This is a genomic window from Fusobacterium varium, from assembly GCA_021531615.1.
Classification (GTDB): domain Bacteria; phylum Fusobacteriota; class Fusobacteriia; order Fusobacteriales; family Fusobacteriaceae; genus Fusobacterium_A; species Fusobacterium_A varium_C.
In genome coordinates this window covers 1-53,915 of record JADYUE010000010.1, presented here as the reverse complement: position 1 = coordinate 53,915, position 53,915 = coordinate 1, and the positions used below count along the sequence as shown (strand labels likewise).

General features: G+C 29.0%; 71 protein-coding genes. 47 read left to right on the top strand and 24 right to left on the bottom strand.

Translation table 11 applies throughout. The annotated features are described in order from the left end of the window. Positions 1-120 precede the first annotated feature (120 nt). From I6E31_05580 to I6E31_05570, 3 genes are read right to left on the bottom strand one after another with little or no spacing between them, the layout of a single operon-like run. Complete coding sequence (locus I6E31_05580; GenBank protein ID MCF2639444.1) at positions 121-441, bottom strand: hypothetical protein; 321 nt, start codon at positions 439-441, stop codon at positions 121-123. Next, positions 441-1,418, bottom strand: a complete 978-nt coding sequence (gene galE, locus I6E31_05575; GenBank protein ID MCF2639443.1) for a UDP-glucose 4-epimerase GalE — start codon at positions 1,416-1,418, stop codon at positions 441-443. The genes I6E31_05580 and galE overlap by 1 nt, the downstream gene beginning before the upstream one ends. Before the next feature lie 60 nt (positions 1,419-1,478). After that, positions 1,479-2,129, bottom strand: coding sequence for a sugar permease (locus I6E31_05570; GenBank protein MCF2639442.1), 651 nt, complete (start codon positions 2,127-2,129; stop codon positions 1,479-1,481). Between the two features lie 182 nt (positions 2,130-2,311). On the opposite strand from I6E31_05570, the gene recA reads away from it, so the two are divergent. Then, entirely contained in the window at positions 2,312-3,436 is a 1,125-nt protein-coding gene (recA, locus tag I6E31_05565) for a recombinase RecA (GenBank protein ID MCF2639441.1), read from the top strand. A 192-nt stretch (positions 3,437-3,628) separates the two neighbouring features. Next, complete coding sequence (gene nagA / locus I6E31_05560) at positions 3,629-4,774, top strand: N-acetylglucosamine-6-phosphate deacetylase (GenBank protein MCF2639440.1); 1,146 nt, start codon at positions 3,629-3,631, stop codon at positions 4,772-4,774. A 155-nt stretch (positions 4,775-4,929) separates the two neighbouring features. Here the strand turns inward: nagA and htpG are convergent, their stop codons facing one another. Continuing rightward, on the bottom strand, positions 4,930-6,750 hold the full coding sequence (gene htpG / locus I6E31_05555; GenBank protein MCF2639439.1) for a molecular chaperone HtpG: 1,821 nt from the start codon (positions 6,748-6,750) through the stop codon (positions 4,930-4,932). 142 nt (positions 6,751-6,892) lie between these two features. Further along, a complete protein-coding gene (gene mgtE, locus I6E31_05550) occupies positions 6,893-8,227 on the bottom strand; it encodes a magnesium transporter (protein MCF2639438.1) in 1,335 nt (444 codons plus the stop codon). A 173-nt stretch (positions 8,228-8,400) separates the two neighbouring features. Here mgtE and rsmB point away from each other — a divergent pair, with 173 nt between their 5' ends. Both rsmB and I6E31_05540 read left to right on the top strand, forming a co-directional pair. Beyond that, complete coding sequence (gene rsmB / locus I6E31_05545) at positions 8,401-9,708, top strand: 16S rRNA (cytosine(967)-C(5))-methyltransferase RsmB (GenBank protein MCF2639437.1); 1,308 nt, start codon at positions 8,401-8,403, stop codon at positions 9,706-9,708. Continuing rightward, a complete protein-coding gene (locus tag I6E31_05540; GenBank protein ID MCF2639436.1) occupies positions 9,702-10,337 on the top strand; it encodes an O-methyltransferase in 636 nt (211 codons plus the stop codon). Before rsmB ends, I6E31_05540 begins: the two co-directional genes overlap by 7 nt. A gap of 49 nt (positions 10,338-10,386) precedes the next feature. Here I6E31_05540 and I6E31_05535 read toward each other — a convergent pair whose 3' ends face one another. From I6E31_05535 to I6E31_05490, 10 genes are all read right to left on the bottom strand, one after another. After that, positions 10,387-10,956 carry a hypothetical protein gene (locus tag I6E31_05535; protein MCF2639435.1) on the bottom strand — a complete coding sequence of 190 codons (570 nt, stop codon included), beginning with the start codon at positions 10,954-10,956 and terminating at the stop codon, positions 10,387-10,389. A gap of 8 nt (positions 10,957-10,964) precedes the next feature. Beyond that, on the bottom strand, positions 10,965-12,347 hold the full coding sequence (locus I6E31_05530) for a recombinase family protein (GenBank protein MCF2639434.1): 1,383 nt from the start codon (positions 12,345-12,347) through the stop codon (positions 10,965-10,967). 512 nt (positions 12,348-12,859) lie between these two features. Then, positions 12,860-13,042 carry a hypothetical protein gene (locus I6E31_05525; protein MCF2639433.1) on the bottom strand — a complete coding sequence of 61 codons (183 nt, stop codon included), beginning with the start codon at positions 13,040-13,042 and terminating at the stop codon, positions 12,860-12,862. A 362-nt stretch (positions 13,043-13,404) separates the two neighbouring features. Continuing rightward, a complete protein-coding gene (locus I6E31_05520) occupies positions 13,405-14,589 on the bottom strand; it encodes a hypothetical protein (protein MCF2639432.1) in 1,185 nt (394 codons plus the stop codon). Continuing rightward, a complete protein-coding gene (locus I6E31_05515) occupies positions 14,589-15,290 on the bottom strand; it encodes a ParA family protein (protein ID MCF2639431.1) in 702 nt (233 codons plus the stop codon). Before I6E31_05515 ends, I6E31_05520 begins: the two co-directional genes overlap by 1 nt. Further along, positions 15,287-15,532, bottom strand: a complete 246-nt coding sequence (locus I6E31_05510; protein ID MCF2639430.1) for a hypothetical protein — start codon at positions 15,530-15,532, stop codon at positions 15,287-15,289. The genes I6E31_05515 and I6E31_05510 overlap by 4 nt, the downstream gene beginning before the upstream one ends. Before the next feature lie 9 nt (positions 15,533-15,541). Continuing rightward, on the bottom strand, positions 15,542-15,838 hold the full coding sequence (locus I6E31_05505) for a hypothetical protein (protein ID MCF2639429.1): 297 nt from the start codon (positions 15,836-15,838) through the stop codon (positions 15,542-15,544). Beyond that, entirely contained in the window at positions 15,816-16,238 is a 423-nt protein-coding gene (locus tag I6E31_05500) for a hypothetical protein (protein MCF2639428.1), read from the bottom strand. Before I6E31_05500 ends, I6E31_05505 begins: the two co-directional genes overlap by 23 nt. Continuing rightward, on the bottom strand, positions 16,204-16,416 hold the full coding sequence (locus I6E31_05495) for a hypothetical protein (GenBank protein MCF2639427.1): 213 nt from the start codon (positions 16,414-16,416) through the stop codon (positions 16,204-16,206). Before I6E31_05495 ends, I6E31_05500 begins: the two co-directional genes overlap by 35 nt. Positions 16,417-16,454: 38 nt before the next feature. After that, positions 16,455-17,429, bottom strand: a complete 975-nt coding sequence (locus I6E31_05490) for a helix-turn-helix domain-containing protein (GenBank protein ID MCF2639426.1) — start codon at positions 17,427-17,429, stop codon at positions 16,455-16,457. Between the two features lie 253 nt (positions 17,430-17,682). Between I6E31_05490 and I6E31_05485 the strand changes: the two genes are divergently transcribed. Beyond that, positions 17,683-17,790 carry a GlyGly-CTERM sorting domain-containing protein gene (locus I6E31_05485; GenBank protein ID MCF2639425.1) on the top strand — a complete coding sequence of 36 codons (108 nt, stop codon included), beginning with the start codon at positions 17,683-17,685 and terminating at the stop codon, positions 17,788-17,790. Positions 17,791-18,107: 317 nt separating this feature from the next. Here I6E31_05485 and I6E31_05480 read toward each other — a convergent pair whose 3' ends face one another. Continuing rightward, positions 18,108-18,332 carry a hypothetical protein gene (locus tag I6E31_05480; protein MCF2639424.1) on the bottom strand — a complete coding sequence of 75 codons (225 nt, stop codon included), beginning with the start codon at positions 18,330-18,332 and terminating at the stop codon, positions 18,108-18,110. A gap of 240 nt (positions 18,333-18,572) precedes the next feature. Beyond that, the gene (locus I6E31_05475; GenBank protein MCF2639423.1) at positions 18,573-18,827 is read right to left on the bottom strand and encodes a hypothetical protein; all 255 of its coding nucleotides are present in this window, start codon (positions 18,825-18,827) and stop codon (positions 18,573-18,575) included. 237 nt (positions 18,828-19,064) lie between these two features. Between I6E31_05475 and I6E31_05470 the strand changes: the two genes are divergently transcribed. The 3 genes from I6E31_05470 to I6E31_05460 all read left to right on the top strand — a co-directional run bounded on the left by I6E31_05470 (position 19,065) and on the right by I6E31_05460 (position 21,091). Continuing rightward, complete coding sequence (locus tag I6E31_05470) at positions 19,065-19,286, top strand: helix-turn-helix transcriptional regulator (protein MCF2639422.1); 222 nt, start codon at positions 19,065-19,067, stop codon at positions 19,284-19,286. Between the two features lie 90 nt (positions 19,287-19,376). After that, positions 19,377-20,375: a hypothetical protein gene (locus I6E31_05465; protein ID MCF2639421.1), complete on the top strand. Its 999-nt coding sequence runs from the start codon at positions 19,377-19,379 to the stop codon at positions 20,373-20,375. Between the two features lie 104 nt (positions 20,376-20,479). Continuing rightward, a complete protein-coding gene (locus I6E31_05460; GenBank protein ID MCF2639420.1) occupies positions 20,480-21,091 on the top strand; it encodes a hypothetical protein in 612 nt (203 codons plus the stop codon). Between the two features lie 23 nt (positions 21,092-21,114). Here I6E31_05460 and I6E31_05455 read toward each other — a convergent pair whose 3' ends face one another. Then, positions 21,115-21,555: a hypothetical protein gene (locus I6E31_05455; GenBank protein ID MCF2639419.1), complete on the bottom strand. Its 441-nt coding sequence runs from the start codon at positions 21,553-21,555 to the stop codon at positions 21,115-21,117. 145 nt (positions 21,556-21,700) lie between these two features. Next, a complete protein-coding gene (locus tag I6E31_05450) occupies positions 21,701-22,030 on the bottom strand; it encodes a hypothetical protein (protein ID MCF2639418.1) in 330 nt (109 codons plus the stop codon). A 144-nt stretch (positions 22,031-22,174) separates the two neighbouring features. Between I6E31_05450 and I6E31_05445 the strand changes: the two genes are divergently transcribed. Further along, positions 22,175-22,477 carry a hypothetical protein gene (locus tag I6E31_05445; protein MCF2639417.1) on the top strand — a complete coding sequence of 101 codons (303 nt, stop codon included), beginning with the start codon at positions 22,175-22,177 and terminating at the stop codon, positions 22,475-22,477. On the opposite strand, the gene I6E31_05440 is transcribed toward I6E31_05445, so the two are convergent. Next, on the bottom strand, positions 22,472-22,753 hold the full coding sequence (locus I6E31_05440) for a hypothetical protein (protein MCF2639416.1): 282 nt from the start codon (positions 22,751-22,753) through the stop codon (positions 22,472-22,474). The two genes, I6E31_05445 and I6E31_05440, sit on opposite strands and share 6 nt — an antisense overlap. 146 nt (positions 22,754-22,899) lie before the next feature. On the opposite strand from I6E31_05440, the gene I6E31_05435 reads away from it, so the two are divergent. Further along, entirely contained in the window at positions 22,900-23,208 is a 309-nt protein-coding gene (locus I6E31_05435; protein MCF2639415.1) for a hypothetical protein, read from the top strand. On the opposite strand, the gene I6E31_05430 is transcribed toward I6E31_05435, so the two are convergent. Next, a complete protein-coding gene (locus I6E31_05430) occupies positions 23,195-23,584 on the bottom strand; it encodes a hypothetical protein (GenBank protein MCF2639414.1) in 390 nt (129 codons plus the stop codon). The genes I6E31_05435 and I6E31_05430 overlap by 14 nt on opposite strands. A 127-nt stretch (positions 23,585-23,711) precedes the next feature. On the opposite strand from I6E31_05430, the gene I6E31_05425 reads away from it, so the two are divergent. Next, complete coding sequence (locus I6E31_05425; protein MCF2639413.1) at positions 23,712-24,170, top strand: hypothetical protein; 459 nt, start codon at positions 23,712-23,714, stop codon at positions 24,168-24,170. On the opposite strand, the gene I6E31_05420 is transcribed toward I6E31_05425, so the two are convergent. Further along, complete coding sequence (locus I6E31_05420) at positions 24,163-24,390, bottom strand: hypothetical protein (GenBank protein MCF2639412.1); 228 nt, start codon at positions 24,388-24,390, stop codon at positions 24,163-24,165. The two genes, I6E31_05425 and I6E31_05420, sit on opposite strands and share 8 nt — an antisense overlap. 76 nt (positions 24,391-24,466) lie before the next feature. On the opposite strand from I6E31_05420, the gene I6E31_05415 reads away from it, so the two are divergent. Then, complete coding sequence (locus I6E31_05415; GenBank protein MCF2639411.1) at positions 24,467-25,081, top strand: hypothetical protein; 615 nt, start codon at positions 24,467-24,469, stop codon at positions 25,079-25,081. A 20-nt stretch (positions 25,082-25,101) separates the two neighbouring features. Further along, positions 25,102-25,239, top strand: coding sequence for a hypothetical protein (locus I6E31_05410; protein MCF2639410.1), 138 nt, complete (start codon positions 25,102-25,104; stop codon positions 25,237-25,239). 158 nt (positions 25,240-25,397) lie between these two features. On the opposite strand, the gene I6E31_05405 is transcribed toward I6E31_05410, so the two are convergent. Together I6E31_05405 and I6E31_05400 are read right to left on the bottom strand one after the other, a co-directional pair. Then, positions 25,398-25,955, bottom strand: coding sequence for a hypothetical protein (locus I6E31_05405; protein ID MCF2639409.1), 558 nt, complete (start codon positions 25,953-25,955; stop codon positions 25,398-25,400). Positions 25,956-25,957: 2 nt separating this feature from the next. Then, positions 25,958-26,293, bottom strand: a complete 336-nt coding sequence (locus tag I6E31_05400) for a hypothetical protein (GenBank protein MCF2639408.1) — start codon at positions 26,291-26,293, stop codon at positions 25,958-25,960. A gap of 217 nt (positions 26,294-26,510) precedes the next feature. Here I6E31_05400 and I6E31_05395 point away from each other — a divergent pair, with 217 nt between their 5' ends. The 34 genes from I6E31_05395 to I6E31_05230 form a co-directional block, all read left to right on the top strand. After that, the gene (locus tag I6E31_05395; GenBank protein MCF2639407.1) at positions 26,511-27,056 is read left to right on the top strand and encodes a helix-turn-helix transcriptional regulator; all 546 of its coding nucleotides are present in this window, start codon (positions 26,511-26,513) and stop codon (positions 27,054-27,056) included. Positions 27,057-27,182: 126 nt separating this feature from the next. Beyond that, positions 27,183-27,410 carry a helix-turn-helix transcriptional regulator gene (locus I6E31_05390; protein ID MCF2639406.1) on the top strand — a complete coding sequence of 76 codons (228 nt, stop codon included), beginning with the start codon at positions 27,183-27,185 and terminating at the stop codon, positions 27,408-27,410. A gap of 178 nt (positions 27,411-27,588) precedes the next feature. After that, positions 27,589-27,810: a hypothetical protein gene (locus tag I6E31_05385; protein MCF2639405.1), complete on the top strand. Its 222-nt coding sequence runs from the start codon at positions 27,589-27,591 to the stop codon at positions 27,808-27,810. Positions 27,811-27,983: 173 nt separating this feature from the next. Continuing rightward, positions 27,984-29,060 (top strand): hypothetical protein, encoded by a 1,077-nt coding sequence (locus I6E31_05380; GenBank protein ID MCF2639404.1) that lies wholly within the window; start codon positions 27,984-27,986, stop codon positions 29,058-29,060. Positions 29,061-29,245: 185 nt separating this feature from the next. Continuing rightward, entirely contained in the window at positions 29,246-30,562 is a 1,317-nt protein-coding gene (locus tag I6E31_05375) for a DNA modification methylase (protein MCF2639403.1), read from the top strand. A gap of 8 nt (positions 30,563-30,570) precedes the next feature. Then, the gene (locus tag I6E31_05370; protein MCF2639402.1) at positions 30,571-31,314 is read left to right on the top strand and encodes a helix-turn-helix domain-containing protein; all 744 of its coding nucleotides are present in this window, start codon (positions 30,571-30,573) and stop codon (positions 31,312-31,314) included. 115 nt (positions 31,315-31,429) lie between these two features. Next, a complete protein-coding gene (locus tag I6E31_05365; protein MCF2639401.1) occupies positions 31,430-31,903 on the top strand; it encodes a hypothetical protein in 474 nt (157 codons plus the stop codon). Next, complete coding sequence (locus I6E31_05360; protein MCF2639400.1) at positions 31,878-33,644, top strand: phage terminase large subunit family protein; 1,767 nt, start codon at positions 31,878-31,880, stop codon at positions 33,642-33,644. The genes I6E31_05365 and I6E31_05360 overlap by 26 nt, the downstream gene beginning before the upstream one ends. Then, a complete protein-coding gene (locus I6E31_05355; GenBank protein ID MCF2639399.1) occupies positions 33,641-33,859 on the top strand; it encodes a hypothetical protein in 219 nt (72 codons plus the stop codon). Before I6E31_05360 ends, I6E31_05355 begins: the two co-directional genes overlap by 4 nt. Before the next feature lie 3 nt (positions 33,860-33,862). Continuing rightward, positions 33,863-35,386 carry a phage portal protein gene (locus tag I6E31_05350; GenBank protein ID MCF2639398.1) on the top strand — a complete coding sequence of 508 codons (1,524 nt, stop codon included), beginning with the start codon at positions 33,863-33,865 and terminating at the stop codon, positions 35,384-35,386. Next, positions 35,379-36,467: a Clp protease ClpP gene (locus I6E31_05345; GenBank protein MCF2639397.1), complete on the top strand. Its 1,089-nt coding sequence runs from the start codon at positions 35,379-35,381 to the stop codon at positions 36,465-36,467. Before I6E31_05350 ends, I6E31_05345 begins: the two co-directional genes overlap by 8 nt. Positions 36,468-36,479: 12 nt before the next feature. Further along, positions 36,480-36,809, top strand: a complete 330-nt coding sequence (locus tag I6E31_05340; GenBank protein ID MCF2639396.1) for a hypothetical protein — start codon at positions 36,480-36,482, stop codon at positions 36,807-36,809. 12 nt (positions 36,810-36,821) lie between these two features. Continuing rightward, the gene (locus I6E31_05335; GenBank protein ID MCF2639395.1) at positions 36,822-37,847 is read left to right on the top strand and encodes a major capsid protein; all 1,026 of its coding nucleotides are present in this window, start codon (positions 36,822-36,824) and stop codon (positions 37,845-37,847) included. Between the two features lie 27 nt (positions 37,848-37,874). Beyond that, entirely contained in the window at positions 37,875-38,078 is a 204-nt protein-coding gene (locus I6E31_05330) for a hypothetical protein (GenBank protein ID MCF2639394.1), read from the top strand. Further along, positions 38,053-38,400, top strand: a complete 348-nt coding sequence (locus tag I6E31_05325) for a hypothetical protein (protein ID MCF2639393.1) — start codon at positions 38,053-38,055, stop codon at positions 38,398-38,400. Before I6E31_05330 ends, I6E31_05325 begins: the two co-directional genes overlap by 26 nt. Further along, complete coding sequence (locus I6E31_05320) at positions 38,400-38,975, top strand: phage tail protein (protein MCF2639392.1); 576 nt, start codon at positions 38,400-38,402, stop codon at positions 38,973-38,975. Before I6E31_05325 ends, I6E31_05320 begins: the two co-directional genes overlap by 1 nt. Beyond that, positions 38,972-39,433 carry a hypothetical protein gene (locus I6E31_05315; protein ID MCF2639391.1) on the top strand — a complete coding sequence of 154 codons (462 nt, stop codon included), beginning with the start codon at positions 38,972-38,974 and terminating at the stop codon, positions 39,431-39,433. The genes I6E31_05320 and I6E31_05315 overlap by 4 nt, the downstream gene beginning before the upstream one ends. Then, positions 39,434-39,715: a hypothetical protein gene (locus tag I6E31_05310; protein MCF2639390.1), complete on the top strand. Its 282-nt coding sequence runs from the start codon at positions 39,434-39,436 to the stop codon at positions 39,713-39,715. It abuts the gene before it with no gap. Then, a complete protein-coding gene (locus tag I6E31_05305; protein ID MCF2639389.1) occupies positions 39,715-41,127 on the top strand; it encodes a phage tail sheath family protein in 1,413 nt (470 codons plus the stop codon). Before I6E31_05310 ends, I6E31_05305 begins: the two co-directional genes overlap by 1 nt. A 10-nt stretch (positions 41,128-41,137) precedes the next feature. Further along, complete coding sequence (locus I6E31_05300; protein MCF2639388.1) at positions 41,138-41,677, top strand: phage major tail tube protein; 540 nt, start codon at positions 41,138-41,140, stop codon at positions 41,675-41,677. A 10-nt stretch (positions 41,678-41,687) separates the two neighbouring features. Beyond that, positions 41,688-42,020 (top strand): hypothetical protein, encoded by a 333-nt coding sequence (locus I6E31_05295; protein MCF2639387.1) that lies wholly within the window; start codon positions 41,688-41,690, stop codon positions 42,018-42,020. A 187-nt stretch (positions 42,021-42,207) separates the two neighbouring features. Next, positions 42,208-42,597, top strand: coding sequence for a hypothetical protein (locus tag I6E31_05290; GenBank protein MCF2639386.1), 390 nt, complete (start codon positions 42,208-42,210; stop codon positions 42,595-42,597). 54 nt (positions 42,598-42,651) lie between these two features. Beyond that, positions 42,652-45,525, top strand: a complete 2,874-nt coding sequence (locus I6E31_05285; GenBank protein ID MCF2639385.1) for a phage tail tape measure protein — start codon at positions 42,652-42,654, stop codon at positions 45,523-45,525. Continuing rightward, positions 45,515-45,727, top strand: coding sequence for a hypothetical protein (locus tag I6E31_05280; protein ID MCF2639384.1), 213 nt, complete (start codon positions 45,515-45,517; stop codon positions 45,725-45,727). The genes I6E31_05285 and I6E31_05280 overlap by 11 nt, the downstream gene beginning before the upstream one ends. A 1-nt stretch (position 45,728) precedes the next feature. Continuing rightward, positions 45,729-46,811, top strand: a complete 1,083-nt coding sequence (locus I6E31_05275) for a late control protein D (protein ID MCF2639383.1) — start codon at positions 45,729-45,731, stop codon at positions 46,809-46,811. Continuing rightward, positions 46,808-47,320, top strand: coding sequence for a phage baseplate assembly protein V (locus I6E31_05270; GenBank protein ID MCF2639382.1), 513 nt, complete (start codon positions 46,808-46,810; stop codon positions 47,318-47,320). The genes I6E31_05275 and I6E31_05270 overlap by 4 nt, the downstream gene beginning before the upstream one ends. A gap of 8 nt (positions 47,321-47,328) precedes the next feature. Next, on the top strand, positions 47,329-47,721 hold the full coding sequence (locus I6E31_05265) for a phage tail protein (protein MCF2639381.1): 393 nt from the start codon (positions 47,329-47,331) through the stop codon (positions 47,719-47,721). Continuing rightward, the gene (locus I6E31_05260; protein ID MCF2639380.1) at positions 47,721-48,032 is read left to right on the top strand and encodes a hypothetical protein; all 312 of its coding nucleotides are present in this window, start codon (positions 47,721-47,723) and stop codon (positions 48,030-48,032) included. Before I6E31_05265 ends, I6E31_05260 begins: the two co-directional genes overlap by 1 nt. Further along, entirely contained in the window at positions 48,025-49,125 is a 1,101-nt protein-coding gene (locus tag I6E31_05255) for a baseplate J/gp47 family protein (GenBank protein MCF2639379.1), read from the top strand. Before I6E31_05260 ends, I6E31_05255 begins: the two co-directional genes overlap by 8 nt. Beyond that, complete coding sequence (locus tag I6E31_05250; GenBank protein ID MCF2639378.1) at positions 49,118-49,840, top strand: phage tail protein I; 723 nt, start codon at positions 49,118-49,120, stop codon at positions 49,838-49,840. The genes I6E31_05255 and I6E31_05250 overlap by 8 nt, the downstream gene beginning before the upstream one ends. Further along, on the top strand, positions 49,833-50,990 hold the full coding sequence (locus I6E31_05245) for a phage tail protein (protein ID MCF2639377.1): 1,158 nt from the start codon (positions 49,833-49,835) through the stop codon (positions 50,988-50,990). Before I6E31_05250 ends, I6E31_05245 begins: the two co-directional genes overlap by 8 nt. A gap of 1 nt (position 50,991) precedes the next feature. Then, positions 50,992-52,221 carry a hypothetical protein gene (locus tag I6E31_05240; GenBank protein MCF2639376.1) on the top strand — a complete coding sequence of 410 codons (1,230 nt, stop codon included), beginning with the start codon at positions 50,992-50,994 and terminating at the stop codon, positions 52,219-52,221. An 18-nt stretch (positions 52,222-52,239) separates the two neighbouring features. Next, entirely contained in the window at positions 52,240-53,385 is a 1,146-nt protein-coding gene (locus I6E31_05235; protein ID MCF2639375.1) for a hypothetical protein, read from the top strand. Between the two features lie 8 nt (positions 53,386-53,393). Next, positions 53,394-53,915, top strand: a 522-nt coding sequence (locus I6E31_05230) for a hypothetical protein (GenBank protein MCF2639374.1), incomplete at its 3' end; no start/stop codon positions are given.

The following is a 53,915-nucleotide window of genomic DNA, read 5'->3' as shown; positions in this document are numbered from 1 at the left end:
TGAAGGCAACTTGATGTTAAAAAATATAAGTTTTGTTAATGTAAATTAGAACGATAAATTATAGTTTATATAAAAAAGGAATATAGTATTAGAATTCACTAACACTATATTCCTTAAAATTTAATCTTCTTTTTCTACATATGTTTCCTTGAGAAAATCAAATAGTTTTATAAAATTTTCTTGAGAGAAAACTAATTTTTCTCCCAGTGTTTTATTTACATTAAATAAATGGAATACTTTCTCTTGAATATGAAATGAAACAAGTTTATTTTCCTCATTGGTAGGATCAAGATAAACTTGTAAAATAAAGTTACTATCTTTTTTATTTTTAACAGGAAGAAGATATTTTAAAACATTATATTTTTTAGCTAGAAACTCCTCTTTAAACCATTGAGTATTTCCAACATACTGGTAATATAAAGTTAAAATAGGCTTGTCCATTAGTTTATCTTTTGATTCCATTCCCATGCAGTTCTAATAATATCTTTTACATCTGTATATTGAGCTTTCCATCCAAGTTCAGCAATAGCTTTTTTACTAGATGCTATTACACAAGGTGGATCTCCAGCTCTTCTTCCAGTTATTTCAGCAGGAATATCAATTTTTGTAACTTCTCTAGCAGCATTTAGCATTTCAAGAACAGTAAATCCATTTCCATTTCCAAGATTATAGATACCACTTTCATTTTTAGCAAGTTTATTTAAAGATAGAATATGGGCTCTTACTAAGTCTACAACATGAATATAGTCTCTTACTCCAGTTCCATCTTTTGTATCAAAGTCGTTACCATATATTGAAAGTTTAGGAATAACTCCTTTAGCAGCTTTTAAAATAAGTGGAATTAAAGCTGTAATTCCTTCTCCCATTTGTCCAATATCATGTTTTTCATGTGCTCCACCAACATTGAAATATCTAAATATAGAGTAATTAAAACCATAAGCTTTAGCACAATCCATAATAATTCTTTCAGACATTAATTTACTCATTCCATAAGGATTGATAGGTTCTTTAGAGTGGTTTTCATCTACTGGTTCAGGTTCTTTTACATCGCCATAAACAGCAGCAGTAGAAGAGAAAACAATATTTTTTACATTGTTTTTTCTCATAGATTCAAGTAGACACATAACAGTATAAGTGTTATTCATATAATATTTATTAGGCTCAACAACACTTTCAGGAACTTTAATGTAACCAGCAAAGTGCATTACAGCATCTATCTTATTTTCATTAAATATTTTATCCATTAAAGCACTATCTTGAACATTTCCTTTGTAAAATTTTGCTCTTTTATCAACTAATTGCATAAATCCATTTTCTAAACTGTCTACAACTACAACTTGATATCCAGAATCAAGAAGTTCAGCAGTAGCATGGCTACCAATATACCCAGCTCCACCAGTAACTAATATATTTTTCATAAAAACCTCCTGTACAAATTATTATATATTATATCATAAAAAATCACAGATAACAAAAAATTACATATATCTACGAGGGGTAAGAATATGTTGAGGAATTGTAATTTTTTTATTGAAAAATTTTATAAAATTTCCATTGAAAAGTAACATAATAAGAGTTCCTATTCCAATACCTGGTAAACTTCTATTATATGCTCCAAAAATTAAAGCTATAATAAATGGAACACCTAAATAAACATAGTTAGCTTTCTTCATATCAGCTATTAGATAATCATTAACAGTTTTTAAAAATTGATCAAAAGGATTTACAGCTATATTTAATCTTAGGTATATAGATATTCCACAAGCAAGAATAAGATTACCAATGATAAAAAATAAACTTTTTGTTACTAAAGTTTCTGGATGTACCCAATGTAAAGTATTTAAGAAAAAATTAAGAAATATTCCAAAGATGTAGGCAACAAAGAAAGAACCAAGAAGTTTGAAGATGTTTAGCTTTTTACTAATAATAGTAATAGGAATATAGATTAAAAAATTTAGAATAATAGTGCAAGTTCCTACTTGTAAGTTAAAAGCATCTGCAATTCCCATACTAGCAGCAACCCAAGGACCACTACCAATATCACCTTTTATTAGCATAAAGTTTCCAAAAGAATTGACCAATATTGAAAATATCCAAAGTGAATATTTTTTTAATACATTTAAATTCATTTAATATCCCCCAAAAAATAAAAAAATTCTCTTCCAAACTTGATTATAGCACAAAAGAATTTTAAGTAAAGAGGAAAAAATTAATATGTCTAAAAGTAAAAAAGGAGTGACAAATAAAAAAAAATATGTTATTATCTATATATAAATATTTATAAATAAGTTATAAATAAGAGGTGATAATAATGTCAGCAAAAAAAGTTGAAGATACAAGTAAAGAGAAAGCTTTAGAAAATGCTATAAAACAGATTTCTAAAGAGTTTGGAGAAGGTTCAATAATGAAGCTTGGAGAAAATCTAAGCATGAATATAGAAGTAATACCTACTGGAAGTATAAATCTTGATTTAGCTTTAGGTGTAAAAGGTGTTCCTAGAGGAAGAGTGATAGAGGTGTATGGGGCAGAGAGTTCAGGAAAGACAACAATAGCTCTTCATATAGTAGCAGAGGCACAAAAAAATGGTGGAGTAGCAGCTTTTATAGATGCTGAACATGCTCTTGACCCTGTATATGCTAAAGCTTTAGGTGTAGATGTAGAGGAACTTCTAATATCTCAACCAGACTATGGAGAACAAGCACTGGAGATAGCTGATCTTTTAGTTAGATCAAATGCAGTAGATATAATTGTAGTTGACTCAGTAGCAGCTCTTGTTCCTAAAGTGGAGATAGATGGAGAGATGTCAGATCAACAGATGGGACTTCAAGCTAGACTTATGTCAAAAGCTTTAAGAAAACTTACTGCAACTCTTAATAAATCAAAGACAACAATGATATTTATAAATCAAATTAGAGATAAGATAGGTGGATTTGGCTTTGGTCCTCAAACAACAACTACTGGGGGAAAAGCTTTAAAATTCTATGCTTCAGTTAGAATGGAAGTAAAAAGAGTTGGACAAGTAAAACAAGGTGATGAAGTTATAGGAAATGAAACTCTAGTAAAAGTTACTAAAAATAAAGTAGCTCCACCATTTAAAGAGGCATCTTTCCAAATTATGTATGGTAAAGGAATATCAAAGGTAGGAGAAGTTTTGGATATTGCTTTAGATAATGATATAGTCCAAAAATCTGGTGCTTGGTTTAGCTTTGGAGATATTAGATTAGGGCAAGGAAAAGAAAATGTAAAAACTAGACTAGAAAATGAAAAAGAATTATTTGAAGAAATTGAGAAAAAAGTTTTAGAAATAATTGAAGCAGATGAAAATAAAATCTCTTTAACTAAAAAAAATTTGGATGATACAAGTGAAGATGAAAATATTGTTTCTGAAGATTATGATGAGGCTTCAGAAGGAATAGATAATGTTGATGAAATCTAATTTTTTCTTTAATATAGAAGGGTAAATTAATATGAAAATTTTAAAATCTATCAAAGGAAATTATGTATACATGGAGATTTCTTTTTGGGAAAGAATTAAAAAACTATTGAGAAAAAAGAGAAAATGTAATAAAATATTACTATAAAGAAAATGATATGTTTTTTTAATTCAATCTTAAAGGAGATGAAATTCATGGAAAAAATGCTTTTAAAAAATGGGAAGATTGTTTTAGCCGATAGAATTATAACTGGGGATATTTTGTTAGTAGATGGAAAAATAAAAAAAATCATGGAAAAGGATCACCCTTTCTATGAACAAGTGATAGATTTACAAGGTAAATATGTTGTACCAGGATTTATAGATGTACATATTCACGGAGCAAATGGTGCAGATGCTATGGATGGAACAACAGAAGCTTTAAAAACTATTTCAACTTTTGTAGCTAAACATGGAACAACAAACTTTTTAGCAACAACTTTAACAAGTACAAAAGAAAATTTAGAAAAAGTATTATCAATAGCAGGAGAATTACAAAATAAAGAGCTAGATGGAGCTAATATTTTTGGAGTTCATATGGAAGGACCATATTTTGATGTTCAATATAAAGGAGCACAAAATGAAAAATATATAAAACCTGCTGGAATTGAAGAGATAAAAGAATTCTTATCAGTAAAACCTGGACTAGTAAAACTATTCTCAATGTCACCAAAAGGAGAAGCTTCACTTGAGGCTATTAAATATTTAAGAAGTCAAGGTGTTGTAGTATCAATAGGACACTCTGCTGTATTCTTTGATGATGTTCAAAAAGCTATAAAAGCTGGACTAGGACATTCTACACATACATTTAATGGAATGAGAGGAATCAACCATAGAGAACTTGGAGTTGCAGGAGCTGTATTAAATAGTGATGATATTATGGCAGAAGTTATTTTTGATAAGATTCACGTTCATCCTGAAACAGTAAGACTTATGATAAGAGCTAAAGGTGTTGATAAAATAGAGTGTATAACAGATGCTATGAGTGCTACTGGACTTGCTGAAGGAAACTATAAATTAGGTGAACTAGATGTTTATGTAAAAGACAATCAAGCTAGATTAGTAAGCAATGATTCACTAGCTGGAAGTGTACTTACTCTAGATAAAGCATTTAAAAATATAATTGAATTAGGATATAGTATTTTTGATGCAGTAAAAATGACAAGTACAAATGCTGCTAGAGAATTCGGATTAAATGCTGGAGAAGTAGCAGAAGGAAAAGATGCTGACTTAGTAATTCTTAACCCAGATTACAGTGTAGATATGACACTTGTAAAAGGAAAAATAAAATATAAAGCATAGTTAAAAGTAGTTAAATTATTAAAAAAAAGCTGAAAGATCAATTGAGTTGTTGATTTTTCAGCTTTTTTCTTTTCCTAAGGAAATTATAGTTTTTATATAAAAAAGATTGCCTAAAATTAATTAAGCAATCTTTTAATATTAATTAAATCTTATTTTTATTTAAGTAAATTATTTAACTTTTTAATAAATTCAACTGGATTTTCTATTTGGAAGCCTTCAAGAATTAAAGCTTCTGTATATAGAACATCAAGTAGATCTTTAAATTCTTCACTATTTTCAAGAGTTTGTAATTTTTTGAAAACAGGATGTTCAGGGTTTAAAGCTAATATTTTTTCAGCTTTTACCTCTTCATTTCCTGGAAGTTGAGAAAGAACTTTTTCCATTTCAAGTGAGATATTTCCTTTTGCTAAAAGAGCAGAAGCTCCTTTTCCAAGGTCATTGCTCAATTCAACATCAACTATTTTTCCAGAAAGTGTATCTTTTATTTTATCAAGTAGAGATCTATTATCTTCAGACAATTTTTTTATCTCTTCCTCTTTTTCTTTACTGTCATCTATTTTAAAATCAGAATCATTGATAGATTTAAATGTTTTACCTTCAAATTCCATCATTGTTTTTAAAGCAAACTCATCAATTCTATCTGTTAATAGTAATACCTCTATTCCTTTTTCTTTTAATGTTTCCATTTTTGGAAGAGAAGTAACAGTAGCTAAATCTTCTCCAACTACATAAAGAATCTCTTTTCTTTCTCCCATACGATCAACATACTCTTTTAATGTAGAGTATTTTTCATCAAGTGAAGTTCTGAAAATAAGAAGATTTTGTAATTTATCTTTATTCATTCCAAACATATCATGGATACCGAACTTAATATTTCTTCCAAAAGCTTCCCAGAATTCAATATATTTTTCTCTATCTTTCTTTAGAATTTTTTCAAGTTCACTAATTATTTTCTTTTCAAGATTTTTAGATATTGCTTGAAGTTCACTATTTTGTTGTAAAATTTCTCTTGAAATATTTAATGAAAGGTTATCACAATCTACTAATCCTTTTATAAAGCTAAAGTATTCAGGAATAAGTTCATCACATTTGTCCATGATAAATACATTTTTTGTATAAAGTTGAAGTCCTTTTTTATAATCTTTACTATAGAAGTCCATAGGAGCTTTTTTAGGTATATATAAAAGAGCAGTATACTCAACACTTCCTTGAACTTTTAAGTGTAGATGTAACATAGGATCTTCCCAATCATGGAAATTAGCTTTGTAGAATTCATTGTAATCTTCATCTTTTAAACTATTTTTATCAGTTTTCCAAATAGGTTTTGTTGAATTAATAACTTCATTGTTAAAATAGATAGGATATCTTACATAGTCAGAATATTTTTTAACAAGTTCTTTTATTTTCCAATCTTCTAAGAAAGTGTCAAACTCTTCACCAGCTTTTATAGTAAGAGTTATTGAAGTTCCTCTTTCTTCTCTATCTATCTCTTCAATTTCATAAGCTCCATCTCCTGAAGAGTACCATTTAACCCCTTTATCAGAATTTGGTGATTTAGTAAGAATAGTCATAGTGTCTGCTACCATAAATCCTGAATAAAAACCTACACCAAATTGTCCAATAATATCAACATCATCTTTAGAAACATTTTCAAGTTTCTCTTTAAAAGCCTTAGATCCAGATTTTGCAATAGTACCTATATTTTCAGCTACTTCATCGTAAGTCATACCTATTCCATTATCTGTAATAGTTATCTCTCTTTTATCTTTATCAACTACAAGAGTTATTTTAAATTCATTGTTTTCTCCTAATATTTCACTATTAGTTAAAGCTGTGAATTTCAATTTATCTATAGCATCACTAGCGTTTGAAATAAGTTCTCTTAAAAAAATTTCTTTGTTAGTATAAATAGAATTTATCATTAAATTTAAAAGTTCTTTTGTTTCAGCTTGAAAAGCTTTTGATTCTTTTCTCATTTTAAATCCTCCTCTTAGCACTCTATAACTATTGTGGCTAATAATTATATATCACAAATAGATTTTAATGTCAATATGCAAAATAAAAAACTGTTACAAATTAACAAACCAAATTGTTAAAATGCAACAGTTTATTAAAATTTTAAGCTAGATTTAAGAAGTGTGTAGATAAAGCAAAGTAAACTATAAGGGCACAAGCATCTACTATTGTAGTAATTAATGGACTTGCCATTATAGCAGGGTCAAGTTTAAACGCCTTTGCTAAGATAGGAAGAATACCTCCAACTACTTTAGCTATAACAACAGTAAATAGTAGACTAGCACAAACTACAAGAGAGATTGTAAGTCCAGCTTTATCAATAAAATAAATTCTTAAAAAGTTTACAACAGCAAGAGTAATTCCAACAATTAAACTAACTCTAAACTCTTTCCAAAGTATTTTTCCAATATCAGATAATTGAATTTCTCCAAGTGCAATTCCACGAATAATAAGTGTAGAAGATTGAGAACCAGCATTTCCTCCAGTGTCCATAAGCATTGGAATAAATGCAGCAAGAATAACTACAGATTGTAGCACCTCTTCATATCTTCTAATAATAGTTCCTGTAGCAGTTGCTGAAATCATAAGAACTAATAGCCAAACAATTCTATGTTTAGCAAGAGAGAAAACAGATTCTTTTAGATACTCTTCATCTGATGGATCCATAGCAGCCATTTTTTGAAAGTCCTCTGTATTTTCTTGATCAATAACGTCTACTACGTCATCAATTGTGATGATTCCCACCAATCTTCCTTCGTTATCTACTACTGGCATTGAAGTAAGGTCATACTTTCTAAATAGAGAAGCGATTACCTCTTGGTCATCAGTAGTTGTAGCACTAATAACATTAGTTTCCATTGCATCAACTAAAGGGATGATATCATCAAGGAAGATAAGACTTTTTAAAGAGATAAATCCTACAAGTTTTCTTTGATTATCAATAACATAACAGATATCAATGGTTTCATTATTAATACCTACTTTTTTAATATGATTTAAAGCTTGTCCAATATTCATATCACTCTTTAGGGAAACATATTCAACAGTCATTACACTTCCAGCACTGTTTTCAGGATACTTTAGAAATTGGTTTATAAGCTTTCTTGTGTCAGGAGATGTATTTTGAAGAATTTTATCAACAATATTTGCTGGCATTTCCTCAATAAAGTCTACAGTATCATCAATAAACATCTCATTAATAATATATTTTATCTCTTCGTCAGTGATATTTTCTACAATTTCTTGTTGTTTCTCTGAAGAAAGATATGAAAAAGTTTCAGCAGCTAAGTCTTTAGGAAGTATTCTAAAAAGTTTTAGACATTGATCTTTGGGCAGGTCTTCAAATAACTCCGCTATGTCTACAGGATTTTCTTCAATAAGTACTTCTTTTAACTTTGCCAACTGGTTATTTTCTAAATAAGACAAAATATTTTCCATGTTGCACCTCCATTTTTATAAAATTTTAAACTACATATATTAGGGTAACATTTTATTAAAAAAAAGGCAATATTTGTTTACAAAAAAATTACATCATTTTGTAAATGATAACTTTTATTTATTTATTAAATATTGTATAATAATTTAGATAGTGAAGAGTATAGGAGGAGAAAATGAATATTAAGCAAAGAGTTATAGGGCTTATAAAAGAAGTTGAAAATGGAAAATACTCCAATATAGCATTGAATGAATATTTTAAGCAAAATGATTTGAATAAAAAAGAAAAGGGATTTATAACTGAACTTTTTTATGGAGTAATTAGAAAAAAAATATTCCTTGATTATGAGATAGATAAAAGAACTTCAAGTATAAAAAAAGATTGGATAAGAAATATTCTTAGAATATCTATGTATCAAATTGCTTTTATGAAAAGTGATGATAAAGGTGTTGTATGGGAAGCCACTGAACTAGCAAAGAAAAAATTTGGAGTCCCTGTTGGAAAATTTGTTAATGGGGTTTTACGTAGCTATATTCGTGAATTAGAAAATGATATTTTAGAATTAAAAGAAAATGATAAAGAGGATATCTTACTTTCTTATCCTAGATGGTTTTATGATAAAATTAAACAAGAATACAAAGAGGAAGCAAATCTATTTTTAGAGTCTTTGAAAAAAATTCCATATATTAGTTTTAGAGTAAACACTTTAAAATATAGTGAAGAGGAGTTTGAAAAACTTTTAGAAAGTTTAAATATAAATATTGTAAAAAAAGTTGATACAGTATACTATTTAGAATCTGGAATTTTATTATATAGTGATGAGTTTAAAGATGGGAAAATAATTGTTCAAGATGCTTCATCATATTTATCAGCTAGAAATTTGAACCCTAAATCAAATGAGTCTGTTTTAGATACTTGTAGTGCTCCTGGAGGTAAAACAGCAGTTTTAGGAGAGTTGATGAAAAATGAAGGAGAACTTTTAGCCTTAGATATCTATCCTCATAAACTTAAATTGATAGAAGAAAATTGTAAAAAACTAGGAATAGATTTTGTTAGAACTGTAAAAATGGATGCTAGAAAATTAAATCAACAAGGTAAAAAATTTGATAAAATACTTGTAGATGCTCCATGTAGTGGATATGGTGTATTAAGAAAAAAACCAGAGGCTCTTTATAATAAAAATATTGAAAATGTTGAGGAGCTATCAAAGTTACAATTTGAAATATTAGAGTCAGCAGCTCAAGTTTTAAAAGATGATGGAGAATTAGTTTATAGTACATGTACTATTTTAAAAGAAGAAAACAGTGATAATATAGGAAAATTTTTAGAAAAATATCCAGAATTTGAAACAACAGAATTATATATTCCTGAAAATGTAAATGGAACATATGATGAGTTTGGAGGATTTATAATAGATTATCACGAAGATATTCTAGATGGATTTTATATTGCTAAATTAAGAAAGAAGAGGGAAAAATGTTAGAAGAGTTAAAAGATGCAAATAGTTATATAATTGGAAAGATAGTGGAAAAAGATAGTTTAATATTGGAGATGGAAGATTTTGCACATGAAAACAATGTGCCTATTGTAACTAAAGAGGTTGCTGAGTATCTGAAATTTATTGTAAAGACTCATAAAGTCAAAAATATTTTAGAGGTAGGGACTGCAATAGGGTATTCAGGAATTTTAATGGCAAAAGAGATAGTAGGACAAGATGGAAAACTATATACTATTGAGATTGATGAGAAGAGATATAATCAAGCTCAAGAGAATATAAAAAAATCTGGTTTAAATAATATTGTTTCTATAAAAGGAGATGCAGTAGAAGAGATAAAAAAAATAGAGGAGAACTTTGATTTTGTTTTTATTGATGCTTCTAAAGGGCATTATATGGATTTTTTTGAGGATTCTATCAAACTTTTAAATAAAAATGGAATAATATTTATTGATAATATTATGTTTAGAGGGTATTTATATAAAGAATATCCTAAGAGATTTAAAACTATTGTAAAAAGATTGGATAGTTTTATTGATTCGTTATATAATAGAGAAGATGGAGATTTTGTTCTTCTACCTTTTGGAGACGGAGTAGGGCTGTTCCATAAGAAATAACACAAGTTCTTTATTTCTTGTTTTAAAGTTAAAAAATAAAAAGGATACATTAATCTGTATCCTTTTTTTCATGTATTCTTATATATTCAGCAAGTAAACCTTTAAAAGCCAGATGCCAACTCTCCTTATATTTTTCATAGAAAACATCTTCACTCAAATTAAATTTATGTTTGAATTCTTCCAGCTTTTCTTTATCACCATAGAGTTCTATATGATTTTTATAGAACTCTATTTTAAAATCTGAGATATCATAATGAATAACAATATACTTTTCTATCTCAAATGGCTTTAAAACAGTAGAGTTATAATAAAATCCTTTTTTTAACACTGTATGAAAGTTACTATTAAAAATAGCAATATCTCTTAATGAAATTCCCTGACTTAATATTTTAAAAAGACTTTCTATCTCTATAAAATCTTTATATTTTGGATAATCATGTTTAAAATCTTCTAAAGTATATCCTATTTTTTTTATATCTATCACTTTCGCAAGTTCCGAAAACCAAGGCAGGATTTTAGTATTGGTAGATAATTGAGTAAAAACTTTAGGAGACAAAATGTCTCCTAATTCTTTTTTACTATAATGATTAAAAATCTTTTCAGTTAGAATAAATCCCATAGTTCCTCCTAGAATTTTAAATGAATATAGAATCTGTAATCATTAACAAACTCAATAGAATCTATAATCATTTTAAAAAAAATATTTAATTTTTCAGGATCTTTCTCTTTTTTTATTTTATTGAAATATTTTTTTAATATTTCTTGATTATTCTTTTTAGCTTCTTTAGATTTTATCAATTTAGAATAAGAGTCAATTTTATTTTTAAAAAATTCTTTTTGCTCTTTAAACTCAAGCATAAGTTCTTTGAAAGTTTCTTCAGTTAATAAATTGTTCATTAACTGCCTAGCTAATACTTTTTCTTTTCCAGGAAGAGCTGTAGCTTCTTTTTTATAATAATTTAATTGTTCAATTAAGCTATTATCACTTTCAGCATTTATATCATTTACATTTAAAGATAAAATAACTTCTTCTAAGGTTTCTAACACTTGCTCCAACAGCTCTGATTCTAAAATGCTATTGAATCTATGATAAGTATCTTTTGAATTACATTTATATACTAGAGATTCTTTATGTTGTCCATTGTATGTATATACACTTGTATATCTATACAATTTAGCCCCACAGACACATTTTAAAAGATCTTTAAAGATATAAGTATCTCTTTTTACTTCTCTTTTTTCTAATTTTAATTTATCTTGAACTAATTTAAAAGTAGTTTCATCAACAATAGCCTCATGGATCCCATCAAGAACTTCCCATTCTTTATGAGTGATCCTTTTTTTATTTTTATATTCTATTTGATGAAATTTTAACTTTCCAACATAAACTGGATTAATAAGCATCCTTCTAACTCTTTTTCCTTCAAATCCAAAGAGGGTAGATAATGTCTGTCTCTTTTTCCCTTCCAAAAAAAGCTGAAATATTTGTTTAACTATTTCAGCTTCAGCAGGATCAACAACAAGTTCTTTATTAACTAAACGATAACCGAATGGAGCAGGACCACCAGTCCATCTTCCATTTCTAGCTATCTCTTCCATTCTATCCTTAGTTCTTTTAGCTCCCTTTCTACCTTCACGTGCATCAAGGAGATTAAGAAGGCTAGACATGAAAGTATCATCTTCATTGTTGAGATCGATCCAGCCGTGGTTAAGAGTGTATAATCTCACTTCTTTAATTCTAAGAAGTGCAAAGAATAGATGATGTTCTATCTCATCTCTTGTAAGTCTAGAACTTTCATAAAGAATTAAAACATTAATCTCTCCAGCTTGAATATCATTTTTTAATTGTGAGTACTCCTCACGATCTTTAGAGTACCCACTTTTTATATCTTTATAGATTTTATAAGTGTCAAACCCAAGATCATGAGCAGCTTTCTCACACATGGAAATCAATGTTGAAATATCTTGACGCTCTGTACTTTCACGACAATATATAGCAACCTTATCCATACGATTCCTCCTATTCCCCTAGTTCTTCCTTAGCTTTTTTTAAAAGTAGACTAAGAATTTTATTTTCTTCTTCTTTACTAATACTTTTTCTAATAACAACACCTGACATTTTAATTCCTCCTAATATTTTACAAATAAAAATCCCCAGTAAATTAATACTGAGGAACTTTAATTTTTAAAATTTGACAAAAATATATAATTATGATAACATTTAATTAACGGAATTAAGTGCATTTAAAATGCCAAAGAACAAGAGATATCTATTGCGACTGGATATCTCTTTTATTTTACACTAAAATATGTTATTATATTTCTTAGTGTGACAACTCCAATCTTTTAAAGAGAAAGGAGGGTATTTTAAATGAACAAAGTATTAATTCCGTTAGTAATAGTTATGTTTTTTCTAATAGCTGTTAGAGTTTATTAGATTAAACCTCTGCTATTAAAAATAAATCCTTTTGAGTTGTTACACAGAGAGGCAAAGCTATGGTCGCACATAGCCCCTCTCTTTTTTATTTAGTTTTCTGGGTGATCAGAAGATATAAAGCTTTTGAAGTTGTACAATTATGTTCTACTTTAAACTTTTCTAAAGCTTTACTCATAGTATTATACTCCTCTTCATTATATTTATAGCCAAACATAGTTTTATTTTTTTTAATACCTGCTGGTCTCCCTACCTTTCTTTTTTCTTCCAATGGGCTCACCTTGACTTTTATTTTTTATAATGTTATAATTAATTAAGGAAATTCAAGCAACTTTTTAAAGAGGGATTAATCATTAATTTGATTAGTCCCTTTTATTTTCTTCTTTTCTGAATAAAATCAATAATAATACAAATGAAAGTCAATGACTTTAATTAAAAGAAGATAGAAAATAAAGGCTTCCTCAGTATTATTTACTTGCCAATGTTCAATAAAAACTCTATAAATCTGCTATTTTAATTACTATAATTGCTATTATCAAACAACTAATTAACCATAATAACATTTAAAATCTCCCATAATATTTTATTTTAAAATTAAACAGTTTTTTTAATATGTTTATCATTTTTACTCCTCTAAAAATTAAGAACCTCCATTTTTTTATTAGCAGCATATCTGTCAAGATCTATTTGTGCTAAATTTTCAGTTCCTCTCCACTCAAGAGATTTAACAGCATGGCATCTAATATTTCTCTGATAATCTTCTACATTCTTAGCATAAAAGGCTTTAAATGTATTTTCACCAAGTCCAGATCTAACAAAGAATACCCAACCTCTATTATCTCTATAAACTTTTTTTTCTAATACCTCTATTCTTGGAGCAGGATCATATTGTGAATTATTTTCATTTTCTTTAAATTCTTTCCAAGGTTTCATAATAGCGTAAGCTAGGAATTTTTCTTTTGCAATTTTTAAAGATTTTTCAGGAGCGATAATTGATAATCTCTCTCCAAAACTTCTCTCTTTATAATCTTCAATGGTTAAGTAGCGTACTGCTTCATACATTCCAGTTTCTGAGTTAAACTCTAAAACAATTATTCTTTCTAGATCATCTTGAAAAACACATTCTTTTTCAAATAAATTTAGATTATTTTCATTTTCTCTAGACTTTTCTTTTTGTTCTATTTCATTAACTAACTCTTTTAATTGTTTAACATATTCAAGAAGTTCTTTTTTATGATTAGCAAGTTCTGTAAGAGTAGTAGCTTTTTCAATAGTTTTTCTATATTTTTTTACAGTTCTAGTTAAAAGAGGATTTTTAACTTTATTTTCTTTTTTCTCTTCTTTTACCTCACTTGGTTGAATTTCTTCAATTTTATCAGCTATCTCTTCAACATCTTTTAATTCAAGTTGTAGTATTTGATCTAGAGTATCAAACTCAATATCTTTTTTAGTAAGAAGTTTAACTGCAGGAATAGAAAGAGCTGAAACATACTCTTTTTGATTTGGAGCTTGAATAAACAGTTCATATCTTTTTAAAAGTTCAGAGACTTTATCTTTAGATAGATGATTATGTCTGTACCAAGCAGCAAAAGATCCACCATCATCCTTGAATTTTAATTTTATTTCATATAATGCTTTGCAAATCTCATAAAGAGAGCTAGACATTTTTTTGAAGTTAAGAAAGAGAATTTCTTCCCTTTCTATTATGTAATTTTTATCATCATCGTTAATTTCGAAACTTGCGAAATCAAATGTAGATTGATACATTTTTTCCTGTACAATATTTTTTATACCAGCAAAAATATTTTCTCCAGCCATCACTTAATCACCTCAATAACCTTTTCAAACTGCTCTTTTACAGAGGTAACTTTAGAAGAGGAAGTATCCCAAATAGTTTTACCTTTTTCAATTAAATTACTTATGAAGTTACTTTGATTGATTGGACAAGTAAGAACGATTTGAGTAGGCTCAAGAGCTTCTTTTAATTTACTATAATATTCCTTTTCAAGCTTACTTCTTGCAGCAGCACGATTTGGAATAACAGCTTTTATTTTATTTAATTCAAATCTTTTTAGCATTTCCATCATTCCAACAGCAGTAACTTTATCTAAAAATGTAGGAATAACTATATCAGTAGCAGCAGAAGAAATTAACATATTTAATTCAATAACTGGAGTTCCATCAATCACAATATATTTGAATCTATTTTGTAAAGCTTCCATGAAAACTTCAAATTTATTTTTAAGATCTTCAGAAATTATAGTTGCATTTAAAGGAATGTAATATAAATTTTCTCTTAGTTCAGCAAAGTCACCTTCTAAATGCTCAATCCAATATTCTAAACCACGTCTAAGAGGCTCTGAATAGCCTGAAAAACTCAATATATCGTTTTGTCTATCAGTTGTTAGGATAAGTACATTTTCTCCTGTTATTTTAGCTAATCCGTGTGCTAGCTGGAGAGCTGACCAAGACTTTCCTATTCCACCTTTTTTTGATTGAACTAATATTACTTTATTCATATTCTCTCCTTCTTCAATAAATCAAAAAGAATTCTTGCTGCTGATAATCTATCAAATTTAGCAGTAGATTGAAATTTTTCATGGATGATATAGAACAATATTTCATCCTCAGCCTTATCCCCAGTTTTTTCAGCTTTAACTTTACAGTTAACAATTTTTTTAGTTCTTGTTTTTCTAGTAGTCTCTCTTAGTCCAGCAGCTAATTCATTTAAAAAAGATATTATATAAACCTTTGATACCATTTCTTCCTCCTAAATATAATTTTTATTTTCAGGATCATAACATAATATTTGTAGTTCCTTACAACCGCTTAAAGCTTTTATTTGTTCTTCAATTTCTACTTTTGAAGTCCTTAAAGGTAAAAAAATTGGTGAATGAAAATCATTTTCACTTAAAACTAACTTATTACCTTCCATTTTTTTTACATTAACTCTATTTAAAACCCAACATCTTTCTGCTATTGTCCCACTCTCATTTTTTGACTCTAGCTTATCTAAATAAAAATGATAAGTATCAGTAACATATTTAAACATTTTTATTATTTGCATCTTTCCCCTCCAACCTTTTATCTTTAAAAGTTCTATCAAGAACTATAAATCTTCCTTTTTCAATATGCTTCCTAACAGTATTGAAAGACATATGAACATCTTTTGCAGCATCAGCAAGAGTTTCATAAACAATTCCTGTTTCAAGATCTTTAAGAATTGTTCTCCTTCCCCTATTAAATTTTCTTTTATCAATAATCAATTTTACAGATTCAAAATTATTGATAAACTCTTCAAAGAAAGGAATGAATAATTCTTTTGCTCTCTGAACAATAAAATCTTTTTCCCAGTCATTAGCATTTAGTATTTTTCTAACATCTTCATCTTTCAAGCCTAAAGATTCTATAAAGTATCTAGCATCCTGAAATTTATCTTTTGCCATGACCATATTTTGTGTAGTCATATTTTCCTCCCTCCATGTAATCTTTGGGATCAGGTGGAACAATTTTTCCAAAACATAGTTGTAAACGATATAGGTCAAAAATTAATTTTCCTGCATATTGAACCTCGCTGTATGGTTCAGGATCAATCCCCAAAGCTTCACATAACTTCCATATCTCATTCATTTCTGCAATAGTCATCTTTGGATGTCTAAAATTATTATTTTCCATTTTAACTCCTATAACTTCAATGCTACTTTTAGTTGCAACTTAATAGTATTAAGATACATAGTAGGATTGTTGTCTCTCATAATATTTAATATTTTTTCATCAGCTCCACTTTGATTTATAAAGAGATTAATAGCTTGTTTTTCAACTTTTAATCTCTCCACAGGAGGCAAACTATTAAAGAGAGCTACTGGATCAGCACAATCAATTTTATTTTCTATTTTCTTTTGCTTTTCAATAGCTTTCTCTTTTTCAATAATAGCTTGTCTAGCAGTAGCAGTCATTTGTCTCTCCTGCCTCTCTATTTTTATAGAGAATAGAGCAGGAGCATTAACTACTCCAGGAGTAGCTTTAATGTTCTCCCAAGTTTCCTTTAGGTACTGCATAACCTGCTGAGGTTTCATTTTTTTAAGTAGAGCTTTAATTGAATTTTGATTTTTAGTAGTGTAACCTACTTCAATATTTTTAAAGAAATTTTTAAAAGAATCAGGATCAGAAGAAACAACAGAAGTAGGATTTTGAATATTGGCATCTGTGTTGCTCTTATCATGATCTTTTATATCAGAGTTCTTTATATGTTGTTCTTTATAGTGGTCGCTGGGCGACGTACCTGGGTCGCTAGGCGACTGAGGTAAAAAAATATCCTTACATATTTCAGATAATTTTTTTACAGTGTAGATATTAGAATCATTATCACCATTAGCTTTAGGTCTCAAAGTTTTAGTGATGTATCCTTTATCCACTAATTTTTTAATATATTTTTTTACAGTAGTAACTCCACACATAGCAGATTTTGCTATTGTAGAGATACTTGGGAAAGCTATGCCATCATTATTATTTGCATATCTTTCCAAAACGATATAAATCATTTTCTCTTGGATACATTCAAACAGATCCTTGTGTACAACTTGGTCCATCTCTTCATCAAAAGAGCTGTAACCATCTATAATTATATTTTCAACCTTGAAATATCCTACTTCTGTCACTTCTTTCACCTCCTTTTTAAAACTATAAATTCTTTGAAGTAACTTTTTTACATTGGAACTCTCCTATTTGACTTTTTGTAAAAAAACTGATACAATTTAAGTACCTAGAACCCGTATGGGGAACTTGAAGTTGATAGAATAATAAAAATCGTTATGAAATAAGCTTTCACCTTGGTGGAGGCTTATTTCATGTTTACAAAGAGTAACGACCTTTGTAAGCAGTAGATTCTATCAACTTTGAGGAGGTACAGAAATGACTGTAACAATTCAGCATCTAACAATTAATTTTGACGGAGGAGCAATTCTTCTAGGTGGATTACTTCTTCTCATTTTTATTTTGTTAGTAAGAAAGTACAGATAGTCATTCTGACCTCACACCCTACGGGGTTTTTATTACATTGACTTTTTGTAAAAAAACTGATATCATTTAATTCCAAGGAAACCTTGTAGGATGAAATGATTAAAGTGTTGAATGAAATAAGCTCTCACAAGCCGTCGTGGGAGCTTATTTCATGTTCATACTGACCTCACACCCTACGGGGTTTTTTATTTACTCATCTTCTTCTATTGCCCATTTTAGCTTATTATATGCAGTGAGATTAATTCTCTCATCATCATATAACTCCTCAATTAGATCCAATAGCTCTTGTCTTTTATATTCGTTCATTTTTATTCCCCCTATTTCTTTTCCTTAAATCTTATAGCATCTAAAGTTATTTTTGCCCTCTTGCAGAAGTCTATATCCACGTCCAAGGTTACTAGTTCAATACTAAATCTCTCTCCTCTGTCCATCATCTCTTTTACTAGATGATTTTTAGCAGATTGTTCAGAAGTATAAGCTTTCATTGGAACTCCATCAGGAGTACATACTACATAGATAACACTGTCAAATATTTTAGTCATCTATATCACCAGCAATAACAGGTTTAATCTCTTGAGCTTTTTCCAATCTTGCTAATGCTTCTTTAAATGTTATATTTCCAAATTCTTTAACTAACATATTTAAAAATTGAATACTCATATTTATCCTCCTAAAAAATTGAACTTTGATTTTTTTAAATAAATATGATATACTCATCTTATGGATTGCGGATGAGCACATCATCACCTAAAAGGGAGCTTTTGTGGAGAAGCTCTCTTTTTTTATTGGTAATCTGTTTCAAGTTGACTGTGTAGAACTCCAAACTGGAAGTATTCTTCTTTTACATCATTTTGAAACTCATAAATTTTATCCTGGATAATTCCAAGAAGTTCAAGCTGTTCTTGATCGTGAAGTTTATTTTCTAAGTTAGATATAAGCTGATCAAGTTCAGCTTTTTTTTGACTAGAAATAGTTCCAATCATTTTTCTTTCTTCAGCTTCTTTTAGAAACCTTAGAATACTCTGTTCTTTTTCCATTGCAAATCTCCTTTATCAAGTTTTCATTGAAACCACCTCCTAAAACTAATTTTAAAACTTTTTTATTTTTTAATTAGTAAAATGTTTTAATTAACTAACTATATAAAAACATTTATTAGCTAATTGAATAGTAACACTAATAATATGAAAAGTCAAGCAAAAAATATGATTAGTCATATGTTTTTGTTTGATACCTGTTTAAAAAAATGATATAATCGTAAAAAAAGGAGGTTGACTATGATTAAAAATCATTTATCTAAACTAATGGGTGAAAAGAGATACACAATAGTTCAAGTAGCAGAAAAAACTGGAATGAGTACCTCTACAATTTCCAATCTTTATAATGAAAAAGTAAAAAGAATGGATTTTGATACATTAGAAAAATTATGCAAATTATTTAATTGTAAAGTCCAAGACTTAATAGAATATATTCCAGATGAAGAATCATCAGAGAACTAATCTACTCAAGAGAGCTACCAAGAAAAAGACTGGGGGTCTTTTTTCTATGCTTCTTGGTAACTCTATTCAATAGATTAGGGGGAAAGATTTATGTTATATTTTTTTTATATTTATTCGTTTTTAAGTTTTAGTCCATTTTTTATACTCCAATTATTAAAGAATCCTATTAAAAATAAATTTATTAATCTATTTTTAATAATTCTAGGAAGTTTTAAAAGCCTTTTTGATATAGTTGTTTATTATACATTTTTTACTGAGCTTGGAATAACAGGAAAAGCTATAACAATAATGATGTTTTTTATAAACATAATATTTTATTTTAAAGTTTCTAATAATTCCAATCAACCTCTAAATAAAGAGAAAAAAGTAAAAATTATAAATGAAAGAATTTCTAAGATTAATTTAAAATCTAACACTTCTAAAAAAAGTTATAAGAGTATTATTCAAGAAGCTAATGACTATTTCAATACAGGAGAAATTTTTTCTTTTTATTATAAAGGAGCTTCAGATGTTGAATATAATCTTAGAAATATAGTGATAAATGATATATACAATACTCATTCTTATACATATATAGAAGGAATAGATATAGATATAGATTCTCAACGAACTTTTAGAACTGATAGAATAATATCAACAACTCAAAAATTGGATATTCTATCAGAAGTTGAGTTTGAAGAATTAAAAGTTTTTTATGAAAAATCAAAACAAACAAAACAATTAATAGAAAAAATTAATTTTACTAACCCTGTAAAGTTTTTTGATATTTCAGAAGATATAGATATTACTTCAGTCCTTTCTAACAATGGTTTTATAAAGAAAAATGGAAAAAACTGTCAAGTATTTGATGCTTCTTTTAAATATTTAGGAAGCAAATTATGGAGCATTACTTCATTGAAAAAAAGGCATCCATATATATTATCTCCTGTGAGATCTATATTTATAGAAAATCAGAATTATGCTTTTTTTGAAGATATTTACACATATTCACCATCACTAATTGAACAGTTAAATAATTATGATGAGAAAAAAGTTCAAGAAGCAGAAGTACTTTTAAAATTAAGAGACAAAATAAAAACTAATTCCTAGAACTAATCTACTCAAGAGAGCATCCTAGAAGAAAATTGATTGGCAGTCAATTTGTAATCTTCAAATTCTAGGACACTCTATTCAATAGATTAAGGGGGAAGTTTATGGAAGAAAATAAAATATTAAAATTTTTAATTAAAGGATCTGCAAAAGAACCATACAAAGTAACTTTTTGGAGAGAAAAAGATAATTTTAGAAGTGCTTGTACTTGCCCAGCAGGGAAAAAAGGAATGTATTGTAAACATAGATTCCAACTACTTGAAGGCGATACTTCTAATTTAGTTAGTGAAAATATAGAAGATTTATCTTTTTTACCTGAAATGTTCAGTGGTTCAGATGTTGCAGAAATATATGATGAATTTAATTTATTAAAAAAACAAGAAACTGTATTTAAAAAAATAAATTCTTTAGTAATTCATAGAACTTCTAGTGAAGAAAAAATACTTAATGAATTACCTACTAAAGAAATGTTAGAGCAAGGATACTTTATATTAAAATTTGGTAAAAATTGTTATTTTTATAATAACAATTATCAATGTATTGGTGTAACAAGTATGAATATTACTCAATTAAAAAAAGTATACCCTAATTTATTAAACACTCTAAGAATTTCAGCTTTATATACTTATTCACAAGAAATAATAAGTTGTATAGAACAATATAATCCTATTAATGTAAAAACAATAAATGAAGCAATGAAAAAAGCTATGAGATAATTTTAAGCTAATAAAATTTGCTTTTAGCTACCTTTGATATAGAAAATTTCTTGAGCAAGACAAGAAAATAATAAAAATCTATGTGTATAGTAATCTAAAAAAATATACTTTTTATTAATTAAAAAATTACTCTTTTTAAAACATTTTTGAATAAAATTATTTTTAAAATATTTTTTAGTTGGAATTACCACAAGATAGATATAATCATCTTTATCTTTTTGATCAAGATGTAATACTTTTCTAAAATAATTACTTTTTAAACAATTTCTTTTAAAATTATTGTCTTTTATGATAATAGTTTTTATATTATTAGAGTTTTTTTCTTTAAATTCTAATAATGATTGATATTTGTTAGATAAAGAACTCCAAAGATTAGTTGTATAATAATCTAAAATTTGGCTTTTATTGAGAAAGTTAATACCTAGAAAAGTTATTCTATTATTTTTAAATTTTTTTATTTTCATATACACTCCAATCTTAATAAAATACTACTGCTAAATTACTTTATTTTAATGGCTCTGACTTTAAAATATATGATAAAAATGCAGAGCCATGTGAAGAATATAGTAATCGTGAAAAAATAATTATAAATATTTAATTTTTACAATTTTAATTACCAAAAAGAATATTAAGAAGCTCATTTTTTGTATATGAGAGCTTTTTTACTTTTGTTTTTAATTTAGTATATTTAGGTTTTTTTATATTTTTTCTTTTAAGAACTTTCTTTTGATAAAAATATATATAAGCTTTTTTTACATAATAAAAATTTAAAAAAGCTACTGCCAATTCTATTTTTCTATATGATTGAATTTTTAATTTTAATTTTTTTTCTATTCGGAGATCTTGTGCTACCTTATAGTAAGCTCTTCTATAAGCTCTTTTTAATGGATATAGCATAGTTAGTTCAGATGGCATTTTTCTATGTTTAATTTTCTTCAATTTTTTTCACCTCGCTTTTATTTGAGTAATCTACTCAAGAGAGCTACCAAGAAAAAGACTGGGGGTCTTTTTTCTATGCTTCTTGGTAACTCTATTCAGTAGACTACTACTGAATCCCCTTTGGCAGTAGCGAAAGGAGAAGATATGCAAAAATTTGAATTAAGATATTTTGATGGTTCATTTAATTTATGTAAAATTAATTTATTAGCTGAAATTATTGAACAATCAAAAGAAAGATTAAAAATAAAACCTTTAGAAAAAAGCTCAATAATTTATAAAGTTTTAAAATCTTCTGATGTTTGTGGAGCAATATTATTAAAAAATAATATAGTTATCTTTGAAGGAAATTTTTATCCAATATCAGAAGAAGAGCTAACTATTGTTAAAAATAATTCTTTTGATCCAGCTCCATATTATTCAGAAAATATAAAACTAATAGAATTATAAATACCTTATTATCTCTAAATAAGAGTAAACTTTTCTTTTTATTTTAATTTTTGAGTTGAATGAGGATCTTATTTTTCTTTTTCTTTTTTTACCAAAAAGAAGAGAAGCTTCTACTCTAAATCTGTTTTTAGAATGAATTTGTTTAACTTTAATTGATGCTATTTGCCAAGGGTTTGTTAAAGTATGATTTAATATAGATTTAAAATATTTTTTTCTTAATCTATTTCTTTTAAAAAAATCATAAGTCTTTAAATTAAACCTTTTAATTTTTTTCAATATTTTCACCTCACTTTATTTGAGTAATCTACTCAAGAGAGCTACCAAGAAAAAGACTTGGGGGTCTTTTTTCTATGCTTCTTGGTAACTCTATTCAGTAGACTACTACTGAATCCCCTTTGGCAGTAGCGAAAGGAGATGATGTTTTGAAAAATATAAAATTAAGAATAAACACTTTTTCTAAAAATTATCAAATAAATTTTCTTGGAGAAGCTGATGAAGAGCTAACTCTTATGGGACAAAAACTTTTTCATTTTAAAGTTTTAAGAAATCAAGAAAGAATGACTGAAATTTTAAATATTATTGGGTCAGACTATTTTTCAGCAACATTTTATATTAATAATATCCCAGTTGTTATTGGCAACTTTGTTTATAAAAATTATGAATTTACCTTGATAGCTCAAAAAGCAGAAGTTCCTCCAATATTGGATGATGAAGAAATTATTGATTTGTAATTTTAAAATATTTTAAAAGCAACTCAGTTTGAGTATATTGTTTTTTTCTAAAATAAATATATTTTTTAAAAATAGGTAGTTTATTTCTTTTATTGGATAATATCCATTTAAAAGATTTTTTTGCACGAATTTTGACATTGACAGCTACTGCCATTCCATAACTGTGTTCAATAAAAATGTGGTTATGGACTTTTAGTAACTTCCTTCTAGTTTTTTTCATATTACGAAAAGCAGTTATTGGAACATTAAAACTTTTATAAAAGCTTGGAAGAGTTATTCCACTTTTATTTAAATTTTGTGAAATTATTAATTTTTCTTTATATTTTCTTCTAAAAGGATGTTTTAAAAGAGAAATAGTTCTTTTAATTTTTTTCAATTTTTTCACCTCACTTTATTTGAGTAATCTACTCAAGAGAGCATCCTAGAAGAAAATTGATTGGCAGTCAATTTGTAATCTTCAAATTCTAGGACACTCTATTTAATAGATTAAAGGAAGTGAGAATATGTACCCAAGTAAATTTTTAATATCTAGTGCGATTATTTCTGAAGTACCTAAAAGTATTAATTTTATTAGAGGATATAGAAGTTTTCAGTTATCAATAAATCTTGGTAAAAGGGACATTGATATAGAGTATTTAGATGATAATGAAGAACTACAACCAAAACATATTTTTTTAAATGAAAAATATTCTCTTTTACAATTTCCAAAACAAGTTATTTCTTCAGAAGAAAAAAAATATGCCCTTCTTTTTAAAGAAATATATTATAAAAATATTTCAATAAATAAATTAACACTAGTAATATACGGAACTGATAAAGAAAATTTTAAATATCAGGTTCAAGATTTTGAATTTGAAATATATTTGACACTTGATAATATATGTGTTATCAATCTAAAAATTCTTAATCAAGAGCTTTTAAAACTAGAACAAGAGCTAGGATCACCTATTTTTTTTAATTAATATCAAGTTGCTCTAAAGCTTTGAGAATAATTGCTTCTTGACTTTCAATTCCTTCATACAGTTCATCTGAATGTAATAGTGTGAGAACCCCAGTTAAAATATAAGTACTACACAATTTTTTTAGATTATCATTATTTCGTCTAATTAGCTCTGCAATTAGATCTTGAGTTGTAAATTGTTTAAAAATTTCATGTTTAGGAAAAGTAATTTTGTTATTCATATAAAAACCTCCAAATTTGATTTATTAAGAAAATAAAGTTATAATATTTATAGTATTTTACAAAGGAGTGATTAATATGGATATAGTAAATTTAATTCAATTTCTTTTTATTTTTCTACCTGGAATAGCATGTGTAATTTTAGTAAATTATGCTATTTTAGATGATGCTAAACTAGACTTTAATAGAGGAGTAGCTTATTCTTTTATAGTTGGAGTTCTTTGTTATCTCCCGTTAAACTTATTTGATAAGGGAGAAACACTAAAAACCCTGTTATCAAAGAATCCTAGAATTTCTCCAGCAGAAATAAGTTTAGCTTTACTATTTGTAATTCCATATTCTCTATTTTTTACTTGGGTAATTAATGGAGAAAAATATCATTATTTTCTCAGAAAATTAAGACTTTCAAATAAGTTAGGTAAAAAATATCTAGCTCAAGGGTTAATATCATCAAAAGATGAATCCTTTGAAAGTATTAAACAATGTTGGGTATCAATTAGATATCAAAATAAGGAACAAGTTTATATAGGCTCACTTCAAGCATTGAATATTATAGAACAAGGATATTTTGAAATTTTACTAAAAGATGTAAGTGCCTATTTTGACAATAAAGATATCCCTAGTTATGAATTAGAAGCTATATACTTGTATGAAAGACCTGAAAATATTGTAATTGAATACCATAAAAAATAATCAAAGAAGGAGGAATAATCTTGGCAAAAGATCCTAAAGTTATTAGTAAACCAGATTATAATTCTGTGTCAAAAACATCTAGTTCAATAAATAATAGTGCTGAAATGGCTACTGGAAATCATCCAACAACTCCAAAGCCACCAGTTAAAAAGAAATAGTTGATTATTCACTCCTTTGTAAAACACTATAATTTTAAATAATTATTTTCACCTCACTTTTTTGAGTAATCTACTCAAGAGAGCATCCTAGAAAGACTATGACAGGTCTTTATTTTTCTATATCTAGGATACTCTATTCAGTAGTTTAAAAAATATTATTAATAATTTTCAGGTAAACTCCATTTTTCACATAATCTTACAGGAATTTTATTTTGTGATACTCTTATTTCACTTTCTATATAGTCAACAATAGTTTTTCCATCATCTGTAACTCTCATTATCCAAGTTGCTGTCCCATTTGGTACACTATAAAGTCCATTAGGATCAGCTTGCTGTATAACATTTGTCTGATCTCCCCAATGAGGCCCCATATCAAGATCTCTAGTTATTGTTATTTTTTCTGGATTAGTATATTGAGTTGTATAAGAAATTCCAAAACCTATACATTTTCCTTCGTATACCCATTTTCCACTCATGTTGTTTTTAGTGTAAAAATAGTTTATTAATTTTGGATTATCTCTCATTTCAAGAATTTTTTTTAAAGTTTTTTTCTCATAAAAATTTGAAATATTAGGCAATCCAACACTTTCAATAGCTTGTTTAGATAATGTCTCTTGTTTCTCTCTTTCTATATCAGTTGATGTTTTTTGTGCTGGAACTGATTCACAACCTACAACTATCCCTATTACAGCACCTATCATTAGTAATTTTTTCATTCTTAATATCCTCCTCTAATACTTTCTAAAAAATGTCTTAAATTATTATTTTCTATCAAATTGCTATCAAAATTAGCAAATTCAGATTTTATATTATTAGCTATTATTTGTTTATCTTCATCATTAGCTAAGTCATATTGCATTTTATAGTTATGTAATGTTTGAATTGAGTTTTCTACATAAGGTTTAGAGCTTTTAAAAATTTCTCTATCACTATTCATTATACTTTTTCCTACTTCTGTTCTAACTGTTTTATTGTATAAAACATTATATTTAGCACAAGAAAATGGTAGTACTAACAATAATAATCCTATCCCTAATATTCCTATTATGCCCATTATTTCACCTCCTTACAAATTGTTTAAAATTTTAAAAATGTCACCTCCGTATTAGTTTTTTAACTTAATTATAAAATAAAAGTTTTTCATCTTATTAAGAGTATAAGACAAATAACTTATAATTGTCAATATATAAAAAAACAATTTTTTATACTTACAATTTTTATAAGTTTTGTAGTAAAATAAAATAAGATTTAAAACTTAGGAGGCAATAAAAATGTTTGGAAAAATGTTAGAAGAAATTATGCAAAAGAAAAAAATAAAAGTTAAAGATTTAAGCATATTATCAGATATAACAGAGGGGTATATTTCAGACTTAAAAAAAGAAAAAGCACTTCCTAGAAGAAATAAATTAGATGCAATTTTAGAAAATCTTCCACTAACTAAGGAAGAGAAAGAAGAATTATTTTTAGCTTGGGAGAAAGATTCTGCTCCTCCAAGTTTTACTGAAAAGTATGAAAAGTTAAAAAAAGAAAATGAAGAGTATAAAGAAATATTGGGAAAATTAGAGGATTCTGATTTATTTGATCAAATAAAAATACAAAAAAAAATTACAGAAAAACTAGAAAAAGAGAAAGAAAAGAGCGATATTTATCTTCAACTTTTTAAAATGATGTCTGAAGAGGATAGAAATTATATTTTGAAAAGTATACTTAGAAATATTGAATGTGATTTAAGAGAAAAAGGAATCTATGAAGAAAATAAAAAAGAATTAAAAGAATTAAAAAAAGCTATTGAAGATGGGATTAAATATGATTTTTAAAATAAAAGAATAATTTTTTAGAGCAAAGATTTTTATCTTTGCTTTTTTTTATGTTGACAAAATTAGATTATTAACTTATTATTAAGTTAATAAGAAATATAAATTATTAAAAAGGAGGGCGATCAAATGAAAATTTCTCAGATATTAAGAAAAAGACTAGATGAATTAGTTTTTTCTAAGATGTCTAAGGCTGAATTATGCAGACGCTTAGATATAAAACCTCAGTCCTTGCAAAATAGTTTAAAGCAATGGGAAGCTGGAAAAGGTTTTAGAATGTCTACAGTGGAAAGAATAGCAGAAGTAACAAATATTCCATATGAAGAGCTCTTCAAGTCACCTAAAGAAGAAAATTAATTTTTATCAATTTTTTTCTTTAAAACAATTATTTTTTTTAAAAATTCTGAAATTGTAATTGTTGATTTATTGTTATTTTTTTTATTCTTCACAAAGATTCTCCTTATATATTTTTTAGATAACGTTATCTATTTAATTATAGCAAAAGAAAGAAATAAAAGGAATAAATGGAGGGACTATGGAAATACAAGAAAGATATAAATTTATGTATAAAGCATATCTAGGAACAATTATTCATGAAGGAATAGAAAAAAAGTTAATTGTTGATAAAGATTGCAGCGGATCATTAAAAGAGATTAGACGTAAAGCAAAAATTTCAAAGAAAACTTTTCCAGAGGCTAATATAGTATTTTATCAAAAATTTTCCAATGGTTGGAAGGAGATAAAAATTAATTATTAAGTGAGATCTGTTTATTTCTCTCCTGTAAAATGCAATTTTTAACTAACAATTTTCTTATAAAAATTTAAACAGATCTCATTGAGTAATTAAATATTAGCAGGAGCAATCCTGACTTTATCAGAGAACATCAATCAGATTGATGTTTTTTTATAAAGTAATAAAGGAGAAAAAAGATGGTAGGACTAGACAGGGCAGTGGTCTGGGTAGAACTGGAAGTTGAAGCTGACCTTGTCATTCTTGCAATACAGAAAAGATTTAAGGATATACAGCCTAAAAAACTTGCAGGAACTACCCAAACTTTTATTATTAATCAAGAGAATATCAATGAGATTAAAGTTAGAGAAAAACAAGACAAGGTAGTAATAAAAATAGATTTTTCATATGCTAGATTTGGGAATTTAGATAATCTATATCCTTTATCTGACAGTACAAAAAAAATGATTGTAGATATGAAAATATTAACTATTTTGGAAGATATAACTCTTGAAAAAATAAGTTTATCTCAAATTAAGTATGATTATTTAGAGATCTGTATTCAAGAAGATATTAAGTCTTTTTATGATTTTCACAATATTATTATTACTTTTTATAAAGCATTAAGTAGAAATATAAAAGCTAAAGAAAGGCTTCAATTTAATAATTTTGATGTAAATCAAGACTTCTTTTATTCTACAGGCTTTATTTTTCAAATGGATAAGGGCTGGAAGTTAAGACTATATAGCAAGTCCCATGAACACAATAAAAAGAGTATTAATAAAAGTTATGGGGCAAAAATGAGAATAGAGCATAAGCTTTCATCAACAATGATTAAATATTTTGGATATTCAAATATAGTTGAAGATTTGACTATTGAGTATCTAAAAGAAAGTGTAGTAAATAAAATTGGTTTAATTTTGGTTAAGTATCTTACTTCAGAGATAGAGAGAGATATAAAAATACTTTTGGAGAAGATGAAAGGTTATAAATCTAGAGAGATAAAAACATTAGTAAGAGATCTCCAGGAGCATATCCTGGATGAGAAAGTTGTAGGTTATGTCATTACTGTTTTATCAGAAAAAAGCAGTAGACAAGTTAGAAGATATAAAGTTCAAGTTAAAGAAGCATTAGAGGAAGCTCAAACAAGAGGGAGTCCAAAAAGAAATAATTTTGGGAATAGAGAGAGATTAGAATTCTTTATAAATAATTTATTACAAATTAAAAGTAAGGTTAAATGTTCATATAGTGAGGGTTTAACCATTTCGTTTATGTAAAAAGGTCACAAATATGTCCGCTTTTTGAAGAATTTTTTTATAAGAGTTCCCTAAAAATAAGGGTTTTGGAGCTGTTCCTCGCGTGATAATAATATAGGTTGCGGGGATTTCTAAAACAAAACAGTTATAAATTCAAGAAATAACTTAGTTTTTTATACGAAATTCAACGAAGGAAGGTGAGATGAATGGAGATATTAGAAATAGAAATAGAAAAAATAAGTTTAGATGAAAATAATCCTAGAACATCTACTCCAGAGCAAATAGATAGCTATAAAAGATTATTTACAAGATTAGGAATGATTATTCCAGTTATCCTAAGTTATGATAATAAAGTTCTTTATGAAAATGGGAAATTTGAAGCAGCCCAACAATTAGGATTTAAAAAAATTAAAGCTGTAAGAATAGAAAAACTTACAGATGAGGAATTAAATGCTCTTAGAATTTTAGAAGTAAAAGCACAAGAGCAAGGACAGTGGAATGAAAAGAAACTTTTTGAAATTCTATCTAATATGAGTGAAGATCTAGTAACTATGATTGATATTGATATGCAAGCTTTAGAAGAAAAAATAGGCATGGAATTAGATAATCTTGATGAGATAAAAGAAGTTGATACACCAGAAGTTGAAGAAAATTATTTTTCTCAGCAAGGAGATATTTATTTGCTTGGTAATCATAGACTAATGTGTGGAGATTCAACAAAGCTTGAAGATGTTAAAAAATTGATGAATGGAGAGATAGCATCATTGATGGTAACAGATCCTCCTTATAACATAGATTATGAGAGTGACTCTGGAATGAAAATAAAAAATGATAATATGCAATCTAGTGAGTTTTATAGTTTTTTAAGTAAATTTTATAAAAATGCCTTTGAAGTTCTTGAGGAAGGAGCTGCATATTATATATTTCATGCAGATTCTGAAGCAATAGCATTCAGAAAAGCATTAGAGGAAGCTGGATTCAAGTTATCCCAATGCTTAATATGGGTAAAAAATAGTTTTAATTTATCCAGACAAGACTATAACTGGAGGCATGAACCATGTTTGTACGGTTGGAAACCTGGCAAATCTCACTTCTTTGTAAAAGATTTCACACAGGACACAGTGATCGAGGAGATAGAAAGTTTAAAGAAGAAATCAAAAGAAGAGTTAATTCAATACATAAATTCTCTAAGAGAGGAGCTAGAAAAAAGTTCAACAATTATAAGAGAGAATAAGCCATTAAAAAATGATGTGCATCCTACAATGAAACCTTTAAAACTCATTGCAAGACTAATGCTAAACTCTAGTAAAAATAATCAAAATGTCTTAGATCTATTCGGAGGTAGTGGAAGTACTTTAATAACAGCTGAGCAGCTAAAAAGAAAAGCATATTTAATGGAGTTTGATCCACAGTTTGTTGATGTTATAGTCAAAAGATATAAACTTTTAGGAAAAGAAGATATTACTCTGATAAGAAATGGACAAGAGTATAACTGGCAAGATATTCAAGAAAATTTTAAATAGGAGCTTTAATGAATATTATAGAGAAACTAGATAAAGAAAAATTAGGAATATTGCATCTCTATATGCAACTAGAGAAACAGAAGTTTGGAAAAACTAAAAAACATAGGTATGAAGAGATAGCAAGAAGAACTAAAAAATCTATAAATACAATTAAAAGTTGGATAGCTAGATACTATGTTAAATATCTTGCTTGTTTAGAGGAGATAGCAGTAGTTGAAGAAAATGCAACGATATGCAATTTAGAGGGCTTGACAGAAAAACAAACAGCTTATGTAATTGCAAGAATGAATGGATATAGCACACAAGAGGCTAAAGAGATAGCAGGATATGCTAAGAGTACCAAGGCAGCAGATATAGAGAAACATCCAAAGATTCAAAAGACAATGATAGCACTAAGAGAAAGATTATTTGAAGATACAAAACTTGGAGCTGAACAAATAGCTAATGATTTAAAAGAGATAGCTGTATTAGGGATGAAAGGTATTGAGGTTATAGAAACAGTATATCATGATGAGAGCAACGGAACATTAGGAAGAATAACTTCTAGGAATGTTAAGAAAAAAACAATATATAATCTCTCAGCATCACAAGCAGCATTAAAAGAAATAAACAATATGCTTGGTTATGAGTATATGGGAGAGATCAAAGCTGAAAGAAAGGCTGGTAAGTTAGAAGAAGAGCTTCTTGAACTAAAGATAGAGAAAGCTAAAAAAGATTTAAACAAGGAGAATGCTCCTAAAGTCCTAGACTAGCCCCAAGGTACTGTCTAGCCTAAATTCCATTGTGGCTCTGTGAGGTCCGAAAGTTTTCAATTCTGGGATTTTTTTAGGACTTGCCAAAATTTTTTGGGGAATGGTGATAGAAAAAATGATAGGGAAAAATGAGCCAGAGGTAATAGCCACAGAGAGTAGAATGGCTAGGATATTTGGATTTTCAGAGAGAAAAGTTAGAGATTATTTTAAAGATGCTAGAATTGCTCCAGCAAAATATGATCTGCTTTTAGGAATAAAAATTTTTGTAGAAAACTCTTCAGGAAAAGATGAGATAGCAGAAGCAAGAAAAGTAGATACAGATATGAAAAAATTTAAACTTGCAATACTTCAAGGTGAATATCACCATAAAGATAGTATTGAATTGCTTGTTTCTGATATGTTAGCAAGGTTTAAAGCTAAACTTACAGCACTTCCTACTAAGGCAAGTATACAGTTATTAAATATTAGCAGTAGAAGAGAAATAGAAAATATTTTAAAGACTTTGATAGGAGAAAGTTTAAAAGAACTATCAGAGTATAAAGAATTAAAAATGGAGGATATTGATGTTGATAGAGCAGAGGACAATTAATTTTTTTGCAAGTTTATTAAAAATATTAGAACCTGCTCCTGATTTAACCATAGGAGAGTGGGCAGATAAGTATAGAATTCTTTCTAAAGAGAGTTCAGCAGAGTCAGGTAGATGGTCAACAGATAGAACTCCGTATATGAAAGAGATATATAACTGTTTAACAGATAGCCATACAGAATCTGTAACTATAAAGAGTAGTAGTCAGGTAGGCAAAAGCGAAGCTCTTTTAAATGTCCTTGGAAGATATATGCACTTGGATCCATGTTCTATTCTCTTTGTTCAACCTACAGTAGAAGATGCTAAATCATTTTCTAAAGAAAGAGTTGAACCAATGATAAGAGATACTAAAGTTCTTAGAGACTTAGTAAAAAAAGCAAATAAAAAAGCTGAAGGAACAGTTCAAGGAAAGATGTTTCCAGGAGGCTTTGTAAGATTTGTTGGAGCAAATAGTCCTTCAGGATTAGCCAGTAGACCTATTAGAATAACTTTGCTAGATGAAGTGGATAGATTTCCACAATCAGCAGGAGAAGAGGGAGATCCAGTTAAACTTGCTGAAAGAAGAACTACAACTTTTTTTAATAGAAAAATGCTGAGAGTATCTACTCCAACAGATGATACGACTTCTAAAATTCAAAAATTATATCTTGAAGGATCACAAGAGGAGTGGTGCTTAGCTTGTCCTCACTGTGGAGAGTATCAACCTTTAAAATGGGAATATATCCATGATGATGAAGGAATTATAAAAATGGAGTGTCAAAGTTGTGGAATTATGGAAGTTGAAGAGCTTTGGAAAATTAATAATCAAGCAACAGGAAAATGGATTGCTAAGTTTCCAAAGGAAAAAGTTAATAGAAGTTTTCACCTTAATGCTTTAGCTTCTCCGTGGGTAACTTGGAATGAAATGTATGAAGAGTATCTTAGAGTAAAAGATGATGAGATGAGAATGAGAACTTTTACAAATACTATGTTGGGAGAAACATTTGTTTTACATCTCAATGAACAACTAGATTATGAAGCTCTTTTTGAGAGAAGAGAGGAATATGGAGCAGAGTTGCATCCTAATATAAAATTTTTAACTGCTGGTGTTGACGTTCAAGACAACAGGCTAGAAGTTTTAGTTGTTGGTTGGGGATATGGATATGAGAGTTATGTAGTTCAATATAGGGATTTTCCAGGTAGCCCAGGAAAAGAAGATGTTTGGATTAAACTTGATGAGTTTTTAAGAAAAAAGTTCTCATTTAAGAATAAAAAGCAACTTCCAATAGCTTGTACTCTTATTGACTCTGGAGGACATCATACAGGAAATGTATATAAATATGTTGCAGGAAAGGCTGTAAGAAATATATTTGCAATCAAGGGACAGGGAGGATTTGGGATTAACATTCTTAATGGTTTTAGAAAAACTACTAAGAAAGGGGTTCCAAGTATAAACTTGTTGAGTCTAGGAGTTAATGCCTTAAAAGATTTAGTTTATACAAGATTAACTATTTTAGAGGGGAATGGAACTGTTCATTTTCCAGCAGATTCTACAAAGGGTTGTGGAATGGCATTCTTTGAAGGGTTAACGGCAGAGGTAAAAGTTAAAACTATGTCAGCTAAGGGAGAGAAAATTGAATGGCAAGTACTTCCAGGTAGAAGGAATGAGCCTCTTGACCTTATGAACTATGCAACAGCAGGAATGGAACTTCTAGGAGTAGATTTAAGTAGTGAAAAATACCAAAGTAAAGGAGAAAAAAGATGATATTTACTAAAGAACAGTGTCAAAGACATTTAGATATGTGGCTTGCAGCAGAAGAAAAGGTGGCAATGGGGCAGAGCTACACAATAGGAAATAGAACTTTAACAAGGGTAAATGCTTCGGAAATTGCGAAAAATATAGAGTTATGGGCTGAAAGATTGGAACGAGCTGAAGGAAAAACTGGACCTAGATTTGTTCAATTTATTCCAAGGGGGTAGAAAATGAGTAGGAAAAAGAGAAAAAGAGCATATTCAGCAACTAAATCAGCTCCTACTCCTACTGCTAAAACTATGACAACTGTAAAAATGGTTAATGGAATAGGTTATAGCAATAAAGATGACCCTTCTCTTTCAAATTGGTACACATATCCAGAGAGTCCTGATAATGACATTTTATGGGATTTAGATGATTTAAGAGCTAAGTCAAGAAATCTCTATATGAATAATGAGCTTGCAGGGGCTGCTCTTAAAAAGATGAGAACTAAGATAGTGGGGACAGGGCTACTTCCTAAACCTAATATCAATTATCAAATAGCAGGAATAACTAAGGAACAGGCTAGGGAATATGAAAAAATAATAAAAGCTAAATTTAATGCTTGGGCATCTTCTACAAATGCAGATTTTAATAGAATGCACGATTTTTTCACAATTCAAGCTCTTGTACAACTTAGCTGGATAATGAATGGAGATGCCTTTGTTATTCCAAAGAGAAAGAAAAGAGCAGGAGTAGAAATAGAATTATGCTTACAAATGATAGAGGCAGATAGAATAGTAAATCCTAGATTTACTTACAATCAGTTGATAAAAGGTGGAATTGAGTTTGCTCCAAATGGTGATCTACTGAAATATTACATTTCTGATAGACACCCAGGAGATGGATATTCAGAGATTAAAGGATACCCAGTGTTTAACTCTTTGGGTAGAAGAAATATTTTACATATTTTTGAACCTGAAAGAGTAGGACAGAGAAGAGGAGTTCCACTTCTAGCATCTATAATCTATCCTATTAAAAATTTAGGTAGATATAAAGAGGCTGAACTGATTGCAGCAGCTATCAACGCCTCATTAGGATTCATAATAGAGACTAAAGATGTGGAAGGCTTTATTAATACATCTGCTTTTGGAAGTAGTGAAGGAGCAGAGGGAATATCTAAAGATAGAACAGATAAAATTTCATTGGATCATGGAATGGGAATAATAGCTAAAGATGGAGAAACTATCAAAGAGTTTACAACTACAAGACCTAATAAATCATATAAGGACTTTGTAGATGCAGTTTATGAGGAGATAGGAGCTCAACTAGAGATACCACATGAAGTATTGATGAGTTCATTTAAAGCTTCTTATTCTGCTGCCAAGGCATCTCTTGAGGAGGCACATCAAAGATTTTTAGTGTGTAGAAAGCTATTAGAAAGGACACTATGCCAGCCAGTTTATGAGGAGTTTATTTTAGAGCTTATAAGAAATGGAGATATAGATTGTCCAAGATTCTTTGAAGATGAGGCAGTGAGATATGCTTTTTGTCGTTGCATTTGGGTAGGTAGTGGTAAATCTTCATTAGATCCACTGAAAGAGGCAAATGCTAATAAAACATCTCTCGACAACTACACTACAACGAGAGGAATAATTACAGCTGAAAGTGGTTTGGACTTTGATGAGATATTGGAGGCTAGACTTGAAGAGGAGATAAAAATTTTAGAAATTAAGAAAATCTCAAAGGAGATTGGAGGTGAAGTAAGTGAGTAAAATATCATTTTTTTCAATAAAAAATCTTTCCAATGATGAAGGAGAGATAAGAATTTCAGGTGAGATTACAAAATGGGCATGGGAAGAGTTTGGAGAAACAAGTTCTTTAATTTTTGCTCAGCAACTTAAAGAAATAAAAAATTGTAAAAAAATATCAGTAAAGATTAACTCACCTGGAGGAGATATTGCAGAGGCATTAGCAATATATCATGAACTTAAAAGACTATCCCAAGAAAAAGAGGTAACTGCATATATTGATGGAATGGCATGTTCAGCAGCAACTCTTATTGCTATTGCAGCAAATAAAACAGTTATGGGAAAAGGGTGTTACTTTATGATCCATAATCCATTGATGTACATGGGATATTCAAACACCAAAGAGATGACAGAGGCAATAGAACACCTGAACAAGACTAAAGAGAATATGTTAGATCTTTATGTGGAAAAATCTTCTCTCTCAAGAGAGAAAATAGCAAAAAAAATGGATGAAGAAACATTCTTTAATACACAAGAGGCATTAGAAGCAGGTTTTATAGATGAGATAGCATCTTATGATACTAATATTATCAATTCAAATATTCAAACTGTATGTTCTATGAATATAAAAAATTCAAAGAAAATACCTAAAGAACTTTCAGAAATTTTAAATAAAAAAACTCAGGAGGCAACAATGACATTAAAAGAATTAAAAGCTCAATATCCAGAGCTAATAAATGAGCTACAAACTGAACTTATAAACACTGATACAGTAAAAAGTGCAATTAATGGAGCTGTACAGACTGCAGTTGCAGAAGAGAGAAAAAGAATTCAAAACTTAGATGGAATTAAAACTTATAGTAAAGCTGCAAAAGAATTAGTAGATAAGGCTAAATTTGAAGAGCCAAGAGATTACAAGGATATTATTGTAGATCTATATAATATGAACTCTGAACATGCTGGAAGAGAGATTGACAGAGGAGAAGAGGAAAAAGCAGCAGCAGGATTTAATGGGATCACTTCTGGAATTGAGGGAAGTGAAAAAGAGCAGATGTTAAATAGTGTTATAGAAACAGCTTTAAAAGAGTTAAATATAAAAAAATAGGAGGAAAGATTTATGGCCAATAATGTAAAGTTTACAAATAAGGAAAAACAGATATTTTTTGGAGATTATCCTTTAATTTCTCAACCTTTGACAGTAAAAGATGCAGTAAAAGCTGGGGATGTTATTGGAGTAGATGCTAGTGGAAACTATGGGAAATATAATAAAAGTGCCACTTATACTACACCTTATGCAATAGCTTATGAAGGAGCAGAGGCAGATAAACAATGCTCAGCTATATTAACAGCATATTTAGTGGAAAGTTTTGTTTTATTACCTAGTGATCCAACTGAAAAATTAAAATTAAAGCAAGAATTAAGAAAAATAGGGTTATTTTTAAGATAATAGGAGGAAAAAATGGCGAACGAATTTGATCTATATACACCGAAAACAATAAGAAAAATAAGAGATGCTTGGGAACCTAAAAAGAATTTTTTAACAGATCTATTTTTTAGTAACTCTGAGACAGTACCTACTGAAGAGATTATGCTTGAAATAACTAAAGGTGGAGAGCATACAGCTCCATTTGTAACTCCACTTGAAATGGGAAGACCAGTTGTGGATAGAACAACTACAACAAACCTTATTACAGCACCTAATATTGCAGTATCAAGAACATTAGGACCTAAAGATTATTTTGTTAGAGAAGCTGGAATGAATTTTACTGGGGATTATCAGCCAGCACAGAGAGTTGGAAAGAGAATAGCAGAGATATTAGCTGATCAAGAGAGATATATTGCAAATAAAGAGGAGTTAATAGTATCTCAATTCTTAACTACTGGAAAAGTTACCTCAACAACAGATGAAGCATCTTATGAGGTTGATTATGGAATAGATAATATGGTAACTCTTGAAAGTAGTAAAAAATGGGGAGAAGAGGGAGTAAATCCTATTACTTCCTTAGATGAAATTTTAGCTAAAGCTGAAGAAAGTGGAGTTATAGTTAGAAATGTAGTTATGGGATTGACTGCTGCTGATAAATTTATGAACTCTAAAGAGTTTAAACATGATATGTTAAGCAAAGATCTACAAACAGAGTTTGTAAAAGAAGTAACAAGACAATATCCTGGAGTTGTATGGTTAGGAACTTATAAAACTTATGGGGTAGAACTATTTAGATATTCAAGAAAAGTAATTGGATATGATGGAAAAGAGATTCAGTTAATGCCTACAAATATGATTTTAGGAGGTTCAACAGAGGGAAAAATTCTATATGCTCCTATTATAAATATGGGAACAAATGATGTACATATGGTTAAAAGATTTTCTGATGTAGACTCACCAAACAAAAAACAAAAGAATATTACAACTGAATCAAGACCAGTTTTACAACCTGATGACTTGTCAGGATACTTCAATGTAGTAGTTTGTGATGCTGAATAATTTCGGAACTTGCGAAATGGAGGAGAAATGAAGGTAAAATTTTTAAGAATTTATGGACAACATTCAATAGGCAGTGAAGCAGAAATAAAAGTTGATGAGAAAGAAAAACAATATCTTTTATCAACAGGAACTATTTTAGTTTTAGCTGATGATATAACAGAGGAAATTCCAATAGTAGATGCTGAAGAGGAGAAACCAGCTAAAAATGGAAGAAAGAAAAATGCAGAGTAACCCTCTAAGTTTTAAATCAATGCTTCAGGAAGATGTAAATATCTTCCTGAACTTTGAGGAGATGGGAGAACATATCAATATTGAAGATGAAATTTATGTAGGAGTAATAGAGCATCTTGATAAGGATTTTTCAGAGGAAGCTATAGATGACACATACTATTCAGTAGATTTGATACTTTATCTAAAATCAGAAGAATTTAGTTTAAAAAGAAGAGTTCCTGGAAAAAGATTAAAAGTAAATGGAACTACCTATCTTGTAAATGATTGGTATTCTCAAGAGGGAATAACAACAATCAGATTGAAGGAGGTAACAGCTTACTAATGGCTAATGGTTTTATTGAAATTAAAAATTTAGATAAAGCACAAAGACTACTTTCAGGAATAAAAAATGGGATAGAAAGAGCTACCTCATCAGCTGTAAATAGATCTATTATAACTATAAAAAAAGACTTAAAAAAAGATGCAACAACAAATTATGCTATTAGTTCTACAGAAGTTGAAAAAACTTTATCAGTTAAAAAAGCTAATTTTAAAAGTCCTATTGGATATATTAGATCTAAATCTCCAAGACTTTCTCTATATAAGTTTTTTAAATATAAAAAATCAGATGGAACTCTTTTAGTTAGGGTAAAAAAGAGGGAGAAAAGAAAGGCTGTAGTAGGAAAAGAGAATTTATATGGACGCCCTTTCTTAGCAACTATGAAAAATGGGCATCGTGGAATATTTCAAAGAAAAGCTTCAAATAGAAAAGCTACAATACAAGATTTAAAAACAGTTTCTATTCCACAAATGCTTGGAACTGAAAGTGTTGAAGAGTATGTAGAAGATAAAGCACCTAAAATATTAGAAAAAAATTTAGATAGAGAGATAGATAGAATTTTAAAGGGGCATCTATGAAAAAAATATATGATTTAGAATGTGAATTAAAAAAATTAATAGAAAAAAGTATCACAATAGAAACTAATACTACAGAAGGTTCTCCAAAAACTCCTGAAGTCTTTATAGGACCAATTCCAACTGAGAGAATAGAGGAGATAGTTCCTGCTATTGGAATCGTAGCTTCATCAGGAGCTAATACTTTGGAGAGTAAAGAGATAGATATAAAAGTTAGTATTTTGCTCTATATAGATAATACTAAAGAGATATATCAAAAACTATATCAGATGATAGATATAGTTATAGAAAAAGTTTTAGAACCAGGAATCTATTTAGATGAGTTTGAAGCTTGTACAAATGCTAAATGGGAAATAGATAGTAATAGCCTCTATATGGCTGGAGAAGTTACTTTTAAATTTATAAGAACAAAAGCTTATAGAACTGATGTAGATAAATGGATACAAGGAGAGTGGGAGTAGATGGCAGAGAGAAAAGAAAAAGCTAAAGAGATAGTAAAAGAGAAAGCTTCTAAAATATACTTAGGTCCTTCCATCAGAAAATATGGACTGATGACTAATACTGTATATTTAGGAGATTTTCCTTCAAATGTAGAGGAGGCAATCAAGGAATTTCCAGAGATAGCACCTTTATTTATAGAGATAAACTCTGAATTTGCTCTAAAAAAAGGGAATATAGTTAAAGCAGGTACAAGAGAAAATATCTTATTTAATAAAATTTTAAAGAAATTGGGAGGTAAATAATGGCATTTAATCATGGAGTTAGAACCCAAGAAACAGCTACATCATTATTAGCTACTAAAACAGATTCCATAACACCCTTTTATGTAGGTACTGCCCCTATTAATATGTGTGAGAAACAAAATATAAATACTCCTATATTATGTTACTCATATGAAGAGGCTGTAAAAGAGTTTGGATTTGTTAATGATTTTGAAAATTATACACTATGTGAAGCTATAGATGCACATTTTAGTAAGTTTGGAATAGGACCTATTGTATTAGTCAATGTACTAGATCCTAAGACACATAAAAAATCAGTACAAAGTCAATCAGTTCCATTTGGAGAAGATAAAACAGCAGTAATTAAAGATATTGGAATTATAATAAGTTCTTTAAATATCACTCCAAAAATAACTTATACAACTGAATTTGATGCAAATGGTTATCTAATGATTGTTCAAACAGGAGAAGAGGAAGTTTCTGGTAATAATTTAACAGTAACTTATGATAAATTAGACCCTAGTGCTATAAAAAACACAGATATTGTAGGAGGAATAGATCCATCCTCAGGAGCTAAAAAAGGATTAGAATGTATTTCAATGGTTTTCCCTAAATATAGACTTGTGCCAAACTTAGTACTAGCTCCTAAGTGGTCAACAGATAGTACAGTAGTGGCAGTAATGGAAACTAAAGCAAGTTTAATCAATGGACATTTTAAAGGATTTGCTCTTGTAGATATTGATACTAAAACTGTACCTAAGTATTCTGATGCAGTTAAACACAAAAATGATAACAATTTAATTTCTACTTACTTAGAAGTATGCTATCCAAAGGTAAAATTAGGAGATACTCAATATCACTTATCAACACAAGTTGCTTGTTTAATTCAATCACTAGCAGCTGAAAATGATGGAATACCTTATAAATCTCCATCTAATGAGGGAATAAAAGCAGACTCTGCTTGTTTAGCAGATGGTACAGATATGTTCTTAGGGTTAGATGAAGCAAATTATCTTAACGAAAATGGAATTACTACTTCTATTAACTGGATTGGTGGTTGGGTAGCTTGGGGAAATAGAACTGGTTGCTATCCAGATGTAACAGATCCAAAGGATAATTTTATAGTTTCAAGACTTATGTTTAACTTCTTAACTAATAGTTTAGTTCAAACATATTGGCAAAAAGTTGATAATCCTATGAATAAAAACTTAATAACTACTATCACTGATAGTGTAAATATTTGGTTAAATGGTTTAATGGCTGCTGGAATGATTATAGGGGGAAGAGTTGAATTTAGAGAAGAGGATAATCCTACTACTTCATTGATAGATGGAAAAATTAAGTTCAAATTATACTTCTCTCCAGCATTACCAGCTGAAGATATATGCTTTGATTTAGAAATAGATACTAATTATTATAGCAACTTATTTTAGGAGGTAACAAATGTCAGGATTAACAGGACCAGGAATAATTCCAGAGAAAGTTACAAACTATCAACTTTATGCTGATGGTAGCAGATCATTAACAGCCTTAGTTGATGTTGATATGCCAGATATACAATTTATGTCTGAAACAATTTCAGGAGCAGGAATAGCAGGAGAGATTGATTCAACAACATTGGGGCATCTTCAAGCAATGAATATGGGGTTAAACTTTAGAACCCTTATAGATCAGAACTACAATATGCTAGAACAAAGGGCATATAATCTTGAGATAAAAGCAGGAATTCAATCATTAGATCAAAATGCAGGGAAGTTTATAACAGGGAAATATAGAATAATGGTCAAAGGATATCCTAAAGGTTTTTCTCAAGGGAAATTATCAGTAGGAAAAGCTACAGATTCTAAACAAGAATTTGCAGTTAATTATATGAAAGTTGAATATGATGGAGAAGAGGTACTTGAAGTTGATAAAATTAATATGATTTTTAAAGTAAGAGGAACTGATTATTTAACAGATTTAAGAGCTGCTATGGGAATGTAAGGAGGGGTAAATGAAGTTAGAAAAACCTATTATTACAGGATTTGGAGATAATCAACAAACTATCTCTGAAATTAATATAAAGAAAGAGGATTTTACTGCAAAAATATTACTTGAAGCTGAAAGAGAGTTTTTATTAACTGGTGGAATTTGTTTAAAAGGAGAAATGGAGAATACAAGATGTTATTTAGGGCTTATTGCATCTAAAATAATTGGTTGTACTCCTTCAGACTTAGAAACATTATCAGCCATAGAATATATAAAAATAACAAATATGATTAAGGGTTTTTTCGACGGTTTGGAATATCAGGTCTTAATGGAATTACTATCAGAAAAATCGGAATAACTCTTTCAAAACAAACTAAAACTTCACTTGTTTATTGGCTGGAAATGCCAATTTACGAGTGGAGTGATTGGATAGAATCATTAACAGAATTGTTAAATGAACAGAACAATGGAAACTAAATATAGAATAAGTGGTTGTTCTTTCTCTTGTTATAAGGTATACTCATAGTAAGAGGAGGAGAGGACCTATGTCAATTATTAATTTTATTAAAAAAAATATTAAAGATTCCAAAGAACAAGTAAGAACAGCAGTTGAGCAATGTAAAAAAGAATGTGCTGAAATTGATGCACAACATAAAAAAAAATGTGAAGAAATTGAACGAGAGGCAGCTATTACCGAAGCTATTGCCAAAGAAAGATATGAGCGATATTTGCTTGGAGATGAAACTCTTGTATTAACCAAATGGGAGTATTTTAAATTTAAAATATGGCCTATTCTTAGTAAAGTTCTTAAAGTTCTTGTCTTTGTTGTAATCTTTGGGGCTATCTTATTAGGCTATACTATATATTATGCTTTAATTGCTATAATAGTGATTTATATAGTGTTAACCATACTTCTTAAATTAATTTCTAAATAAATAACAACCACTTATTCTATTAAAAGAATAGGTGGTTTTTTTATTGGAGGAGATATGGGAGTTAAACAATTAGCAATCTCTTTTGGAATAGGAGCAACAATAGGCTCTAGTTTTAAAGGTAGTTTTAAAAATGCTACTACTTTAATAGATGCAGTTAATAAAAAAACAGAGGATTTAAGAAAAAGTCAAGTTGCTTTGAGAAAACTTAGTGAATTGAGATTAATTAGGAAAGATACAAGGCAACAGATAAATTCTGCTGAAAAAGAGCTTTTAAAATTGAAAAAAAGTATTTCAGAAGTAGATGCTCATGGAAGAGAATTAACTAAAACAAAAGAAAAATTATCTAAAGAGATTACAAATCTAAGTTCAAAAGAAAAGTTATTAAAAACTGAACTAGCATCTGTTACTAAAAAAATAGAAGAAAATCAAGATGTTAATGAAGAGTTAATGGAACAATATGTAAAACTTCCAAAGGAAATAAAAAGTATAGAATCTCAATTGAAAACTTTAAAAACTGAATTTAATGGAGTTGAAAAAGAGATAAAAGATAACTCTAAGGAAAGTAGTTCATTAAATAAAACGTATTCATCTTTGGAAAATAAAATTGAAAGTTTAAATAATAAGCAAAAAAAGCATATAGAAGATATTAGAGAAACTAGCAAAAGCTTAAAAGAGCAAAATATATCATTACAAGATATAGGAAAATCATATGAGGAACTTGAGAAAAAAGCTAACAACTATAATAAAGCTATGGAAAAATATCAAAAAGCTGAAAGGTTAAAAAATAAAGCTGATAAAGTTTCAAGTATAGGTGGAGGAGCAATTAAAGGAGCTAGTGTGGTTACTGGGGCAGGGGGAGTATTGCTTAACTCTGCTATCAAAGCTGAAAGTGCTTTTGCTGATGTAAAGAAACAATTTGATTTTGCCAATAAAGAGGAAGAGGCAAAATTTAAAAGAGAATTACAATCTATTATTACAGAGAAAAAAATGGCAATCTCATTAGAGGATCTTTATGGAATGGCTGCTAATGCAGGACAGTCAGGGTTAAAGCAAGATGAGGCTGTATCATATATAGAACAAGCTTCTAAGATGGCAATAGCTTTTAATATGAATAGAGATCAAGCATCTAAATATATGTTTATATGGAAAAATGCTTTTAATATGGACTTAACTAAATTAAAAGAACTTACTGATCAAATTAATACTCTTGGAAATAATACAGGAGCTTCAGAAGATCAAATTTCAGAATTTATAACTAGATTAGGAAATATTCCTAAACTTGCTGGTATGGCTGAAAATCAGACTGCTGCTTTAGGAGCTTCATTAATTGAGATGGGAATGGCACCAGAGGTAGCTGCTACAGGAACTAAAAAGCTTTTAAATGTTTTATCTAAAGGAAAAGCAGCAGATAAATCAGAAAAAGAAGCTTTAGAAATGCTTGGATTAGATGCTCAATTTTTAGCAAAAACTGCATCTAAAGATGCAGAAAAAGCTATGGATATTGTCTTTTCAAAGTTAAGTAAAGCTAATAAAGTAGATCAGTCAGCAATTATGACTATGCTATTTGGAGAAGAGGGAAAAGTTGCAGCATCTAATGTTCTTAAATCTTATGAAAAGTATACTCAAAATTTAAACTTGGTTAAGAATAAAAAGAATTATGAAGGTGCAACAGATAAGGAATATGAAAATAGAGCTGGAACAACAGAAAATGAATTGCAAAATTTACAATCACAAATGGAAATATTGCAAGCTCAAGCAGGAGAAACATTACTGCCTTTTTTAAATCAAGGTATAGCAATAGTAGCTCCAGCTTTACGAAAATTTACTGAACTTCTTGAGAAAAATCCTGATAAAGTAAAGGCAATGGCTAAAACTATTGTTTATGGAACAGGAGCTTTATATGGTATAGGAGGAGCTTTAAAAGTTGTTAGTTTAGGTTTTACAGCATATTCTAATTACACAAAGTTAATTGGTTATATAACTGATAAAGAACTTATTGGAAAAACTATAAAAGGATTTAAAAGTTTTGGAAGAGCAGGTAAAAGTGTTCTAAGAGGGATAGGAAGTGGAATTTTAAAACTAGGAACAGTTGTTAAAGCAGGAATAGCTTTTTTTACAACTCCTGTAGGATTAGCTATTTTAGGAATAACAGCTCTTGTTACAGCAGGATATTTGCTATATAAAAACTGGGATACAGTTAAAAAAGGAGCTATAGATCTTAAGAATAAGATAGTTGAATTAGTAGATAAATATTGGTATATGCTTGGTCCTATGGGATTTGTTATTAAAGCTGGAAAATCAATATATGAAAACTGGGACACTATCAAATTAAAGGCTAGTGAACTAAAAGATAAACTAGTTGAAATGGTAATGAATGGAATTAATAATTTCAATGAATTTAAAGAGAAAGCTATGGCTCTATTAGGAATACCTTTTGATTATATGGCATCTAAAATAGAAAATTTAAAGAATTTAGGAAAAGATCTAAAGGATTATTTCTTAGAAATATTTGAAGAGATTAAAAACTTTAGTTTAGGTGATGCTATTAGTGGAGGAGCATCATTTTTAGTGAACAAAGCTAAAGAATATATTCCTGGATTTGCAACTGGTGGATTTGTTAGTTCTCCAACTCTTGCAATGATAGGAGAGGGAGGAGCATCTGAAGCTATAATTCCTCTTACTAGAGATTCAAATAGTATGAATCTATGGGAGAAAACTGGAAGATTATTAGGAGCTTTTGATAATAGCTCTAGCTTAAATAATACTAATACTACTTTTAATTTTACTTATTCCCCTGTAGTTAATGCTAAAGATGCTGCAGGTGTAAAGGAAGTTCTAGAAAATGATGCAAGAATGTCTTATGAGCAATTCAAAGGTTATTTTGATAGATACCAAAGAGAAACATATAGGAGGGGAAATGGCAGATAAAATTTATACAACAATCTCTGGAGACACTTGGGATAGTATTGCATATAAGTTATTTGATGATTCTAAACTGTATAATTTTCTTTTAGAGTTGAATGAGGAGTATAGTGATGTAATTGTATTCAAAGCAGGGATAAAGCTTAAATATCAAGAGATAGACTCAGCTAAAAAGGCTAATACTACTGCTCCACCATGGAGGAGATAAGATGTTGGATAATTTAATTAATAAAGCACTTGATAATGTAGTAGGAAACACTAGAAGAGTAGAATTACAAATACTTTATGAAGGCAAAAATATAACAAAATATATTCATAATGATTTACTTAGTTTTACTCAATCAGATTCTTTAAATGAATTTGATACTTTAGATTTAAGTATTCAAAACAGAGAAGGACTGTGGATCAGCAGTTGGGCTCCTCTTAAAGGGGAGAAACTAGAAGTAAAAGCCTATCTTTATAACTGGGAAGTTGCAGGAATTATAGAAATTGATATAGGAACTTTCTATATTGATAATGTTAGCTACTCTGGACCTCCTGATATATGTAATATTAAAGCTCTATCAGTGGATATAACATCAAATCTTATGGATAATAAAAAGAATAGAGTTTGGGAAAATGTAACATTGGAAAAGGTAGCATCGGATATAGCAAAGGAATGTAACCTTGAGTTAATTTTTGAAGTTGATTTTAAGTTTGAATATAAAAGAGTTGAAGCTAGACTAGAGAGTTACTTTAACTTTTTAAAGAGATTAGGAAAAGAAGCTGGAATATTAGTAAAACTCTATAACGATAAATTAATATTATTGGAAGAGACTTTATATGAAGAAAAAGAACCAGTGATGTATCTCTCAAGAACAGATCTTAAATCATATTCTTTTGAAACTGATGATACAGATAGATATGCTGGTTGTAAAATTTCATATTATGATAGTAAATTAGGAAAAAAAATAGAAAAAAGCTTCTTTACTAAACAGAGGGCAGGATATAAGAGAGGAACTCAAAGGGTACTCTTTATAAATGAGGAAAAAGAGCCTCCAGGAGCAACTCAAAAGCAAAAAGAGGAATACCTTGGTAAAATAGCTGAAAAAGCCTTAAGAGAAAAGAATAAGGATTGTATCAGGGGTAGTATTCAAATGCTTGGAAAAAGCAAATTATTAAGTGTCGGTAATAATATTTATATAGTTGGCTTTGGAATCTTTGAAGGAAAATATTTAATTTCAAAGATAGATACTAATTATAAAGATTATACACTCTCACTAGATATAAGGAAGGTGGAGGAAGAGGAATGATAAGGTTTGGAACTGTGTCTATAGTAAATCATGATAAAGGAACTGTAAAAGTTCACTTTGAAGATTTAGAAGACCAATCAGCAGAATTACAAGTATTTCAGGGAAGAAATAAAGGAACTAAACAATACTCTATGCCTCAAATAGGAGAAAGGGGATTGTGTTTATTAGTTAGCAATGGAAACTCTGGAATGTATCTTGGAAGTGGTTATGATTTGCCAGCTCCTATTATGTCTAATGCAGGAGATGGTAAAACAATTACTGTATATTCTGATGGAACTCAAGTGATCTATGATGAAAAAACATCTAAACTATATTTAGATTGTAAAAAAGAGATTGAAGTTATATGTCCCCAGATAAAGATTACAGGAGATATAACAATAAATGGAAATATTCAGCTAAATGGTGGAATGAATGCTACAGATGATGTAGTTGCTGGTGGAATATCATTGATAACTCATAAACACTCTGGAGTTAAAGGTGGACCAGATACTTCAGGAACACCAGTATAGGAGGAGAGATGATTGTAGGAAGTTTAGGAAAGACTATATTTGGTTGTAGTTCTTTCTATATAAAGACTATTAATAATCTTTCAGGAGATAAAAGTGTTAGATGGATAGAACATGAAGTTATGCACGGAAAACCTAAACTACAATTTGAGGGAGTTGCATTAGATGAGCTTAAATTGAATATACATCTTAATGCTGCTTGGAATGTTAATCCAACTGCTGCTGCTAAAGAGTTTGAAGATTATATGAAAAAAGGACAAAAATTAAAGTTTATTTTAGGAAGTAGAGTAGTAGGAAGTGGTTGGTATGTAATAACTTCAATGTCTGAAACATATAAAGCATATACAAGCTTAGGAAATGTAAGTAAAATGGAGCTTTCTTTGAGCTTAAAGGAGTATAACTAATGGAGATTAAAACTGATACTCAAGAAAGAAATTATATATTTAAGCCTAATTTAAGTGAAGAAATTAATCAAAATATTGATAATACAGTAACTAGAATTAAATGTAATGTTCCTCTTGCAAGACACAAAGGAATTATAGTTGAGAATATTGATAAACCTCAAGAAATAGTTAAGGCAAGTATTATAGCAGATTTAGTTGAAGAAATAGATAGAGAAGAACCAAGATTTAAAACAACTGAAATCAACATTTCAACTCAAGAAAGTTTAATAGGAAAACTATCTGTAAGCTTAAAGGGAGAGATAAATGAATGAGATAAAATTTGTTGATAATGATATTTTAAAACTCGAAGATACTTTGAAAAAAGGATATGAAGAGATTATGAAAGTGACAGTTAAAGATGGAGACCCTATTAATGATTTTATATCCTGGATAACATATATATTTTCAATAGCAAATAACAATATAAATTTTACTGGAAAGATGAATCTCCTTAGATATGCAACTGGAACATATCTAGAAGCGCTAGGAGAGTTAGTAGGAGTCAAAAGAAATCTAGCAAGAGGAGCAAAGGCAACTATTAAATATACTTTTAGTAAAGTTTTTGAGGAGGTAATAACAATACCAAAAGGACATAAAGTTGCCTCTGGAGATCTTTATTTTGAATTAGATGAGAATATAGAACTTGTTATTGGAGAACAGGAAGTATTAGGAAATGTTACTTGTTTGCAAGATGGAAAAATAGGTAATAATTTACAAAATGGAGAGATTAATACCATTGTAGATGATATTCCATATTTAAACTCTGTAGAAAATATAACAGCATCTTCAGGAGGAGCAGATGAAGAAACTGATGAAGGATTGAGAGAAAGAATAAGGTTAAAACCTACATCCTTTAGTACAGCAGGACCTGTGGCAGCATATAGATATTACACCTTAACTGCTCATCAGGATATAGCTGATGCCTATATCTATACTCCAAGAGATACTCCAGGATTAGTAAAAGTTATCCCATTATTAAAAAATGGAATAATTCCTAATCATGAGATACTTGAAATAGTAGAAAAAACTCTATCTGATAATGATATAAGACCTTTTACAGACAGAGTAGAAATAATTGCTCCAACAGCATTAAAATATTCATTAAATATAAAATGGTGGGCAAATAGAGAGAATGATATAACTTTAATTACTTCTAATATAGGGAAAGCTGTAGAGGAGTATAAACAATGGCAGAAAACAAAACTAGGAAGAGATATAAATCCAAATAAATTAATTCAACTCTTAATTCAAGCTGGAGCAAAAAGAGTAGAAATAGTAAGTCCTATTTTTACAAAGATAGATAAAACTCATGTAGCTCAAGATATAGCTACTACTATAAATTATCAAGGAGTAGAAGATGAATAATCTTTTAAATACTGATTATCAAATTTTATTTCCAGAAAATTTGAAAAAATATAAGAATTTGAAATGTTTAGCAAAAGAGTTTGAAATAAATTTTAAAAAAGATGTTATTTCGCAACTTCCGAAATTGGCTATTTATGAAAATTTAGAACAACAATCAGATGAAGTTCTCTCAGAATTAGCTTATCAATATAGTATTGATAACTGGAAAGAGATACTTCCAAGAGAAATAAAGATAGATCTAATAAAAAATGCAATAATGGTTCACTCCAAAAAAGGAACTAAATTATCAATAGAAGAAAATTTGAAAAAATTAAATAAACCAGTCGAGATAAGAGAATGGTGGGAGTATGGAGGTAATCCGTTTACTTTTAAAATCCTAGTATATAATCTATTTTCTGCTTCGGAAAACTGGATATTTTCTTTGTTAGATACTATTGAAAAATACAAAAACTGTAGAAGTGTAATAGAAGTAATAGAGATTAATAATTCATTAGAAAATGAATTTAAACTAGGTTCATTTAGTGCAAAAGAGATAGAGAAAGAATTTTTCAAAAATAATGCTATTACAGATATCAGTAATAAATTTAAAACAGGTTTATTCATAATAAAAGAGATAGAAAAAGAGTTTTTTAGAAAAGAACCTATTAAAAATATTAATAGTATGGTTAGAGTAAGCTTGTTAAAAATAATAGATATGGAGGTGGAATATGTATAACGGACTTACAGCTATAGGAAAAAGATATCTTGCTAAATGCCAAGCTGAAAATAAACCAATTACCTTTACTAATGTAAAAATAGGGAATGGAACTCTTGAAGAAAATGAGAATCCTGAACAATTTACAAGTCTTAAATCTTTAAAAAAAGAGATAGAAATCTATTCAAAGGAGCAGAATGAAGATGCAGTAAGATTAGCAATTCAATTCTCTAATGACAATTTAGAAGAGGGATTTTATGTAAGAGAGTTTGGAATATATGTAGATAATGATGGAGTAGAAGAACTCTACTGGTATATAAATGATGGAGTAGAAACAAACTGGTTACCTCCAGCTAAAGTATCTCCAGTGAAATATAAATACTATATGAATATCATTGCTACTAACTTAGAATCTCTTATTGTTAATTGGAATGGCAATGAGCTTTGGGTAGATAAAGAAGATTTTGAAAAAGAACTAGCTAAAAAAGCTGATAAAGAAGATGAAAGATTAGAAACTAATGCCAAAGAGATAGTAGAAGCAATTAATGAAATTTATAGACAACTTCATAATATAGATATTGAAACTACTACTCCACAGGAAATGGAAGAGTTAGTAAATAGCTATATGACAGCTAGAAGATCTGTAAATATAAAAGAGATGATAATAGATTGGGATTTGAACACAACTCCTGATTTTACTCCTGAAATGTATCTACAAGATGACTGGGGAATAGGTTATCTCAATATAAAATTATTAAATAATGTTGAAAAAGGAAAAATTCGAGCAACATTTTTAAATGAAAATTTAGCTGAATCTTTTGTAATAGAACAAGAAATTGTTGAAAATAAAACTATTATAAAAATTCCTAATGAATTATTTAAAACACCTGGAAAAGTAGATGTCAGATTAAATTTTAGAAATTTTGAAGATATCAGTGTAGGAGGAACAGAAACAGTTTATTTCTATATAATTGCTAAAGAGAAATGGGAGCTTGTTGAACCATTTATTCCAGAGGTAACACAAAAATATGCAAAAGATGTAATAGATGAGTTATACACAGCATTAAATTCATCTAAAGAGGAGTTTATTGCTTTTGTAAATGAACAGATAAAATTTTTAACCTTAGAAGAAACACAAGAGATCATTAACAAATATAAAGGAGGAGAATAATATGGCTCAAGTTGTTGAAAAAATAATAAATGAAGAGGCATTTGAACTTTTAACTAAGGAGGTGTATGGAGAACTAAAGAAAAAAGCATCTGTAGAATCTGTGGAAGCTAAAATATATAGAAGTGAAAAAAATTCAGTAGAAAAACCTGATACAGAAGTTATTCAAGAATATTTTGATACTCATAAAGAAGAAAAAGCTAAAAATGGAGATGTTTTCTTAATAACTACCATTGTAGATGATGAAGTTTATGAGGTTTCAAGTTATCTTTATGAAACAGATTGGGTAGCAATTACAGGAAATGTAGATGCTAACAAGGTTATTATTAGAAAGGATTTTATGGGAGCTGGAGATTATGATAAGGTAGGAAACTATACTAAGCCTTTAAAAGGAACAGCAACTATTTCAGCTAAAGGAAAATCAGTAGATGCTTTCTTAACAGGAATGTTTACTAAAACACTACAACCTAAAATTACTGCTCAACCAGCAGTTTCAGGATTTGCTTTAAGTGGAGCTAAAGCTGTAGAGGTTGGAACTAAGATAGCAGAGGCATCATTTGGAACTGCTACTCTTTCTGCAGGAACATATGAGTATGGACCAGCTACAGGGGTTACAGCTCAATCATTTAAAGTAGATAGAATTGCACAACCTACAAGCTTTAATAAAGAGAGTGTAGCTACAACAGCTAGTGGAACTGATACCAATGATGGTAAAGGATTTATTATTGGAGATGGAGCAGAGGAAAATGTAGTTAGTTCATTAGCGTATAAAGTGACAGTAGCACACAATAAAGGTGTTGTGGCAAAAACTAATACAGGAGAAAATTCTAGTCCAGAAGTTGCAATAGCAGCAGGAAGCAAAACACAACAAACTTCTGCATATACAGGATTTAGAAAGTTCTTCTATGGAACTTCGACAGATAAAACAGCTATAGATAGTGCCTATATTAGAGGACTGACAAATTCTACTGGAGCATATAAAGCACAAACATTAACTTTAACAGTACCAGCAGGAGCTACAAGGGTTGTAGTAGCTTGTATAGGAACAGTTAAAGGAGTAACAAAAGTAATAAATGAAAGCTCAATGAATGCTGATATTACAACTGCTTTTGTTAAGCAAACTGTAAATGTCGAGGGAGCAAATGGATATACTGCTAAAGAGTATAATGCTTTTGTATTTGAACCAGCTGTAGCATTTGAGCAACAAGCAATATTAAAGGTTACTTTAGGATAATTAGGGAGGTAGAAAAATATGAGTACAATAGTTAAAAATGCACCATTTATGGAGTTACCATTAGGTATAAGTAGACAGGTAGGAGCTCCTATTGAGAGATTTGAAGTATTTTATGATATAGAAGATGCTAAAACATATGCTAAGGATAATCCATTAGCATATGTAGGACAAACAATAAAAATTGTATCTGAAGATTTGAAAACTGTTACTGTATATAATATAGGTTTTGATGGATCTTTAAATGAAGCACAGGCAAAGGTAGAAACTGCTACTGAAGAAGATATAACAGCTATTATTAATAAGTATTTACTTGGACAAGGAACAGAAATTCCAGCAGAGAAGTTAAACAAAGTTATAACAGGTGTAGCTATCAAATTAATGAGTAGTGAAATAGTAAAACTATTAGCTAAAAAATCTGATGCAACACATACTCATAATGCTGATCAAATTGCAGATGGAACAACAAAAACTATTCCTACTAAGGCTAAACAAAGTGAATGGGATTCTAAGGTAACTAATGAGCAGTTACAAAATGCTATTAATCAATTTGCTAGTGGATTAGCTTGGAAAGGGGTATATACTAATTTAGCAGAATTAAAAAAAGCAATTCCTAATCCTAAAGAGGGAGATTTTGTAATTGTTACTCAAGAGCCTACTTATCAAAATCAAAACACACTATTGATTTATGAGGCGGAGAGTGTAAATGAGTGGCAAACAGCAGGACAATTAATGTTACCTGGATTAGCAACTCCTGAAGCAGATGGACTTATGAGTAAAGGTGATAAAAAGAAATTAGATGGTTTACAAAATTATGAACATCCAGCTTCTCACCCAGCAACAATGATTACTGAAGATGATGAACACAAGTTTGTAACTACTACTGAAAAAACTAACATTGCAACTGCTCTAAATACAGCTAATGAAGCTAAAGAAGCAGCAGCAATAGCAGATGGAAAAGTAGTGGCAGCTCAAAATACAGCAAACACTGCTAATGAAACTGCTAATACTGCAAAATCAACTGCTGATAGTGCATTATCTAAAGCAAATGCAAATGAGAAATCAATAGACACAGCTAATGGAAAAATAACTGCATTAGAAGAAAAGTTTGTATATTTAACAATAGAAGAAGCACAAGGAATAATTGACAAATACAAACAAGCATAGGAGGAAATATGTCTTTAGAAGAAAAAATAACTCTAATGGTTAATTCATTAAATAGTCAAAAAAAATTAGTTGATTACGAGAGCATTGATGCTCTCGTAAGAACTCTAATGGAATACTACAATAGTGAGATAAAAGATATAAGAAAAGATATTGAGAATGGAAGTATTACAGATGAAATTTTAAATAACAAGTTAGATAAAGGTGGAGTATCTACTGATTATAACACAGCTAAAAAAATAGAGGATAAAATTAAAGAGATAAAAAGTGATATTGATTCAGGAACTATTACAGTTTCTTGGAATAGTATTTCAGGAAAACCGAATTCTTTTCCAACAGCATGGAGTAGTGTAACTGACAAGCCTAGTTCATTCCCACCATCAGTACATAATCAAAGCTGGACAACAATAACAGATAAACCTACTATTTTCCCAACTAACTGGGGTAATGTTGATGGAAAGCCTAGCACTTTTCCACCTGATTCACACACTCACCCTTATTTGTCAACAAGTGGTGGTACTGTTAATGGCAAC

Coding starts and splice junctions, on each gene's coding strand:
- I6E31_05305 (MCF2639389.1), top strand. CDS start 39,715: ATGGCATTTAATCATGGAGTTAGAACCCAAGAAACAGCTACATCATTA.
- I6E31_05330 (MCF2639394.1), top strand. CDS start 37,875: ATGAAGGTAAAATTTTTAAGAATTTATGGACAACATTCAATAGGCAGT.
- galE (MCF2639443.1), bottom strand. CDS start 1,418: ATGAAAAATATATTAGTTACTGGTGGAGCTGGGTATATTGGTAGCCAT.
- I6E31_05520 (MCF2639432.1), bottom strand. CDS start 14,589: ATGGCTGGAGAAAATATTTTTGCTGGTATAAAAAATATTGTACAGGAA.
- I6E31_05465 (MCF2639421.1), top strand. CDS start 19,377: ATGTTATATTTTTTTTATATTTATTCGTTTTTAAGTTTTAGTCCATTT.
- I6E31_05535 (MCF2639435.1), bottom strand. CDS start 10,956: ATGGGATTTATTCTAACTGAAAAGATTTTTAATCATTATAGTAAAAAA.
- I6E31_05275 (MCF2639383.1), top strand. CDS start 45,729: ATGTTGGATAATTTAATTAATAAAGCACTTGATAATGTAGTAGGAAAC.
- I6E31_05245 (MCF2639377.1), top strand. CDS start 49,833: ATGTATAACGGACTTACAGCTATAGGAAAAAGATATCTTGCTAAATGC.
- I6E31_05335 (MCF2639395.1), top strand. CDS start 36,822: ATGGCGAACGAATTTGATCTATATACACCGAAAACAATAAGAAAAATA.
- I6E31_05300 (MCF2639388.1), top strand. CDS start 41,138: ATGTCAGGATTAACAGGACCAGGAATAATTCCAGAGAAAGTTACAAAC.
- I6E31_05235 (MCF2639375.1), top strand. CDS start 52,240: ATGAGTACAATAGTTAAAAATGCACCATTTATGGAGTTACCATTAGGT.
- I6E31_05515 (MCF2639431.1), bottom strand. CDS start 15,290: ATGAATAAAGTAATATTAGTTCAATCAAAAAAAGGTGGAATAGGAAAG.
- nagA (MCF2639440.1), top strand. CDS start 3,629: ATGGAAAAAATGCTTTTAAAAAATGGGAAGATTGTTTTAGCCGATAGA.
- I6E31_05340 (MCF2639396.1), top strand. CDS start 36,480: ATGGCCAATAATGTAAAGTTTACAAATAAGGAAAAACAGATATTTTTT.
- I6E31_05280 (MCF2639384.1), top strand. CDS start 45,515: ATGGCAGATAAAATTTATACAACAATCTCTGGAGACACTTGGGATAGT.
- I6E31_05250 (MCF2639378.1), top strand. CDS start 49,118: ATGAATAATCTTTTAAATACTGATTATCAAATTTTATTTCCAGAAAAT.
- I6E31_05290 (MCF2639386.1), top strand. CDS start 42,208: ATGTCAATTATTAATTTTATTAAAAAAAATATTAAAGATTCCAAAGAA.
- I6E31_05375 (MCF2639403.1), top strand. CDS start 29,246: ATGGAGATATTAGAAATAGAAATAGAAAAAATAAGTTTAGATGAAAAT.
- I6E31_05310 (MCF2639390.1), top strand. CDS start 39,434: ATGGCAGAGAGAAAAGAAAAAGCTAAAGAGATAGTAAAAGAGAAAGCT.
- I6E31_05395 (MCF2639407.1), top strand. CDS start 26,511: ATGTTTGGAAAAATGTTAGAAGAAATTATGCAAAAGAAAAAAATAAAA.
- I6E31_05260 (MCF2639380.1), top strand. CDS start 47,721: ATGGAGATTAAAACTGATACTCAAGAAAGAAATTATATATTTAAGCCT.
- I6E31_05295 (MCF2639387.1), top strand. CDS start 41,688: ATGAAGTTAGAAAAACCTATTATTACAGGATTTGGAGATAATCAACAA.
- I6E31_05265 (MCF2639381.1), top strand. CDS start 47,329: ATGATTGTAGGAAGTTTAGGAAAGACTATATTTGGTTGTAGTTCTTTC.
- I6E31_05370 (MCF2639402.1), top strand. CDS start 30,571: ATGAATATTATAGAGAAACTAGATAAAGAAAAATTAGGAATATTGCAT.
- I6E31_05470 (MCF2639422.1), top strand. CDS start 19,065: ATGATTAAAAATCATTTATCTAAACTAATGGGTGAAAAGAGATACACA.
- I6E31_05495 (MCF2639427.1), bottom strand. CDS start 16,416: ATGACTATTGCAGAAATGAATGAGATATGGAAGTTATGTGAAGCTTTG.
- I6E31_05255 (MCF2639379.1), top strand. CDS start 48,025: ATGAATGAGATAAAATTTGTTGATAATGATATTTTAAAACTCGAAGAT.
- I6E31_05420 (MCF2639412.1), bottom strand. CDS start 24,390: ATGAATAACAAAATTACTTTTCCTAAACATGAAATTTTTAAACAATTT.
- I6E31_05380 (MCF2639404.1), top strand. CDS start 27,984: ATGGTAGGACTAGACAGGGCAGTGGTCTGGGTAGAACTGGAAGTTGAA.
- I6E31_05350 (MCF2639398.1), top strand. CDS start 33,863: ATGAGTAGGAAAAAGAGAAAAAGAGCATATTCAGCAACTAAATCAGCT.
- I6E31_05360 (MCF2639400.1), top strand. CDS start 31,878: ATGTTGATAGAGCAGAGGACAATTAATTTTTTTGCAAGTTTATTAAAA.
- I6E31_05425 (MCF2639413.1), top strand. CDS start 23,712: ATGTACCCAAGTAAATTTTTAATATCTAGTGCGATTATTTCTGAAGTA.
- rsmB (MCF2639437.1), top strand. CDS start 8,401: ATGAATATTAAGCAAAGAGTTATAGGGCTTATAAAAGAAGTTGAAAAT.
- I6E31_05445 (MCF2639417.1), top strand. CDS start 22,175: ATGCAAAAATTTGAATTAAGATATTTTGATGGTTCATTTAATTTATGT.
- I6E31_05475 (MCF2639423.1), bottom strand. CDS start 18,827: ATGGAAAAAGAACAGAGTATTCTAAGGTTTCTAAAAGAAGCTGAAGAA.
- I6E31_05385 (MCF2639405.1), top strand. CDS start 27,589: ATGGAAATACAAGAAAGATATAAATTTATGTATAAAGCATATCTAGGA.
- I6E31_05355 (MCF2639399.1), top strand. CDS start 33,641: ATGATATTTACTAAAGAACAGTGTCAAAGACATTTAGATATGTGGCTT.
- I6E31_05315 (MCF2639391.1), top strand. CDS start 38,972: ATGAAAAAAATATATGATTTAGAATGTGAATTAAAAAAATTAATAGAA.
- mgtE (MCF2639438.1), bottom strand. CDS start 8,227: ATGGAAAATATTTTGTCTTATTTAGAAAATAACCAGTTGGCAAAGTTA.
- I6E31_05580 (MCF2639444.1), bottom strand. CDS start 441: ATGGACAAGCCTATTTTAACTTTATATTACCAGTATGTTGGAAATACT.
- I6E31_05480 (MCF2639424.1), bottom strand. CDS start 18,332: ATGACTAAAATATTTGACAGTGTTATCTATGTAGTATGTACTCCTGAT.
- I6E31_05510 (MCF2639430.1), bottom strand. CDS start 15,532: ATGGTATCAAAGGTTTATATAATATCTTTTTTAAATGAATTAGCTGCT.
- I6E31_05570 (MCF2639442.1), bottom strand. CDS start 2,129: ATGAATTTAAATGTATTAAAAAAATATTCACTTTGGATATTTTCAATA.
- I6E31_05405 (MCF2639409.1), bottom strand. CDS start 25,955: ATGAAAAAATTACTAATGATAGGTGCTGTAATAGGGATAGTTGTAGGT.
- htpG (MCF2639439.1), bottom strand. CDS start 6,750: ATGAGAAAAGAATCAAAAGCTTTTCAAGCTGAAACAAAAGAACTTTTA.
- I6E31_05505 (MCF2639429.1), bottom strand. CDS start 15,838: ATGCAAATAATAAAAATGTTTAAATATGTTACTGATACTTATCATTTT.
- I6E31_05270 (MCF2639382.1), top strand. CDS start 46,808: ATGATAAGGTTTGGAACTGTGTCTATAGTAAATCATGATAAAGGAACT.
- I6E31_05240 (MCF2639376.1), top strand. CDS start 50,992: ATGGCTCAAGTTGTTGAAAAAATAATAAATGAAGAGGCATTTGAACTT.
- I6E31_05325 (MCF2639393.1), top strand. CDS start 38,053: ATGGAAGAAAGAAAAATGCAGAGTAACCCTCTAAGTTTTAAATCAATG.
- I6E31_05400 (MCF2639408.1), bottom strand. CDS start 26,293: ATGGGCATAATAGGAATATTAGGGATAGGATTATTATTGTTAGTACTA.
- I6E31_05540 (MCF2639436.1), top strand. CDS start 9,702: ATGTTAGAAGAGTTAAAAGATGCAAATAGTTATATAATTGGAAAGATA.
- I6E31_05285 (MCF2639385.1), top strand. CDS start 42,652: ATGGGAGTTAAACAATTAGCAATCTCTTTTGGAATAGGAGCAACAATA.
- I6E31_05390 (MCF2639406.1), top strand. CDS start 27,183: ATGAAAATTTCTCAGATATTAAGAAAAAGACTAGATGAATTAGTTTTT.
- I6E31_05320 (MCF2639392.1), top strand. CDS start 38,400: ATGGCTAATGGTTTTATTGAAATTAAAAATTTAGATAAAGCACAAAGA.
- I6E31_05530 (MCF2639434.1), bottom strand. CDS start 12,347: ATGGATAAGGTTGCTATATATTGTCGTGAAAGTACAGAGCGTCAAGAT.
- I6E31_05365 (MCF2639401.1), top strand. CDS start 31,430: ATGATAGGGAAAAATGAGCCAGAGGTAATAGCCACAGAGAGTAGAATG.
- recA (MCF2639441.1), top strand. CDS start 2,312: ATGTCAGCAAAAAAAGTTGAAGATACAAGTAAAGAGAAAGCTTTAGAA.
- I6E31_05415 (MCF2639411.1), top strand. CDS start 24,467: ATGGATATAGTAAATTTAATTCAATTTCTTTTTATTTTTCTACCTGGA.
- I6E31_05500 (MCF2639428.1), bottom strand. CDS start 16,238: ATGACTACACAAAATATGGTCATGGCAAAAGATAAATTTCAGGATGCT.
- I6E31_05455 (MCF2639419.1), bottom strand. CDS start 21,555: ATGAAAATAAAAAAATTTAAAAATAATAGAATAACTTTTCTAGGTATT.
- I6E31_05485 (MCF2639425.1), top strand. CDS start 17,683: ATGACTGTAACAATTCAGCATCTAACAATTAATTTTGACGGAGGAGCA.
- I6E31_05460 (MCF2639420.1), top strand. CDS start 20,480: ATGGAAGAAAATAAAATATTAAAATTTTTAATTAAAGGATCTGCAAAA.